This window comes from Nonomuraea helvata, from assembly GCF_039535785.1.
Taxonomy (GTDB): domain Bacteria; phylum Actinomycetota; class Actinomycetes; order Streptosporangiales; family Streptosporangiaceae; genus Nonomuraea; species Nonomuraea helvata.
Window position 1 is genome coordinate 2,436,174 of record NZ_BAAAXV010000001.1, and the last position, 54,308, is coordinate 2,490,481.

The 54,308-nt window shown below is 69.7% G+C and carries 61 protein-coding genes (2 of these 61 cut by a window edge); 23 read left to right on the top strand and 38 right to left on the bottom strand.

The genetic code is table 11. The features are described from left to right. Window positions 1–91, top strand: the 3' end of a protein-coding gene (locus tag ABD830_RS11205; protein ID WP_344986565.1) for an FAD-dependent oxidoreductase. 1,211 nt of this gene lie to the left of the window's left edge; 91 of the gene's 1,302 nt are visible here — the last part of the coding sequence; the start codon falls outside the window, past its left edge; the stop codon is at window positions 89–91. Then, window positions 75–1,217, top strand: coding sequence for a DUF6986 family protein (locus tag ABD830_RS11210; RefSeq protein WP_344986566.1), 1,143 nt, complete (start codon window positions 75–77; stop codon window positions 1,215–1,217). Before ABD830_RS11205 ends, ABD830_RS11210 begins: the two co-directional genes overlap by 17 nt. Before the next feature lie 13 nt (window positions 1,218–1,230). On the opposite strand, the gene ABD830_RS11215 is transcribed toward ABD830_RS11210, so the two are convergent. The 3 genes from ABD830_RS11215 to ABD830_RS11225 form a co-directional block, all read right to left on the bottom strand. After that, window positions 1,231–1,911 carry a copper homeostasis protein CutC gene (locus tag ABD830_RS11215; protein WP_344986568.1) on the bottom strand — a complete coding sequence of 227 codons (681 nt, stop codon included), beginning with the start codon at window positions 1,909–1,911 and terminating at the stop codon, window positions 1,231–1,233. 158 nt (window positions 1,912–2,069) lie between these two features. After that, window positions 2,070–2,672, bottom strand: a complete 603-nt coding sequence (locus tag ABD830_RS11220; RefSeq protein ID WP_344986569.1) for a GNAT family N-acetyltransferase — start codon at window positions 2,670–2,672, stop codon at window positions 2,070–2,072. Between the two features lie 201 nt (window positions 2,673–2,873). Then, window positions 2,874–3,623, bottom strand: a complete 750-nt coding sequence (locus ABD830_RS11225; RefSeq protein ID WP_344986570.1) for a GntR family transcriptional regulator — start codon at window positions 3,621–3,623, stop codon at window positions 2,874–2,876. A 137-nt stretch (window positions 3,624–3,760) separates the two neighbouring features. On the opposite strand from ABD830_RS11225, the gene ABD830_RS11230 reads away from it, so the two are divergent. Further along, the gene (locus tag ABD830_RS11230) at window positions 3,761–4,078 is read left to right on the top strand and encodes a hypothetical protein (protein WP_344986571.1); all 318 of its coding nucleotides are present in this window, start codon (window positions 3,761–3,763) and stop codon (window positions 4,076–4,078) included. A gap of 528 nt (window positions 4,079–4,606) precedes the next feature. Here the strand turns inward: ABD830_RS11230 and ABD830_RS11235 are convergent. Continuing rightward, window positions 4,607–5,050 (bottom strand): Zn-ribbon domain-containing OB-fold protein, encoded by a 444-nt coding sequence (locus ABD830_RS11235; RefSeq protein WP_344986572.1) that lies wholly within the window; start codon window positions 5,048–5,050, stop codon window positions 4,607–4,609. Next, complete coding sequence (locus ABD830_RS11240) at window positions 5,050–6,222, bottom strand: thiolase C-terminal domain-containing protein (protein ID WP_344986573.1); 1,173 nt, start codon at window positions 6,220–6,222, stop codon at window positions 5,050–5,052. Before ABD830_RS11240 ends, ABD830_RS11235 begins: the two co-directional genes overlap by 1 nt. A gap of 238 nt (window positions 6,223–6,460) precedes the next feature. On the opposite strand from ABD830_RS11240, the gene ABD830_RS11245 reads away from it, so the two are divergent. The 5 genes from ABD830_RS11245 (at window position 6,461) to ABD830_RS11265 (ending at window position 11,520) form a co-directional block, all read left to right on the top strand. Then, window positions 6,461–6,982 carry a flavin reductase family protein gene (locus ABD830_RS11245; RefSeq protein WP_344986574.1) on the top strand — a complete coding sequence of 174 codons (522 nt, stop codon included), beginning with the start codon at window positions 6,461–6,463 and terminating at the stop codon, window positions 6,980–6,982. After that, window positions 6,975–8,129 carry an acyl-CoA dehydrogenase family protein gene (locus ABD830_RS11250; protein WP_344987662.1) on the top strand — a complete coding sequence of 385 codons (1,155 nt, stop codon included), beginning with the start codon at window positions 6,975–6,977 and terminating at the stop codon, window positions 8,127–8,129. The genes ABD830_RS11245 and ABD830_RS11250 overlap by 8 nt, the downstream gene beginning before the upstream one ends. A 10-nt stretch (window positions 8,130–8,139) precedes the next feature. Then, complete coding sequence (locus ABD830_RS11255; protein ID WP_344986576.1) at window positions 8,140–8,913, top strand: SDR family oxidoreductase; 774 nt, start codon at window positions 8,140–8,142, stop codon at window positions 8,911–8,913. Window positions 8,914–8,976: 63 nt separating this feature from the next. Then, window positions 8,977–10,272, top strand: coding sequence for a DUF2252 domain-containing protein (locus ABD830_RS11260; RefSeq protein WP_378520693.1), 1,296 nt, complete (start codon window positions 8,977–8,979; stop codon window positions 10,270–10,272). 48 nt (window positions 10,273–10,320) lie between these two features. Next, the gene (locus ABD830_RS11265; RefSeq protein ID WP_344986578.1) at window positions 10,321–11,520 is read left to right on the top strand and encodes an ATP-grasp domain-containing protein; all 1,200 of its coding nucleotides are present in this window, start codon (window positions 10,321–10,323) and stop codon (window positions 11,518–11,520) included. On the opposite strand, the gene ABD830_RS11270 is transcribed toward ABD830_RS11265, so the two are convergent. The 3 genes from ABD830_RS11270 to ABD830_RS11280 form a co-directional block, all read right to left on the bottom strand. Beyond that, window positions 11,517–12,332: an ATP-grasp domain-containing protein gene (locus tag ABD830_RS11270; RefSeq protein WP_344986580.1), complete on the bottom strand. Its 816-nt coding sequence runs from the start codon at window positions 12,330–12,332 to the stop codon at window positions 11,517–11,519. The two genes, ABD830_RS11265 and ABD830_RS11270, sit on opposite strands and share 4 nt — an antisense overlap. Window positions 12,333–12,429: 97 nt before the next feature. Next, window positions 12,430–12,687 (bottom strand): hypothetical protein, encoded by a 258-nt coding sequence (locus ABD830_RS11275; RefSeq protein ID WP_344986582.1) that lies wholly within the window; start codon window positions 12,685–12,687, stop codon window positions 12,430–12,432. Window positions 12,688–12,736: 49 nt separating this feature from the next. Then, a complete protein-coding gene (locus ABD830_RS11280) occupies window positions 12,737–13,012 on the bottom strand; it encodes a hypothetical protein (protein ID WP_344986584.1) in 276 nt (91 codons plus the stop codon). Window positions 13,013–13,158: 146 nt separating this feature from the next. Between ABD830_RS11280 and ABD830_RS11285 the strand changes: the two genes are divergently transcribed. After that, entirely contained in the window at window positions 13,159–13,812 is a 654-nt protein-coding gene (locus tag ABD830_RS11285; RefSeq protein ID WP_344986585.1) for an NIPSNAP family protein, read from the top strand. A gap of 5 nt (window positions 13,813–13,817) precedes the next feature. Here ABD830_RS11285 and ABD830_RS11290 read toward each other — a convergent pair whose 3' ends face one another. Next, window positions 13,818–14,732 (bottom strand): SDR family oxidoreductase, encoded by a 915-nt coding sequence (locus tag ABD830_RS11290; protein WP_344986587.1) that lies wholly within the window; start codon window positions 14,730–14,732, stop codon window positions 13,818–13,820. 31 nt (window positions 14,733–14,763) lie between these two features. After that, window positions 14,764–15,501: an SDR family oxidoreductase gene (locus tag ABD830_RS11295; protein WP_344986588.1), complete on the bottom strand. Its 738-nt coding sequence runs from the start codon at window positions 15,499–15,501 to the stop codon at window positions 14,764–14,766. Between the two features lie 50 nt (window positions 15,502–15,551). Between ABD830_RS11295 and ABD830_RS11300 the strand changes: the two genes are divergently transcribed. Genes ABD830_RS11300 through ABD830_RS11315 form a run of 4 tightly spaced genes read left to right on the top strand, consistent with a single transcriptional unit; the run spans window position 15,552 to window position 18,829 of the window. Then, window positions 15,552–16,280 carry an enoyl-CoA hydratase family protein gene (locus ABD830_RS11300; RefSeq protein ID WP_344986589.1) on the top strand — a complete coding sequence of 243 codons (729 nt, stop codon included), beginning with the start codon at window positions 15,552–15,554 and terminating at the stop codon, window positions 16,278–16,280. An 8-nt stretch (window positions 16,281–16,288) separates the two neighbouring features. Beyond that, window positions 16,289–17,059: a CoA transferase subunit A gene (locus ABD830_RS11305; protein ID WP_344987664.1), complete on the top strand. Its 771-nt coding sequence runs from the start codon at window positions 16,289–16,291 to the stop codon at window positions 17,057–17,059. Beyond that, complete coding sequence (locus ABD830_RS11310) at window positions 17,043–17,765, top strand: CoA-transferase subunit beta (RefSeq protein WP_344986590.1); 723 nt, start codon at window positions 17,043–17,045, stop codon at window positions 17,763–17,765. Before ABD830_RS11305 ends, ABD830_RS11310 begins: the two co-directional genes overlap by 17 nt. Next, window positions 17,762–18,829, top strand: a complete 1,068-nt coding sequence (locus ABD830_RS11315; protein WP_344986591.1) for an NAD(P)H-dependent flavin oxidoreductase — start codon at window positions 17,762–17,764, stop codon at window positions 18,827–18,829. The genes ABD830_RS11310 and ABD830_RS11315 overlap by 4 nt, the downstream gene beginning before the upstream one ends. On the opposite strand, the gene ABD830_RS11320 is transcribed toward ABD830_RS11315, so the two are convergent. Genes ABD830_RS11320 through ABD830_RS11340 form a run of 5 tightly spaced genes read right to left on the bottom strand, consistent with a single transcriptional unit; the run spans window position 18,789 to window position 23,513 of the window. After that, window positions 18,789–19,772 (bottom strand): hypothetical protein, encoded by a 984-nt coding sequence (locus ABD830_RS11320; protein ID WP_344986592.1) that lies wholly within the window; start codon window positions 19,770–19,772, stop codon window positions 18,789–18,791. The genes ABD830_RS11315 and ABD830_RS11320 overlap by 41 nt on opposite strands. Then, a complete protein-coding gene (locus tag ABD830_RS11325; RefSeq protein ID WP_344986593.1) occupies window positions 19,769–20,101 on the bottom strand; it encodes a PadR family transcriptional regulator in 333 nt (110 codons plus the stop codon). The genes ABD830_RS11320 and ABD830_RS11325 overlap by 4 nt, the downstream gene beginning before the upstream one ends. Before the next feature lie 44 nt (window positions 20,102–20,145). Then, a complete protein-coding gene (locus ABD830_RS11330) occupies window positions 20,146–20,817 on the bottom strand; it encodes a pentapeptide repeat-containing protein (protein WP_344986594.1) in 672 nt (223 codons plus the stop codon). A gap of 4 nt (window positions 20,818–20,821) precedes the next feature. Further along, window positions 20,822–22,300, bottom strand: coding sequence for a glycoside hydrolase family 3 protein (locus ABD830_RS11335; RefSeq protein WP_344986595.1), 1,479 nt, complete (start codon window positions 22,298–22,300; stop codon window positions 20,822–20,824). Window positions 22,301–22,352: 52 nt separating this feature from the next. Further along, window positions 22,353–23,513, bottom strand: a complete 1,161-nt coding sequence (locus ABD830_RS11340; protein ID WP_344986596.1) for an acetyl-CoA C-acetyltransferase — start codon at window positions 23,511–23,513, stop codon at window positions 22,353–22,355. 97 nt (window positions 23,514–23,610) lie between these two features. On the opposite strand from ABD830_RS11340, the gene ABD830_RS11345 reads away from it, so the two are divergent. Next, window positions 23,611–24,279, top strand: a complete 669-nt coding sequence (locus ABD830_RS11345; protein ID WP_344986597.1) for a TetR/AcrR family transcriptional regulator — start codon at window positions 23,611–23,613, stop codon at window positions 24,277–24,279. Then, on the top strand, window positions 24,276–24,956 hold the full coding sequence (locus tag ABD830_RS11350; RefSeq protein ID WP_344986598.1) for a DNA alkylation repair protein: 681 nt from the start codon (window positions 24,276–24,278) through the stop codon (window positions 24,954–24,956). Before ABD830_RS11345 ends, ABD830_RS11350 begins: the two co-directional genes overlap by 4 nt. Before the next feature lie 9 nt (window positions 24,957–24,965). Here the strand turns inward: ABD830_RS11350 and ABD830_RS11355 are convergent, their stop codons facing one another. After that, a complete protein-coding gene (locus ABD830_RS11355; protein WP_344987665.1) occupies window positions 24,966–25,805 on the bottom strand; it encodes a LysR family transcriptional regulator in 840 nt (279 codons plus the stop codon). Between the two features lie 88 nt (window positions 25,806–25,893). Here ABD830_RS11355 and metE point away from each other — a divergent pair, with 88 nt between their 5' ends. Next, window positions 25,894–28,098 (top strand): 5-methyltetrahydropteroyltriglutamate--homocysteine S-methyltransferase, encoded by a 2,205-nt coding sequence (gene metE, locus ABD830_RS11360; RefSeq protein WP_344986600.1) that lies wholly within the window; start codon window positions 25,894–25,896, stop codon window positions 28,096–28,098. On the opposite strand, the gene ABD830_RS11365 is transcribed toward metE, so the two are convergent. The 3 genes from ABD830_RS11365 to ABD830_RS11375 all read right to left on the bottom strand — a co-directional run bounded on the left by ABD830_RS11365 (window position 28,093) and on the right by ABD830_RS11375 (window position 30,482). Next, window positions 28,093–28,650 (bottom strand): GNAT family N-acetyltransferase, encoded by a 558-nt coding sequence (locus ABD830_RS11365; RefSeq protein WP_344986602.1) that lies wholly within the window; start codon window positions 28,648–28,650, stop codon window positions 28,093–28,095. The genes metE and ABD830_RS11365 overlap by 6 nt on opposite strands. Before the next feature lie 78 nt (window positions 28,651–28,728). After that, a complete protein-coding gene (locus tag ABD830_RS11370; protein ID WP_344986603.1) occupies window positions 28,729–29,541 on the bottom strand; it encodes an ABC transporter permease in 813 nt (270 codons plus the stop codon). Next, window positions 29,538–30,482 carry an ATP-binding cassette domain-containing protein gene (locus tag ABD830_RS11375; protein ID WP_344986604.1) on the bottom strand — a complete coding sequence of 315 codons (945 nt, stop codon included), beginning with the start codon at window positions 30,480–30,482 and terminating at the stop codon, window positions 29,538–29,540. Before ABD830_RS11375 ends, ABD830_RS11370 begins: the two co-directional genes overlap by 4 nt. A gap of 85 nt (window positions 30,483–30,567) precedes the next feature. Here ABD830_RS11375 and ABD830_RS11380 point away from each other — a divergent pair, with 85 nt between their 5' ends. Continuing rightward, entirely contained in the window at window positions 30,568–31,557 is a 990-nt protein-coding gene (locus ABD830_RS11380) for a TetR/AcrR family transcriptional regulator (RefSeq protein WP_344986606.1), read from the top strand. A 40-nt stretch (window positions 31,558–31,597) separates the two neighbouring features. Here the strand turns inward: ABD830_RS11380 and ABD830_RS11385 are convergent, their stop codons facing one another. Continuing rightward, a complete protein-coding gene (locus ABD830_RS11385) occupies window positions 31,598–32,587 on the bottom strand; it encodes a S66 peptidase family protein (protein WP_344986607.1) in 990 nt (329 codons plus the stop codon). A 395-nt stretch (window positions 32,588–32,982) separates the two neighbouring features. Here ABD830_RS11385 and ABD830_RS11390 point away from each other — a divergent pair, with 395 nt between their 5' ends. Then, window positions 32,983–34,584, top strand: coding sequence for a cellulase family glycosylhydrolase (locus tag ABD830_RS11390; RefSeq protein WP_344986608.1), 1,602 nt, complete (start codon window positions 32,983–32,985; stop codon window positions 34,582–34,584). A 153-nt stretch (window positions 34,585–34,737) separates the two neighbouring features. Here the strand turns inward: ABD830_RS11390 and ABD830_RS11395 are convergent, their stop codons facing one another. The 10 genes from ABD830_RS11395 to ABD830_RS11440 form a co-directional block, all read right to left on the bottom strand. After that, window positions 34,738–36,201: an RICIN domain-containing protein gene (locus ABD830_RS11395; RefSeq protein ID WP_344986609.1), complete on the bottom strand. Its 1,464-nt coding sequence runs from the start codon at window positions 36,199–36,201 to the stop codon at window positions 34,738–34,740. A gap of 179 nt (window positions 36,202–36,380) precedes the next feature. Beyond that, on the bottom strand, window positions 36,381–36,518 hold the full coding sequence (locus ABD830_RS11400) for an RICIN domain-containing protein (RefSeq protein WP_344986610.1): 138 nt from the start codon (window positions 36,516–36,518) through the stop codon (window positions 36,381–36,383). A 33-nt stretch (window positions 36,519–36,551) separates the two neighbouring features. Further along, on the bottom strand, window positions 36,552–36,845 hold the full coding sequence (locus ABD830_RS11405; protein ID WP_344986611.1) for a DNA-binding protein: 294 nt from the start codon (window positions 36,843–36,845) through the stop codon (window positions 36,552–36,554). Between the two features lie 483 nt (window positions 36,846–37,328). Then, a complete protein-coding gene (locus ABD830_RS11410; protein WP_344986612.1) occupies window positions 37,329–38,195 on the bottom strand; it encodes a phosphotransferase family protein in 867 nt (288 codons plus the stop codon). Window positions 38,196–38,232: 37 nt separating this feature from the next. Then, window positions 38,233–39,141: a carbohydrate ABC transporter permease gene (locus tag ABD830_RS11415; protein WP_344986613.1), complete on the bottom strand. Its 909-nt coding sequence runs from the start codon at window positions 39,139–39,141 to the stop codon at window positions 38,233–38,235. A 100-nt stretch (window positions 39,142–39,241) separates the two neighbouring features. Next, window positions 39,242–40,549, bottom strand: a complete 1,308-nt coding sequence (iscB, locus tag ABD830_RS11420; protein WP_344986615.1) for an RNA-guided endonuclease IscB — start codon at window positions 40,547–40,549, stop codon at window positions 39,242–39,244. Window positions 40,550–40,874: 325 nt separating this feature from the next. Beyond that, complete coding sequence (locus ABD830_RS11425; RefSeq protein ID WP_344986617.1) at window positions 40,875–41,786, bottom strand: carbohydrate ABC transporter permease; 912 nt, start codon at window positions 41,784–41,786, stop codon at window positions 40,875–40,877. After that, complete coding sequence (gene ngcE / locus ABD830_RS11430; RefSeq protein WP_344986618.1) at window positions 41,786–43,198, bottom strand: N-acetylglucosamine/diacetylchitobiose ABC transporter substrate-binding protein; 1,413 nt, start codon at window positions 43,196–43,198, stop codon at window positions 41,786–41,788. The genes ABD830_RS11425 and ngcE overlap by 1 nt, the downstream gene beginning before the upstream one ends. 19 nt (window positions 43,199–43,217) lie before the next feature. Next, window positions 43,218–43,952: a sugar isomerase domain-containing protein gene (locus ABD830_RS11435; RefSeq protein WP_344986619.1), complete on the bottom strand. Its 735-nt coding sequence runs from the start codon at window positions 43,950–43,952 to the stop codon at window positions 43,218–43,220. Continuing rightward, window positions 43,953–44,822 carry a MurR/RpiR family transcriptional regulator gene (locus tag ABD830_RS11440; protein WP_344986620.1) on the bottom strand — a complete coding sequence of 290 codons (870 nt, stop codon included), beginning with the start codon at window positions 44,820–44,822 and terminating at the stop codon, window positions 43,953–43,955. It abuts the gene before it with no gap. 79 nt (window positions 44,823–44,901) lie between these two features. Here ABD830_RS11440 and ABD830_RS11445 point away from each other — a divergent pair, with 79 nt between their 5' ends. Together ABD830_RS11445 and ABD830_RS11450 are read left to right on the top strand one after the other, a co-directional pair. Beyond that, window positions 44,902–45,852 (top strand): N-acetylglucosamine kinase, encoded by a 951-nt coding sequence (locus ABD830_RS11445; RefSeq protein WP_344986621.1) that lies wholly within the window; start codon window positions 44,902–44,904, stop codon window positions 45,850–45,852. A gap of 144 nt (window positions 45,853–45,996) precedes the next feature. After that, window positions 45,997–46,632: a DUF6461 domain-containing protein gene (locus ABD830_RS11450; RefSeq protein WP_344986623.1), complete on the top strand. Its 636-nt coding sequence runs from the start codon at window positions 45,997–45,999 to the stop codon at window positions 46,630–46,632. A 57-nt stretch (window positions 46,633–46,689) separates the two neighbouring features. On the opposite strand, the gene ABD830_RS11455 is transcribed toward ABD830_RS11450, so the two are convergent. From ABD830_RS11455 to ABD830_RS11485, 7 genes are all read right to left on the bottom strand, one after another. Then, the gene (locus ABD830_RS11455; RefSeq protein WP_344986624.1) at window positions 46,690–46,941 is read right to left on the bottom strand and encodes a hypothetical protein; all 252 of its coding nucleotides are present in this window, start codon (window positions 46,939–46,941) and stop codon (window positions 46,690–46,692) included. Then, the gene (locus tag ABD830_RS11460) at window positions 46,938–47,312 is read right to left on the bottom strand and encodes a hypothetical protein (protein ID WP_344986626.1); all 375 of its coding nucleotides are present in this window, start codon (window positions 47,310–47,312) and stop codon (window positions 46,938–46,940) included. The genes ABD830_RS11455 and ABD830_RS11460 overlap by 4 nt, the downstream gene beginning before the upstream one ends. A 99-nt stretch (window positions 47,313–47,411) precedes the next feature. Further along, window positions 47,412–48,671 (bottom strand): helix-turn-helix domain-containing protein, encoded by a 1,260-nt coding sequence (locus ABD830_RS11465; RefSeq protein WP_344986628.1) that lies wholly within the window; start codon window positions 48,669–48,671, stop codon window positions 47,412–47,414. Between the two features lie 127 nt (window positions 48,672–48,798). Continuing rightward, window positions 48,799–49,683, bottom strand: coding sequence for a hypothetical protein (locus ABD830_RS11470; protein WP_344986629.1), 885 nt, complete (start codon window positions 49,681–49,683; stop codon window positions 48,799–48,801). Beyond that, a complete protein-coding gene (locus tag ABD830_RS11475; RefSeq protein WP_344986630.1) occupies window positions 49,680–50,213 on the bottom strand; it encodes an RNA polymerase sigma factor in 534 nt (177 codons plus the stop codon). Before ABD830_RS11475 ends, ABD830_RS11470 begins: the two co-directional genes overlap by 4 nt. 88 nt (window positions 50,214–50,301) lie before the next feature. Next, window positions 50,302–51,015 (bottom strand): thiolase C-terminal domain-containing protein, encoded by a 714-nt coding sequence (locus tag ABD830_RS11480; protein WP_344986631.1) that lies wholly within the window; start codon window positions 51,013–51,015, stop codon window positions 50,302–50,304. Window positions 51,016–51,043: 28 nt separating this feature from the next. Continuing rightward, window positions 51,044–51,373 (bottom strand): hypothetical protein, encoded by a 330-nt coding sequence (locus ABD830_RS11485; protein WP_344986632.1) that lies wholly within the window; start codon window positions 51,371–51,373, stop codon window positions 51,044–51,046. A gap of 192 nt (window positions 51,374–51,565) precedes the next feature. Between ABD830_RS11485 and ABD830_RS11490 the strand changes: the two genes are divergently transcribed. Both ABD830_RS11490 and ABD830_RS11495 read left to right on the top strand, forming a co-directional pair. Continuing rightward, the gene (locus ABD830_RS11490; protein ID WP_344986633.1) at window positions 51,566–52,414 is read left to right on the top strand and encodes a LysR family transcriptional regulator; all 849 of its coding nucleotides are present in this window, start codon (window positions 51,566–51,568) and stop codon (window positions 52,412–52,414) included. A 15-nt stretch (window positions 52,415–52,429) separates the two neighbouring features. Beyond that, window positions 52,430–53,050, top strand: a complete 621-nt coding sequence (locus tag ABD830_RS11495) for a MerR family transcriptional regulator (RefSeq protein ID WP_344986634.1) — start codon at window positions 52,430–52,432, stop codon at window positions 53,048–53,050. A gap of 7 nt (window positions 53,051–53,057) precedes the next feature. Here ABD830_RS11495 and ABD830_RS11500 read toward each other — a convergent pair whose 3' ends face one another. Next, window positions 53,058–53,945: a hypothetical protein gene (locus ABD830_RS11500; RefSeq protein WP_344986635.1), complete on the bottom strand. Its 888-nt coding sequence runs from the start codon at window positions 53,943–53,945 to the stop codon at window positions 53,058–53,060. Between the two features lie 76 nt (window positions 53,946–54,021). Between ABD830_RS11500 and ABD830_RS11505 the strand changes: the two genes are divergently transcribed. Then, window positions 54,022–54,308, top strand: the 5' portion of a protein-coding gene (locus tag ABD830_RS11505) for a TIGR03668 family PPOX class F420-dependent oxidoreductase (RefSeq protein ID WP_344986636.1). Its footprint extends 127 nt past the window's final position; the window shows 287 of its 414 coding nt (coding positions 1–287); the start codon lies at window positions 54,022–54,024; the stop codon falls past the right edge of the window.

A 54,308-nucleotide genomic window follows, 5' to 3' on the forward strand; every position in this document is an offset into this window, starting at 1 on the left:
CGCCGAGACCGAACTGGCCAGGTCCCTGGGCCGGGGCGAACGCGTCAAGCTCGTCGGCCTGGAGGCAATGCTCCGTGCGTGCCGTCCCTGAGGGGTTCGAGGAGACCTACCGGGTCCAGCGGGCCCGCTATCCGTCCGCCGACGCGGGCTGGCAGCCGGTCCACACCGTCTACGTCCCGGCCGACCGCGTCTCGGCCCGTACCGTCTCCGAGTGGGGCGATCAGGCGCTCTCCCTGGTCAAGGCACATCTGGCCGATCCGGGCTCGCTGGCGGAGGTCTTCGGGGTGCCCTCCGGGCTGGGCGCCTCCGTGCACGCCAAGCTGGTGCAGAAGCTCTCGTCCGAGCCGGTCGAGGACCTCCGGATCGACTTCGAGGACGGGTACGGCGTACGTCCCGACCTGGTGGAGGACGAGCACGTGGCGCAGGCCGTCGAGGCGGTGGCCACGATGCACGCGGCGGGGGCGCTGCCGCGGCGGTGGGGGCCGCGGGTCAAGTCGTTCGCCGACGCTGATCCCGCGCGGTCGGTGCGCACGCTCGACCTGCTCGTCACGGGAATCGTCGAGCGGGCCGGCGAGCTGCCGCCCGGGTTCACGGTCACCTTTCCCAAGGTCCTGATGGAGCCGTACCTCGGCCACTTCGCGGACGTGCTGGAGCAGCTCGAGGCGGAGCTGGACGTACGGTTGCGGTTCGAGATGCAGGTGGAGGCGCCGCAGACGCTGCACTTCCTGCGCGGGGACCTGGCGGAGTCGCTGGGCGGGCGGCTGGCCGCGGCGCATTTCGGCGTGTTCGACTACACGGCCGCGATCGGGCTGCCGCCGCACGAGCAGCGGCTCGACCATCCCGCGTGCGACCATGCCCGGCACGTGATGCAGACCGCGTTCGCTGGCACGGGGGTGGAGCTGTCGGACGGGTCGCTGGCCGCCTCGCCCGCCTCCGACCTCGCGCCCGACGTGCACGCGCTGTGGCGGCGCCATGCCGAGCTGGTCAGGCACTCCCTGCGGCACGGCTTCTATCAGGGGTGGGACATGCACCCCTCGCACCTGGTGAGCCGGTTCGCCACCGTCTACGCCTTCCACCTCGCCCGGTACGACGCGTACCAGGAGCGCGTGAGAGCTTGGGAGGAGCAGCGGGAGTCGGGGGGCGGCGTCATGGACGAGCCCGCCACCGTCCGGACGCTGGTGGCCGCTCTCAGGCGCGCGGACGCGGCCCTGCCGTGACGGGGGCCGGGTCTCAGTCGCGCTCGACCATGGCCCGCCACTGGCGTACGAGCCGCCACTCGACGGGGTCGGACCAGCTCGCCCGCACGGCGGAGCCCACGTGGAAGGCGCGGATGCCGTAGTCGAGCAGCGCCGGTACGTGCGTCGGCTTCAGCCCGCCGCCGGCCAGGATGATCGAGCCGTCACCCGCCTCGGCGCGCGCCTTCAGCACCGGGAGCCCCTCCCCCACGCCGTCGGGCGAACCCGAGGTGAGCACGGTGGCGAGGTTGGGCAGCAGCCGCACGGCCCGCCAGGAGGCCTGGACATCCGCCGCGTGGTCGACGGCCCGGTGGAACGTCCAGGGCAGCGGCGAGACGGCGTGGATGAGCGCCTCCGTGGCCGCGAGATCGACCTTCCCCGAGCCGTCGAGGAACCCGAACACGAACCCCGCCGCCCCTGCCTGCGCCAACGCCTTGGCGTCCCGGCTCAGCCGCTCGAGCACGTCGGAGTCGGCGGTGAAGTGGGCGTCGCAGCGGAGCATGACCATCTGAGGAAGCGGGCACTCGGCGGCGATCGCGGCGACCGTCTCCGGTGACGGGGTCAACCCGTCGGCCGCCATGTCGGCGACGACCTCCAGCCGGTCGGCTCCACCCTGTTCAGCGGCCACGGCGTCGCGCACGTTCAGCGCGATGACCTCTAGCAGCGATCCGGTCATGGAGGAGAGGCTATATGGTGCTCTGCACCATTCCGCCGCAGATCACGGCAAATTGTCCCGCCGCATGCGGCCCCTGGCTCGATGTCGGTGGGTGGGGTGGGTGGCCGCGTGCGGCGGGAGCCCGGCCGGAGCCGGGCCCCGGCCGGGCGTGGAAGGTGTCAGGCGGTGATCAGTTCGGCCATCGTGAGATCGCGGAAGGCCGTGGTGAGCAGGTCTTCCGAGGCCCGTTCAAAAAGGGCCCCCGAGGCGCGGTGGGGAAGGTCCACCGTGCGGACGTGACGGAAACCGCGGCGGCGGTAGTACTCCTGGAGCCGCCGGTTCCCCTTGGCGCAGTCCAGCCGCAGCCAGGGCAGCCCGGCCGCGTGGGCCGAGGCGCCGGCCCAGTCCAGGAGGGCGTCGCCGAGGCCGCTGCCGGACCAGGGGCGGGCCACGGCGAGCTTGTGGACGTAAAGGGCCGCCCCGGGGTCGTCGTCCAGCGTCCAGAACTCCGGATCCGCGTGGCCGTCGAGGGCTATGGTGGCGACAGGCGGGGCCGATTCGTCGGGGTCGAGGTATCTGAGCTCATCGTCGAGCAGGAACAGCACCCGCTCCTCGATGAGCGGTTCGATCCGCTCGGGGCCGAAGCCCCCGCGCGGCCACTGCCGCACTCCTTGCGTGTAGAGCCACTCGGCGGTGTCCGCGAGCAGGGTGAGTACGCCAGGAAGGTCCTCGGGCTCGGCTCGCCGGAGAGCGAGCGGGTGAAGCAGGGTGTTTGTGTGCATAATACAACTCCCGTTGCGTTGGGTGCGCGCGCAAACACAGAGCGTGATGACGCAATGTCGCGCAGGCCCGAAATGGGGCCTCAACCCGATATATATGGATAAATGGCGATTTAGGGGAGTATGCACGACTCCCCATGGCCAGCGAGGCGGCTATTTCTCGCTGCGCCCGGCCGGCTGAATCACCCCTTCATCCCGAGCCCGTTAGCGGCCGTCGAGCTCGTACCTGATCAAATGCTTGTCGGCGGGCAGCACCGACACCGCGACACGTACGGGCATGTCCGCCGCGTCGAATCCGACGCGGACGTAGACCATGACCGGCGTGCCGAGCTCTAGTTGGAGGCGCTCGGCCTCCTCCTGGTTGGGCATGCGGGCCCAGATGTCGTCCACGACGCGCACCTGTGCGTGGCCCAGTTCCTCCAATACCCGGTTCGCCCCTCGCGCGATGTCCCCGGGCCTGGCGATCTCGGAGTCGGCAACGAGATCACGCGGGAAGTAGGAATCGTTGGTGTTGTACGGCTGTCCGTCCACGAAACGCAGACGGCGTCTCACCACCGCCAATTCCCCGTCCGCCAGCTCCAGCCTGCTGGCGATCTCCTCGACGGGAGACACCGTCAGCACCTCGATGTACTGACTCGGCGCGCGGCCTTCTTGCGCAACGGCGTAGGCGAAGGCTTCCCGCAGTTCGCCTGAAGGTGGCGGCTCCAGCTCCCGCTGCGGATAGATCAGCAGCGGTCTGCGATCCCTGACCACTGTCCCGCGCCGCGGCGTGCGCGTGACGAGCCCCTCATTGACGAGCTCTCCCAGGGCCAGCCTTACGGTGTTCCTGCTCACCCCATGGTCTTCCATGAGCTGCGCCTCGGTCGGTAGCTGTGCCCCCGGGCCGAGGACACCCGAGTAGATGGCTCGACGCAATTCCGCAGCCACCTGCTGATACAGCACCGACCTTGCCACTTTCACCCCTTTTGTTCCAACAATTTAGACGATCTGGTTCTAGCAGGCCACAACCCCTTGACCGAACCCCCTCCAGCGGCCCATCATCCATTCGTTGGTACAAATCCATCTAAAGGCCGGTGAGGGGGTGAAGGCCAGTGTTGCCGGTCCGCACGGGTACGCCGTACCTGCCCTGGCATGACCCTGGTGAAGCAATCCGTTTACTGCGTTACGGATTGCCTCGCGCGGGATTCACCCACACCTACCAGAGCGACGGCGCATCCGAGCAATCGGTGTTGACTGAGCTGACCGCGTGGTGCGACGACGGATCCTTTGTCTGGAAAGAGGAGGGTGGCGCCCCCGTCACGCACCCCATCGATGACCCGGTTGGTGCAGCTCGACGCATCGCCGCACGTTACCGGCAGCAGGAGCTTTCACACTCCCCCATCGACTCCGTGCGCGATTCAACGGCCTAGGACTCCATCCCTCGCCGGAGTCCTGGCGCCGCCGCTCACGGGGCAGGAAGCGCGTCCTGGCGGGTCCCCCACGCCCGCCAGGGCGCGCTTTCCTCTGAATGGGAACCCGATGGCGCGCCGCTCCTCCCGATCCAGGGGACCGCGCCGCCTCCTCTGACGACCAGGCGGCCCGCGCGCCCCCGCCACCCGCCTTCCCGCCATGACGGACGGTGCCCAGCGCCGTCCACGACCCCCTCGTGTACGGCGGGCACGGCCGGCCCCACCTTCCGACCGTGGCCGGGCCCCGTCCAGACGCGCACGGCACGACCGGCCGAGTGACCGGCGGACAGGCATGATCGTGACCCGCGACCTCCGGGCCATGCCTGTCACCAAGTCCGAACCAGTCATCGCTTGCCGCCAAGTCCGAGCCGTCCGCGTTGACGCCTACTGCCTCATCATCAACCCTCGGAGCCCAACCAGGGGGCCGCTTCGTGATGGTGGGACTGGTGGGATTTTCCGGTACCAATCCAATTTCCGGACCAAGGTCAACTAGCGGGAGGATGTACGCCGGGCCGGATGAGTATCCAGATTCCCGTCATCCTCCGCAGGCTCCCAGTCCACCAGCGTCAGCTCCTCGTCGATCCTGCGGTAGGCGACCCGGACCCGCTCGCCGGGCTCCGGGGGCCGATCGCCGCGCCAGTTCCCGTACACGAAGCACCCCGGCACCGCCGCCAGCCTGACCATCACCACCACGTACGGCTCCGCCAACCCCGGCATGAACGGCTGATGATTGACGATCCAGCTCTCCACGACTCCCTCGGGCTCCACCTCCCGCCAGTGCCACGCCTCCGTCCGGCACGCGGGGCAGAACGCCCGCGCCGGGAAGCGCGCCGCCCCGCAGCCGTCGCACTCCTGCACGGCGAACTCCCGCCTGCCGACACGCTCCCACCACGGCCTCGAGTCCCGGTCGAACGCCGGCCGGTACGCCGCCATCACGGCCTCCTCAGGATCAGGGCGGAGGTGGCCGGGAGGATGTAGCCGGGCTGGGCGGTGGAGAGCGCGACCTCGGCGCCCACCACCTGGCGGTCCCCGGCGTCGCCCCTGAGCTGGGAGACCGCCTCGGCGATGTGGTTCATGCCGTGGACGTAACCCTCCGATAGGAAGCCCCCGTGGGTGTTGACCGGGAGCGGACCGTCCGGCGCGGTCGCGCCGGAGGCCACGTACGGGCCGCCCTCGCCCTTGCCGCAGAACCCGTAGTCCTCGAGCTGGACGATCACCGAGTACGTGAAGCAGTCGTACAGCTCGGCCACGTCGATGTCGCCCGGCCCGAGCCCGGCCTGCGCGTAGAGGCGCGGAGCCAGGGCGGCGGCCGCCGTCACCGTGGGGTCGGCGGACGGGTCACCGGAGAGATGAGACGTGCCACCGCCCCAGGCGGCGGCCGAGACCAGCACCGGAGGGCGACGGAGCGAGCGGGCGCGCTCGGCCGTGGTGACGACCACGGCGCAGGCGCCGTCCGTCTCCAGGCAGCAGTCCAGCAGCCGGAACGGCTCCGCGATCCACCTGCTCGCCAGATAGTCGTCCAGCGTGATCGGGGTACGCATCAACGCCCGCGGGTTCTTGGCGGCGTTGGCGCGCTGGGTGACTGCCAGTTGCCCGAAGTGCTCGGCTTTCGTGCCGTATTTCGACATGTGGGCTCGGGCGTACATGGCGTACTGCTGCGGCGGCGCCACATACCCGTACGGAGCCTGATACTGCACCTCAGGGCTCACCGGAACGCCCCGGCCCGTGCCACCCATGCGGAACTCCGAGCGGGCGTTGATGGCCCGGTAGCAGACGACCGTCTCGGCCATCCCCGCCGCCACCGCCAGCGCCGCCTGACCGACGACCGCGTGCGACACGCTCCCGCCGCCGAACTGGTCCAGGTGCCAGGCGAGGTCCGTCAGACCCAGCGCCGGCCCGACCAGCGTGGGCGCCGCCGAGTCCCCCACGCGGTGCGTGGCCAGCCCGTCCACGTCGTCCACCGAGAGCCCCGCGTCCTCGACCGCGGCCAGCACGGCTCGACAGGCGAGGGTGAGCGTGCTGACGCCCGAGTCCTTGGTGAACGGGGTGTAACCCACCCCGGCTATGGCGGTGCGGTCCCGGAAGTCAAGCAAGCGCTTGGACACATTCGTCACACTAAGCCGGACATTTCTCCCATGTCAACGCGCCCCACCCCACGCGACATGCGAACTTGACATGGTTTCGCCGGTTCACCTACCGTCCAAGCAAGCGCTTGGTAAGATAGGGCGCAGCCGGTGGACTAGGAGGCGGACCATGAGCACACACGCTGCCCGGCTCGTGGCGCCGGACGGCTGTCGCGGCCTTCCGACGCCCCATCAGCGCAGAAATCGCAATGGAGCCGCCATGCCGACCGGCCCTTCCTATCAGAGCGCGAACGGCCATCTCGACAGCCGCCTCTTCCGGCAGGTGCTCGGCAGGTTCGCGACCGGCGTGGTGGCGATCACGGCGGTCGACCCGGCGAGCGGGCAGCCGTGCGGGCTGGCGGCCAACTCCTTCACTTCCGTCTCGCTCACGCCGCCTCTCGTGGCGTTCTGCGTGGCGTACACGAGCACGAGCTGGCCCAGGGTGCGCGGCGCGAAGGTCGTCACCGTCAACGTGCTGGCCGAGCACCAGCAGGACGTGTGCGCCCAGATGGCGACCAAGGGCGGCGACAAGTTCGCGGGCCTGGAGTGGACCGGCTCCCCCGGCGGCAACCCGGTGCTCGAAGGCGCGCTGGCCTGGATGGACTGCGTGGTCGAGGCCGAGCACCCGGCCGGTGACCACGTGATCGTGGTGGCCAGGGTACTCCAGCTCGACACGCACGCCGAAGGCGGCCCTCTGGTGTTCTTCCGCGGCGGGTACGGCGGTTTCGTTGAGCCTGCCTGACCCGTCGGGAGCCGCGCCGGGGCTCCGCGAGGAGGCCAGGGCCTGGCTGGAGGAGGCGCTGAGCGGCGAGTTCGCCCACGTCAGGGGGCTCGGCGGGCCGGGGCGCGAGCACGAGGGCCACGACCTGCGCCAGGCGTGGGAGCGCCACCTCGGCAAGGCCGGCTGGACCTGCCTGGGCTGGCCCGAGCGGTACGGCGGCCGCGCCGCCTCCCTGGAGGACCAGGTGGCCTTCTACGAGGAGTACGCCAGGGCCGACGCCCCCGCGAGGGTGGGTCACATCGGCGAGGGGCTGATAGGCCCGACCATCCTCGAGTTCGGCACCGACGAGCAGAAGGACCGCTTCCTGCCGCCCATCCAGCGGGGCGAGGAGCTGTGGTGCCAGGGCTACTCGGAGCCCGAGGCCGGCTCCGACCTCGCCAACGTCCAGACGAAGGCACACCTCGAAGGCGGCGAATGGGTCATCACCGGCCAGAAGGTGTGGACCTCGCTGGCGCACGTGGCCGACTGGTGTTTCGTGCTCTGCCGCACGGAGCCGGGCTCGCAGCGGCATCGAGGCCTGTCGTACCTGCTCGTCCCCATGGAGCAGCCCGGCGTCGTCGTACGGCCGATCGTGCAGCTGACCGGGACGTCCGAGTTCAACGAGGTGTTCTTCGACGGCGCGCGCACGGCCGCGGGGAACATCCTGGGGGCGCCGGGCGACGGCTGGCGGGTCGCGATGGCCACGCTCGGCCACGAGCGGGGCGTCTCGACGCTCGGGCAGCAGATCGGGTTCAGGCGTGAGCTGGCCAAGGTGATCGAGACGGCCCGGAGCACCGGCGCCATCGACGATCCCGTGCTGCGCGACCGGCTCGTCCGGTCGTGGCTGGAGCTGGAGGTCATGCGGCTCAACGCGCTCAGGATGCTGCGCCCCGACCCGGGTCCCGAGGTGTCGATCGCCAAGCTCTACTGGTCGGAGTGGCACCGGAGGCTGGGCGAGCTGGCGCAGGCCGTGCAGGGCAGAGCCGGGCTGGTGGCCCGGAGCGAAGAGGGCGAGCTCAACGAGCTGCAGCGGCTCTACCTCTTCAGCCGGGCGGACACGATCTATGCCGGATCCAGCGAGATCCAGCGGAACATCATCGCCGAGCGCACCCTGGGACTCCCCCGCTGATTGGAGCACGATGCCTCCTCCCTATCCGAAGGCGCACGGACTGCTTGACGGCAAGGTGACGCTGGTGACGGCCGCCGCCGGAGCGGGCATCGGCTACGCGACCGCGCGGCGCTGCGCCGAGGAGGGCGCGACGATCGTCCTGTCGGACCGGCACGAGCGCCGCCTGTCCGAGGCCGCCGACGCGCTGACCGAGCTCACCGGCGTCAAGCCGCTCGCCGTGCCGTGCGACGTGACGTCGGAGCCGCAGGTGCTGGCGCTGTTCGACGCGGTGGTGGAGGCGCACGGCAGGCTCGACGTGGTCGTCAACAACGCCGGTCTGGGCGGTACGGCCCCGCTGGCCGAGATGTCCGACGACCAGTGGCACGCGGTCATCGACGTCACCCTGAACGGCACCATGCGCTGCACCAGGGCGGCACTCAGGCAGATGATCGCCCAGGGCTCCGGCGTCATCGTGAACAACGCCTCCGTGATCGGCTGGCGGGCCCAGCGGGGCCAGTCGCACTACGCGGCGGCCAAGGCCGGGGTGATGGCGCTGACCAGGTGCGTCGCGCTGGAGGCCGCCGAGCACGGCGTACGGGTCAACGCGGTGGCGCCCTCGCTGGCGGTGCACCCGTTCCTGGCGAAGGTGACCAGCGAGGAGCTGCTGGCGGAGCTGGCGGCCAAGGAGGCGTTCGGGCGGTCGGCCGAGCCGTGGGAGGTGGCCAACGTCATCGTCTTCCTGGCCAGCGACTACTCCTCGTACATGACGGGAGAGGTGGTCTCGGTCTCCTCGCAGCACCCCTGACCAGGCCCTGTCAGGGAAAGACCAGGGTAGGCGGCAAGGGGATCGGGATCTAGGGTCCGGGGTATGGGCGAACGCTCTTCCTTCCTGCTCGATGTCCTCATGGCCGAGTTCGGCGAGTCAATCCAGCGAGACCCCGCCGCTTTCAGGCGGAAATTTCGGAAAATGGCGGCTTCTCCTTTCGCCTTCTACCGGGGCAGCGCCTGCCTGTTCTACGCGGACGTGACCGGCACGTACGCGGACGGGTCCTACCTCGACGAGCCGACCAGCCGGGTCTGGATCCACGGCGACCTCCACGCGGAGAACTTCGGCACGTACATGAACGCCTCCGGCGTCCTGGTCTTCAACGTCAACGACTTCGACGAGGCGTACGTGGGACCGTACGTCTGGGACCTCAAGCGCTTCGCCGCCAGCGTGGCGCTCATCGGGTACGCCAAGGCGCTGTCCGACGACGCGATCAGCGTGCTCGTGACCGACTTCGCCGGCGCGTACCTGGTCGAGCTGGCCGCCATCGCGGCCGGCGGGGACGACGCGATCGGCTCGCTCACGCTGGACACCACGACCGGCGTGCTGCACCGGGTCCTGCAGACGGCGCGGCTCAGCACGCGGGTGGCGCTGCTGGACGTCGAGACCGCGATCGACGACTACGACCGGCGGTTCGCGCTCATGGAGGGCCGGGAGAGCGTGGACGCGGCGACCAGGAAGGCGGTGCTGGCCGCGTTCCGCGACTACCTGACCACGCTGCCGGGGCAGACCGACGGCGTCGAGCACGTCATCAAGGACATGGCGCTGCGCAAGGGCGTGGGCATCGGCTCCGCGGGGCTGCCCTCGTACAACCTGCTGCTCGAAGGGCGCTCACAGGCGCTGGAGAACGACGTCATCCTCTACATGAAGCAGGCCGCGGTGCCCGCGGTGGCGCGGTACGTCACCGACGAGAAGGTGGCCTCCTACTTCCTGCACCAGGGGCATCGCACGGCGGAGTCGCAGCGGGCCCTGCAGGCGTACGCCGATCCGTGGCTCGGCTACACGACCCTGAACGGGGTGGGCCAGCTCGTGGCCGAGGTCTCGCCGTACTCCGCCGACCTCGACTGGGACGACGTCAACGAGCCGGAGGAGCTCCGCTCGATCGTGCAGGACCTGGGGCGGGCGGTGGCGCGCATGCACTCGGTGGCCGACGACGAGTCCAGCCACGACCTCGTCGACTTCTCGACGGAGGAGGCGATCGTGGCGGTGATCGGTGACGACAAGCCCGGATTTATCGGCATGCTGGTGGATTTTGCCCACCGCTATGGGGCACAGGCCCGGGAAGACCATCAAAGGTTCGTCGACCTGTTCCGCAACGGCCGCCTGCCTGGCGTCTGACCCCCAGGTGCTGGACGCTGCGACCGCGCGGGCGGGAGGAGGGGCGTCGTGCGACATCTGATCGGGCTGCTGCTGGGGACGGAGGAGGACTGGCCGTCGGCGTTCGAGACCGTGCTGCGGCGGCTCGGCCCGATCAAGGGGGTGGGCGAGTTCGACGTGGAGCGCATCACGATCGAGCCGTTCGACCTGCGGGCCAAGCCGCGTCACGAGCTGGTGATCGACCGGCTGGCGTACTGGTACTACCACCCGCGCGAGTGGCTCAAGAAGATCTCCATGATGGACGACGTCTACCTCCTGAACAGCCCGTTCACGTTCCAGTCGATGGAGAAGCACACGGCGTACTGCGCGATGATGCGGCTCGGGCTCAAGGTCCCGGAGACGGCGCTGGTGCCGTACAAGAACCCGCTCGACAACGCGCGGTACGCCTACACCGCGGCCCGCTACAACCAGCCCTTCGACCTGGACGAGGTGGCGGAGCGGGTCGGCTACCCGCTCTTCATGAAGCCGTACGACGGCGGGGCCTGGCGCGGCGTGTCGCTGGTGCGCGACCGGGCCGAGCTGCACCGGGCCTACGACCAGAGCGGCGAGATGCTCATGCACCTCCAGCAGGCCATCGAGGGGTACGACGCGTTCGCCAGGTCGCTGTCGATCGGGGCGGAGACGATGGTGATGCGGTTCAGGCCCGATGAGCCGATGCACGCCCGCTACGCCGTGGACCACGAGTTCCTGTCGCCGTCCGTGGGCGAGGAGGTGGTGACCATCGGGAAGCTCGTGAACGCGTTCTTCCGGTGGGAGTTCAACTCCTGCGAGACCCTGATCAAGGGCTCCGACGTGCACCCCATCGACTACGCCAACGCCTGCCCCGACGTGGCGCTGACCAGCCTGCATTACTACTTCCCCTGGGCGATCAAGACGCTGGTGAAGTGGAGCGTGTTCTGCGTGGCCACCCGGCGCAGGCCGCGGATCGACCTGGAGACACACGACTACTTCGCCGTGGAGGGGACGTACGAGGAGCGGCTGGCGGAGTACCGGCGGCTGGCGGACAAGTACTTCGAGACCGACCGCTACCACGAGTTCTGCCAGGAGCACCTGGCGCACCTCGACGAGGTGGTGCTGGAGTGGGTGGCCGGGGCCGAGTTCGACCGGTTACTGGTGGACACCGTGACCGCCACGTACCCGGCCCACGAGCGCGACGGCTTCGTCGAGCACTTCCGCGGGCTGCTGCGGCTCTGGGTGAAGGAGTCCTAGAGCAGCTCGCGCAGCGCCGTGGCGAGGTTGGCCGCCGCGCGCGGCTCGTAGCGCAGGAAGAGGTAGGGCTCCGTCAGCTCCACCTCGATGACGGCGGGCTCGCCGCCGGGTAGCCGGACCAGGTCGATCCTGGCGTAGAGCAGGGGCTGGGGTACGGCGGTGAGCACCTTCTCAGCGAGATCGACCTGGTCCGGGGCTGGTGTGCGGAGCTGTGCCCGCGCGTTGTCGTCGTACGTCATCCCCGGTGCCAGCATGGGCAGGCGGCGTACGGCGTGGCTGAAGCGGCCGTTGAAGTAGAGCAGCGAGGTCTCGCCCTCCGACTCCACCATGTCGAGGTACGGCTGCACCATCGGGGTGCGCCCGTCGGCCTCCAGGGCGGCGGCCAGCGCCCTGGCCTTGTCGCGGTCGGCCGTCCTGGTGGTGTCGCGGGCGCCGGCGGAGATCGCCGGCTTGACCACGTATTCCGGCCAGTCCGGCAGCCCCTCCGACGACCAGTGCGTCGGCACGGTCGGCACCCCGAGCTCCCGCAGGTACGTCTTGTCGGTGTTGGTCTCGAGGACCGGGGACGGGTTGAGCAGCCTGGTGACGGACTCCACGCGGCGCGTCCACGCCAGGAACTCCTCCCGCCTGAGAATGTAGTCCCAGACCGATCGGACGACCACGGCGTCGTACGCGCTCCAGTCGACGGCGGGATCGTCCCAGCGCTCGACGCGCCCGTCGATGCCCGCTTCCCGCCAGGCCGACAGGGCGAGGTCGCGCTCGTCGTCGCCACCCTCGGGGTCCTCAAACGTTACATATGCACAAATAGCCATCCAGGGATGCTATTACGGCGCGAGCCAGGCCTTTTCCGGACCCGGCTCGCGCCGCGGACGGGCTCGCGGCTGGCGCGGCCCGGCGCGTCCCACCGGCCTAGTCGATGTCGTGGACGGTCACGGTGCCGCGGTTGTTGGCGGTCACGGCGTTGCCGTTGACGTTGTTGAGGCTGGTGGCGGTGCTGGCGCTCCGGTTGCTGCTGACCACGTTGCCGAAGTTGTTGCCCGACTGCGACGAACTCCGGTTGGAGCTGGTGTTACCGGCGTTGACGTCCGCGTACGCCGGTGCCGGCAGCAGCGTCACACCCGTGGCCGCCGCGGCGATGAGACCGGTCACGCAGAGCTTCTTCATCATGTTGGTGGTTGTCCTCTCGGATCGTCTTCGGCTTTCGGACGTCAGCCGGTCAGTAGAAGATGTAGGTCACCGTCATCCCGCCGTCGGTGGCGGTGGGGGCGATGCCGTTGATGTTGTTGACGTTGGTGGAGCCGGCCCCCGCGCGGTTGACGGCGGTGACGTCACCGAAGTTGTTCCCGGACTGGGACGAGCCGCTGTTGTCGCTCCAGTTGCCGTACCAGCTGTCACTGCTCCAGGCGTCGTCGGCATGAGCGGGGGGCGCCGACAGTGCGCCGCCGACGGCCGCTCCCACCACGGCCACGGCGGCGCACACTCTTCTGATCACTTCTGCTCCTTCCTTGACCGGAGGAGATCAAGGCCAGTGCGAGCATATAACCGTGCGTTGCCGTCACGTAGCTTTATGTTACTAGAAGATTGTTCGATCGATACGCTGACAAGAGGTGTCAGTTACGTGGGCCTACCGTCCCCCGCATGATCTATGAGCTCCGCCAGTACACCCTGCTCCCCGGTCGTCGGGACACGCTGATCGAGCTGTTCGAGCGCGAATTCGTCGAGACGCAGGAGGCGGTGGGCATGCGTGTCTCCGGCACCTTCCGCGTCCAGGACGCACCCGACCGGTTCGCCTGGTTGCGCGCCTATCCCTCGATGAGCGCACGCAAGGCCTCACTGGAGGCCTTCTACGACGGGCCCGTGTGGCTGGCCCATCGCGACGCCGCCAGGGTCACCATGGTCGACACGGACGACGTGCTGCTCCTGCACTCCGTGGGGGCCGAGCCGCCCGAGTGGGAGCGTCCCGCTGTCGGGGCCGGCGAGCCGCCTCCGGCGCTGTACGTCGCCACGATCTACCACGTCGAGGACGGCTTCTCCGCGTTCTTCGCCCGCGAGGTCGCGCCCGTCCTGGTCGAGGCGGGGGTGCCGCCGATCGCCTGCCTGGAGACCGAGCACTCGGAGAACAACTTCCCCCGGCACCCGATCCGGACCGGGGAGAACGTGTTCGTGTGGTTCGCCCGCTTCGAGACGGCCGAGGACGAGCGGGAGGTGGAGCTGCCCATGCTGAAGCCCCGCCTGACGGCCGCTCCCGAGCGCATCCTGCTGCGCCCGACCGCCCGCTCGGCCATGCGCTAGCGGGTTCAGCGGCTCGGCTGTGCGCCGTAGACCGGTTCGAGGGACGGGGCGGAGGCGAGGAGGGTGGTGACCGCGTCACCGACGTGCGCCGGGTCCCAGCGCCCGTCCCCGTCCACTCTGGGACCGTGCCGCCAGCCGGTGGCCAGGGCGATCGTCCCGCCCTCCACCTCGAACACCCGCCCCGTCACGTGACCGGACTGCACGGAGCCGAGCCAGACGACGAGCGGGGAGACGTTCGCGGGGTCCATGGGGTCGAAGCCGGACTCCGGCCTGGCCATGGTGGCGGCGAACACCTCCTCGGTCATCCGGGTACGGGCGGCGGGCGCGATGGCGTTCACCGTCACGCCGTACCTCGCCAGCTCGGCGGCGGCCACCTGCGTCAGCGCGGCGATCCCCGCCTTGGCCGCCGAGTAGTTGGCCTGGCCGACGCTGCCCAGCAGGCCCGCCCCGGACGAGGTGTTGATCACCCGGCCCTCGACGCGTTCGCCCGCCTTGGACCTCTCCCGCCAGTGCGCCGCCGCGTGGCGCAGCGGCAGGAAGTGGCCCTTGAGGTGGACGCGTACGACGTCGTCCCAGTCCTGCTCGGTCATGGAGACGAGCATCCTGTCCCTGAGGAAGCCCGCGTTGTTCACCAGGACGTCGAGGCGGCCGTACGCGCTGACGGCGGTCTTGACCAGCCGGGCCGCGCCGCCCCAGTCGGACACGTCGTCGCTGTTGGCCACCGCCTGACCGCCGAGGGCGCGGATCTCCTCGACCACCTCCAGCGCGGGGCCGCCCGACCTGCCCTCGCCGTCCCTGGCCGTGCCGAGGTCGTTCACCACGACGCGGGCGCCCTGTCTGGCGAACTCCAGCGCGTGTTCCCTCCCGATACCCCGACCGGCACCCGTCACGACCACCACGCGGCCGGCACAGATTCCCACACAGACCTCCCAGAAGGATCATGCAGAGATATCAGGAAACGTCGCCGGCGGCCAGGTGCCGCCAGGCGGGGATCTCGCCGCCGCCGTCCACCCGTACCTCCGCGCCCGTGACGTAGCCGGGCGCGGCCAGCCACAGGCACGCGGCGGCCACGTCGGCGGGCGTCGCCATCCGGCCCGCGGGGATGGCCGCCCCCATCCCGTCGTCGCGCCCGCCGTAGTGGGAGGAGGCGTTCTCGGTGGCGGCGAGGCCGACGACGACCGTGTTGACGCGTACGTGGGGGGCCCACTCGGCGGCCAGGCAGCGGGCCAGGTGGTGCAGCCCCGCCTTGGCGGCGCCGTACGCGGAGGTGCCGGGCGAGGGGCGCGCGCCGCCGGCGCTGCCGATCATCACGATCGTCCCGCCGGCGGCGGCGAGCAGCGGGTACGCCTGCTGCGAGACCAGCAGCGGGGCCGTGAGGTTGAGCTCGATGACGCGGGCGTGCAGGCGCGGCGAGGTGCCCTCCAGCGGCGCGTACGGCGAGCCGCCCGCGTTGTTGACCACCACGTCGAGCCGGTCGAACCCGGAGATCAGCCGCTCGACGTCGTCGGGCACGCGCACGTCCGCCCGCACGAACCGGAACCCCGGGAGAGGGGCGGCGGGCTCGCGCCTGGCGCAGACCGTCACCTCGGCGCCCGCTTCGCGGAAGGCGCAGGCGATCCCGGCGCCGATGCCCTGCGTGCCGCCCGTCACCAGGACGGCCTTGCCCGTGTAGTCGTAAGTCACGGTCACGGGTGCTACCGTACCAAGCAAGCGTTAGGTGCAACCAGACGGGAGCGGGGATGGGAATCACCCTGCGGGCCGGGCCGATCGCCGAGATCGTGGTGAACGTGCCGCCGGTGAACGCGTTGAGCGTGCGGGGCTGGGAGGAGCTGGCGGAGACCGTCCGGCGGGCCGGGCACGATCCGGAGACCAGGGTGGTGGTGCTGCGGGCCGAGGGGCGCGGGTTCAACGCCGGGGTCGACATCAAGGAACTGCGCGACGCCAAAGGTCACGAGGCGCTGGTCGGGGTCAACCGGGCGTGTTACGCGGCCTTCGCGGCGGTCTACGAGTGCGCGGTGCCGGTGATCGCGGCGGTGCACGGCTTCTGCCTGGGCGGCGGCGTCGGCCTGGCAGGCAACGCCGACGTCGTGGTGGCGAGCGAGGACGCCTACTTCGGGCTGCCCGAGGTGGACAGGGGCGCGCTGGGCGCGGCCACGCACCTGTCCAGGCTGGTGCCGCAGCACCTGATGCGGGCCATGGTCTACACGTGCAGGAACGTGACGGCCGCCGAGCTGCACGCGTTCGGGTCGGTGCTGGAGGTGGTGCCGGGCGACAAGCTGCGCGACGCGGCGCTGGAGGTGGCGGGGCAGATCGCCGCGAAGGACCCGTACGTGATCCGCTGCGCCAAGGAGTCGCTCAACGGCATCGACCCCGTGGACGTCAAGCGCAGTTACCGCTTCGAGCAGGGCTTCACCTTCGAGCTGAACCTGACGGGCGCCGGAGACCGGCACAGGGAGCGATTCACGTGACCAAGCTGATGTCGGCCGAGGAGGTCGCGAGCGGGATCGAGAGCGGGATGACGGTCGGGATCGGCGGCTGGGGCTCGCGCCGCAAGCCGATGGCCCTCGTACGCGCCCTCCTCCGCTCCCCCGCCGACGACCTCACGATCGTCTCGTACGGCGGCCCGGACGTCGGCATGCTCTGCGCGGCGAAGAAGGTCCGCAGGGTCGTGGCCCCTTTCGTCACGCTCGACTCCATCCCCCTGGAGCCGCATTTCCGGCGGGCCAGGCAGGCCGGGGAGATCGAGTTCGTGGAGTACGACGAGGGGATGTTCATGTTCGGGCTGCTGGCGGGGGCGCACCGGCTGCCGTTCCTGCCGACGCGGGCCGGGCTCGGATCGGACGTGCTGCGGGTCAATCCCGGGCTGCGGACGGTCCGGTCGCCGTACGCGGACGGGGAGGAGCTGGTCGCGGTGCCCGCGCTGGCCATGGACGTGGCCCTGGTCCACCTGAACCGGGCCGACTCCCGGGGCAACGCCCAATACCTGGGCCCCGACCCGTACTTCGACGACCTCTACGCCAAGGCCGCGCGGCGGTGTTACGTGTCGTGCGAGCGGGTGGTGGAGGACCTCATGAAGGAAGGGCCCGTACAGTCGTTGCTGATCAGCCGCTCGATGGTGGCCGGGGTGGTGGAGGCGCCCGGCGGGGCGGGGTTCACCTCGTGCGAGCCCGACTACGGGCGGGACGAGGCGCTCCAGCGGCGTTACGTGGAGACGCCTTGGGAGGAGTTCGATGAGCAGCAGGGCTGACGTGTGCGTGGTGGCGTGCGCGGAGGCGTTCAGGGGCGACGGCGAGATCCTCGCGGCGGGCATCGGCGGGGCGGTCACGGTGCTGGCGGCGCGGCTGGCGCGGCTGACGTTCGAGCCGGAGCTGCTCACGCACGACGGCGCCTGCCTGCTCACCGGCGATGTGCCCGCCCTGGGCGAGGCCCCCGGGGTGGTGGAGGGGTGGCTGCCGTTCCGCGAGCACCTGTGGCTGGTGCTGAACGGCCGGCGGCACGTCATGCTCGGGGCCAGCCAGATCGACCGGTACGGCAACACGAACATCTCGTGCATCGGCGACTGGTCACGCCCCAAGGCGCAGCTGCTGGGCGTGCGCGGCGCGCCGGGGAACACGCGCTGCGATCCGACCAGCTACTGGATCCCCCGGCACTCCCCCCGGGTGTTCGTGCCCTCGGTGGACATGGTCAGCGGCGTCGGGACGGACCGGGGCGCCTTCGATCTGCGCCGGGTGGTGACGAACCTGGCCGTCCTGGACTTCCGCGGCCCCGATGGGACCATGCGGCTGGTGTCGGTGCATCCCGGGGTGGAGGTGGCCCATGTGGTGGCGGCGACCGGCTTCGAGCTGCACATTCCCGCGAAGGTCAGCCGGACGCGCGGGCCGACCGTCGAGGAGCTCGACGTCCTGGACCGCCTCGACCCCGAGCGGACCCGCGACCGCGAGGTGGCGGCGTGAGGACCGCGCTGACCGAGCTGGTGGGATGCCGCCACCCGATCGTGCAGACCGGCATGGGGTACGTCGCCGGGGCCCGGCTGGCGGCGGCCACCTCGCAGGCGGGCGGCCTGGGCGTAATCGGCGCCGCGACGATGTCCGTGGCCGAGATGACCGCGGCGATCAGGCGGGTCAAGGAGCGCACGGACGCGCCCTTCGGGGTGAACATCCGTTCCGACGCCGACGACGCCGGGGCGCGGATCGAGGTGCTGATCAGGGAGGGTGTGCGGGTGGCGTCGTTCGCGATGGCGCCCGAGCGCGACCTGATCGCCCGGCTCAAGGACGCGGGCGTGGTCACGATCCCGTCGGTGGGGGCCCGCCGGCACGCGGAGAAGGTGGCGGGCTGGGGGGTCGACGCGGTGATCGTCCAGGGCGGCGAGGGCGGCGGCCACACCGGGCCCGTCGCCACCACCCTGCTGCTGCCGCAGGTCGTGGACGCGGTGGACATCCCGGTCATCGCGGCCGGAGGCTTCTTCGACGGGCGGGGGCTGGTGGCGGCCCTGGCGTACGGGGCGTGCGGGATCGCCATGGGGACCAGGTTCCTGCTGACGAGCGACTCCCCCGTGCCCGACGAGGTGAAGAAGCTCTACCTGGCCACGCGGGAGACGGTGGTCACGACCAAGGTGGACGGGGTGCCGCACCGGGTGCTCCTGACGCCTTTCGTGGCGTCGCTGGAGCGGTCGCGGCTGATCAGGGCGGTGATGAACGGGGCCCGCTTCAAACGCCTGTCGGGCCTGTCCTGGGCGGAGATGCTCAGGGAGGGCAGGCGGATGCGGCAGGCCCGGGACCTGACGTGGGCCCAGGTGCTGCAGGCGGCCAACACTCCCGTGCTGCTGCGGGCCGCCATGGTGGAGGGACGGGCGGATCTCGGGGTGATGGCGTCGGGCCAGGTGGTGGGCGTGATCGACGATCTGCCGTCCTGCCGGGAGCTGATCGACCGCATCATGGCCGAGGCCGAGAACTCCCTGTCCCACCTGACCCGGGCACTTACGTCGCCAAGGCTTCCTGATCGCGCCGGCGACGGGTGAGCGCCACGCCGGCGAAGGCCAGGGCCGCGCAGCCGAGCTGGGCGAGGGCCGTGGAGGTGGGGATCCACGGCAGGTCCCCGAGGTCGCCGAGGGCGGCCGCGGGCAGGAACAGCACCAGCGCCGCCCGCCGCCCCACCGCCGACCGGCACGCGTACCCGGCGGCCAGTGCGACCACGACGAGCCAGGGCACCGGCTTCCAGACGACGACGTCCTGATGGGCGATCACGTCCACCCAGCGCACGATGGCCTTGCTGGCGGTCAGCCCCACCAGCGCGAGCGGCGCCCAGAGCAGCAAGGTGCGCCGGGGGACGGCCGCGAGCGCGCGGTGCGCCGCGGGCATGAAGGCGATGACGACCGCCGCCACCTGTGCCACGAGAAGCGGGCCGACGTTCGGTGCCGCCAAGTGCACCAGGAGGACCCGGCCGCTCGACGGCGACACGACAGTGAGATACGGAAGCACCCCACTCCAGGGGTCCGCGATGCCCAGCACGAGCACGACCGTGCCGAGCGCGGCGACCCACCTGCGGCCGGACCGCACCGCCAGCGCGAGCAGGGCCGCGATGGCGACCGGCTGGGCCAGGTGCTGGATCCAGACGGGTCCGGCCAGGACGGCGACACCGAAGTTCAGCGCGTTCTCCACGGTTCTGGCGCTGTCCAGCAGCATCGTCGCCAGCGCCGACGCCAGCATCAGGAACGGCCACAGCGCCGCGGCGAGCGCGACCCCGTCCCGCCAGGAGGGCGCCGAGACCGGCCCGAACGCCCGCCGGGCGTGCACCCGTAACGCGCCCCAGAGCAGGTCGGCCGCGTCGGCCGGGTGCGGGCGGATCTGGCCGGGCCTCGCGCCGGCCAGCAGCACGCCGATCATCTCCTCCTCGTGCCGGGCCCGGTGATCGCGCGGATAGCAGGCCAGCAGGCGGCGGTAGCGGGCTTCGAGCGGGCTCATGCCATGCCTCCCGCCCCTGCGGCGCGCAGGCGCGCGGTGGCCGCCCCGGCGTGCCTGCGCATGCGCTCGGCCTCCGCCGCCAGCCTGGCCGCGCCGTCGCCGGTCAGCTTGTAGTAGCGGCGCACCCTCCCGTCCACGATCTCCTCCCGGTCCGCCTCGATGAGGCCCTCTGCCTGGAGGCGGTCGAAGGCGGCGTACAGGGTGCCGGCGCGCAGGCGGACCTGGCCGTCGGAGATGCGTTCCACGTCGGTGATCACGCCGTAGCCGTGCTGCGGGCCGGCGGCGAGCGCGGTGAGGATGAGGAAAGTGGGTTCCTGCATCGGCTTCATGCGATCAATATATACCGATGATCTGCATATGACGCCGATCGGAGTCAGACCACGGTGATCCCGCGGGCGGCGAGAATGGCGTTGGCCTGGGTCTGGTTGATGATGGCGCCCGCGAACGCCCGCAGCTTGGCGTCGTCCGGCTGGCCCAGGTCGGCCCCGCGCAGATCGGCCTTGGCGAACTTCGTCTGCAGCAGACGCGTCCCGATCAGCCGGCACTCGCTGAACGTGGCCTCCGTGAAGTCGCAGCCCGACAGGTCGGCGTCGTCGAAGCGGACGCCCTCGATGAGCTCCCCGCGCAGCGAGCAGCCGCCCAGGTTGGCCAGGGTCAGGTTGGAGCGGCTGAGCTTGAAGCCGGTGCCGCGCGAGGCCGTGAGCGACGTACCGATCATGCGGCATCCCGTGAACGAGACATCGGTCAGGAGCGCGCCGCCGAACTGGGCGGAGGACAGGTCCACGTCGGTGAACGTCACGTCGATGAGGTCGGCGTCGTTGAAGCGGGTCCGCATCCCGCCCCCGCCCGTGAACGCGGCCCCGTCGAGGTCGGCCTTGCGGAAGTCGGTCTGGTCCAGCACGCACGACTCGAACCTGGCCCCCGCCAGCGGCGCGCCCCACAGGTCGGTCTCCGTGAGGTCGCAGTTGCGGAAGACGTGTGTTTCGTCGGATGGGAGGCGGTCAGCCAGCGCTTTGTGAGAAAGGTCCTCGCCGTCGAAGTTCACGGGATCAAACCCTACCCGTGAGCACCTCCGCGGCGGCCTGCCCGCAGACCTGGGCGGAGCCGTACGTGGCGATGTGCACGGCGCCCAGGTCCGACCGCGCGGGAAGCCCCATCTCCACCACCACCGCGTCGGACCGGGCGCTGAGCAGATGCCGCAGCGCCTGCTCCTGCCAGGCATGACGGTGCACGTCCCGGACCACGACCACCAGCGGCCATCCTGCGGACTCCCCGAGCAGGCGCTCAAGCGTCGGCCCCGTCGAGTCCCCCGCCACGAGCCGCCGCACCAGGGTGTCCGGCAGCAGGCGAGTGAGGGGCTCGCCGACGCCCCACGGCGTCTTCCTGTCGATGGCCAGGTTCATCTCGGGCGCCAGTTCCACCACGTACGCCGGAGAGGTCAACGGCAGCACGGGAGCGGCCGACCGGCGGGTGATCCTGATCGCCCGGCGCGCGGCGACCAGACCGACGGAGCGGTCGCGGGACGGCCGGCTGCCTGAGGAGGCGGCCCATGAGGCCAGCTCGCGGACCCTACGAGCGGCGTCGGCCAGCCGCTCCTCGGGCAGCAGTCCCTGGGTCACCGCCGTGGCGATCGCGTCGCGGATCCCGGCGGCGGTGGCCTCGTCGGCACGCTCGCCCCCGACGCAGATCGCGTCGGCTCCCGCTGCGAGGGCGCGGGCGGAGGCGCCCCCGATCCCGTACGCCCCCGCCACCGCCGCCATCTCGATGCCGTCAGTGATGATCATCCCCTGGAACCCGAGCTCCTCCCGCAGCAGCCCGGTGAGCACCTTGGGGCTGAGCGTGGCGGGCCGCTCGGCGTCGTACGAGGGCACCAGGAGGTGGCCGGTCATGACGCCCTTGACCCCCTCCTTGATCGCCTCACGGAAAGGGAGCAGCGCGTCCTCGATCCCGTCGTCGGACACCACGGGCACGCCGTGATGCGAGTCCACCGAGGTGTCGCCGTGCCCGGGGAAGTGCTTGGCGCACGCGGCCACGCCGGCCGACTGCAGGCCGCGCACGAACGCCCTGGCGTGCCGGGACACCAGCACCGGGTCCGCGCCGAAGGCCCGCAGGCCGATGACGGGGTTGTCCGGGTTGGAGTTCACGTCGGCGGAAGGGGCGAGGTCGAGCGTGATGCCCACCGCGGCCAGGTCGCCGCCGAGATCCCTGGCCAGGGCCTCGGTGAGGTCCACGTCGTCCACGACGCCGAGCGCGTACCCGCCGGGGCGGCTGCTCCCGGTGGCCACCTCCAGCCGGGTGACCTCCCCCGACTCCTCGTCGGTGCCGACGAGCACCGAGGGGTTCTCGGCACGCAGTGCGGCGGTCAGCCGGGCCACCTGGGCGGGGTCGGCGATGTTGCGGGAGAACAGCACGACGCCGGCCAGCCCGTCGCCGAGGCGGCGGCGGAGCCAGTCAGGAGGCGTGTGTCCCGCGAAACCGGGGAAGAGGACGGCGTCGGCAAGGCGAAGCAGGTCACCGCTCAAGGGCATGACCCGAAATCTAATAGGAAAGTTTCCTATTTGCTAGAGGCATTTTCAGACGTCAACCGGCGGCCAGTCGCTCGATGACGGTGACGTTCGCCTGCCCTCCTCCCTCGCACATGGTCTGCAGGCCGTACCGCCCGCCCGCGCGTTCCAGCTCGTGCAGCAGCTTCACCGCCAGCACGGCGCCGGTCGCGCCGAGGGGGTGGCCGAGCGCGATGGCGCCGCCGTTCGGGTTGACCTTGGCGGGATCCGCGCCGGTCTCCTTGATCCAGGCCAGGACGACCGGCGCGAACGCCTCGTTGATCTCGATCGCGTCGAAGTCGTCGATGCCCAGGCCGGTCATGCCGAGCGCGTGCACGGTGGCCGGGATGGGGGCGGAGAGCATCATGATCGGGTCGGCGCCGCGGGCCGACAGGTGGTGCACACGGGCGCGCGGGGTCAGGCCGTGCTCCCGTACGGCTCTGGGCGAGGCGATCAGCAGGGCCGCCGCGCCGTCGGAGATCTGGGACGCCAGGGCCGCGGTGAGCCGGCCGCCCTCGACCAGGGGCTTGAGCCCGGCCATCTTCTCGATCGTGGTGTCCCTGCGCGGGCACTCGTCGGTGGCGACGCCCTCGTAGGGGGCGATCTCGCGCGCGAAACGGCCGACGTCGATGGCGTGGGCGGCCCGGCGGTGCGACTCGTACGCGTACCGCTCCATCTCCTCGCGGGAGATGTCCCAGGTTGTGGCCATCTGCTCGGCCCCGGTGAACTGGGAGACCTCCTGCGTGCCGTACCGCTCGATCCAGCCCTTGGAGCCCCCGAAGGGGGTCTCGTGCCCGAACGCGCGGCCCACGAGCATCGCGGCCGAGATGGGGATCATGCTCATGTTCTGCACGCCGCCCGCCACCACCAGGTCGCTCGTGCCGGACAGCACGGCCTGGGCGGCGAAGTGGAGCGCCTGCTGGGAGGAGCCGCACTGGCGGTCCACCGTGACGCCGGGGACCTCCTCGGGGAGCCCGGCCGCGAGCCAGCAGGTGCGGGCGACGTCGCCGGCCTGCGGGCCGATCGTGTCCACGCAGCCGAAGATGACATCCTCGACGGCCGACGGATCGGCGCCGGTCCGGTCCATCAGCTCCTTGAGCACGTGCGCTCCGAGGTCGGCGGGGTGCGCCGCGGCCAGGCCGCCGTTCCTGCGCCCGACGGGGGTGCGGACCGCGCCGACGATGTACGCCTCATTCACCTTCGCATCGTAGCAAGCGCTTGGTACGGGGCGGAATGCCGCATGAGCTGGGGCGGTTAGGTGAACAAGCGATTGCCTGAGGGCTCATAATGGTGTCGTGACCACGCGTAAGAACTCCGGCACCACGGCCACCCCGGCGAAGCGCCAGCGCGCGACCTCCTCGGGATCGGCTTCCGAGCGCCGCGACCACCTCGTCAAGCTCGCCGCGGAGATCTTCGCGCGCAAGGGCTTCCAGGCCACGACAGTACGCGAGATCGCCACCGAGGCGGGCATCCTCTCCGGGAGTCTCTACCACCACTTCGACTCCAAGGAGACGATCGTCGACGAGGTGCTCTCCACCTTCCTCGACGACCTCATCGCGCGCTACCGCGCGGCGGTCGACTCCAACGCCGACGCCCGCACGGTGCTGTCGGAGATGGTCCGCATCGGGTTCAGCACGCTGGAGCCCCACCGGGCCGCGATCACGGTCATGCAGAACGACTGGAACTACCTGCGGCAGTTCGAGCGCTTCAACTACCTGGTCAAGGCCGAGGACGAGGTCGAGCAGATCTGGGTCGCGCAGATCAAGGCGGGCCAGGCGGCCGGGCTGTTCAGGTCCGACGTCGATCCGAAGCTGACCTACCGCATGATCCGCGACACGATCTGGGTGGCGGTGCGCTGGTTCCGCCCCGGCGGCAGGCTCAACACCAACGCGCTGGCCGAGCACTACATCACCGTGCTCTTCGACGGCCTCGCCACCGGCGAGCGCACCACGCAAAAGGGATGAGCCTCGGCAAAGCGGTGCGGCTGGCACTGCAGGGGATCGCGGAGCCCGGCAAGGCCGAGGCCATGCGCGCCTACATGAAGTCCTCGATGCCGTTCCTGGGCGTGCAGGCGGTGCCCAGACGGGCGACGCTCAGGCGGGTGTTCGCCGAGCACCGGCTGGAGAGCGCGCCGGAGTGGCGGCGGGCCGTGCTGGAGCTGTGGCGGGAGGCCGAATACCGCGAGGAGCGTTACGCCGCCGTCGAGCTGTCCGGCTACCACCTCTACCGGGGCTTCCAGACCCTCTACACCGTGCCGATGTACGAGGAGATGATCGTCACCGGGGCCTGGTGGGACCTGGTGGACGAGCTCGCCACGCACCGGATCGGCGGCCTGCTGGCCGCGTACCCCGACTCGATGCGGCCGCTCATGCTGGAGTGGGCGCACGACGGCGACCTGTGGAAGCGGCGCACCGCCATCCTGTGCCAGAACCGGTTCAAGCAGCGCACGGACACGGCCCTGCTGTACGCGTGCATCGAGCCGAGCCTGTCAGACAACGACTTCTTCGCGCGCAAGGCGATCGGGTGGGCGTTACGCGAGTACGCCAAGACCAGCCCCACCGAGGTGATCCGCTACGTCAACGCCAAGGGCATCACCGGCCTGAGCCGCCGCGAGGCGCTCAAGAACCTCTCGGTCACCTAGTCCCCTCCGTCACCTGGTCCACAGGGCGTCCTGCACGGCCTGCACGAGTGCCATCAGCTCCGGCGTGACGCGCTCCTTCGACCAGGCCAGCGCGTACGTGATGCGCAGGTCGCCGGCGTCGAGCGGCACGAAGCGCACGTCGTCCCTCCTGACGGTCCTGACCAGCAGCTGCGGGATCGGCAGCAGCCCCGCCCCCGCGGCCACCAGGTCGAGCGCGGCGGCGAAGTCGTCGTCGGCCACCATGCGCGACCGCCCCGGCAGCCCCGGCCAGGGGCGCGTGCCCGGCGTGAGCAGCAGCTGACCGCCCAGCTCCTCCGGGGTGACCTTGGGCCTGGCCGCCAGCCGGTGGCCCACGGGAACGGCCAGGTGGTCGACCGTCACGTGAAACCTGGCCGCCGTCACAAACCGCGCGGGTGCAGGAGTGGCCAGGATCGCGGCCGAGACCTCGCCGCCCGCCAGCGCCTGCGCCGCGGTCCCGCGGCCCGCCGCGCGCAGCTCCACGCCGATCGCGGGAGTGCGGCCCGCCAGCCGCCTGACGATCCGCGCCGCCAGCGCGCCGACCATCGGTGGATAAGCGAGATGAATGGTCGGCCTGGCCAGTCGCGCGGACTCAGCCTCGAACGCCCGGACCGACTCGATCACCTGCTCCGCGTACGGCAGCAGCGCCTTGCCCTCCGCCGTGAGCCGCACGTCACGGGCGGTCCGCTCGAAGAGCCTGACCCCGGCCGCGCGCTCGAGCCTGGTGATGGCCTGGCTCATCGCGGGCTGGGACATCCCCAGGTCGGCGGCGGCCCGGGAAAAGCTGAGCCGTTCCGCGATCCTGGCGAAGCAGTGCATCTCCTTGAGCATAAGCAGCACGAATACATGATGCATGAGCTCCCGGGTGCTCGGCAGGATGCCTGCGATCACTCGAACGACGTCAAGGGAGCCGAGAGACATGTCCCCATTCCCCAAGTCCACCGTGCTCGGATATCCGAGGATCGGGCCGCGGAGGGAGTTGAAGCGGGCGCTGGAGTCGTACTGGGACGGGCGTTCGAGCCGGGCCGAGCTCGACCGGGTGGGCGCCGAGATCAGGGAGCGGACCTGGCGCAGGCTGGCCGAGCTGGGGCTCGAGGGGCTGCCGTCCAACACGTTCTCGCTGTACGACCAGGTGCTGGACACGGCGGTGCTGCTGGGGGCGGTGCCCGCGCGGTATCGCGAGGCCGCCGACCCCTACTTCGCGATGGCCAGGGGCACCGAGGGGCTGGCGCCGCTGCGGATGACGAAGTGGTTCGACACGAACTACCACTACATCGTCCCCGAGATCGGGCCCGACACCGTGTTCAAGCTGGACGCGGGCAAGCCGCTGGCCGAGGTGCGGGAGGCGCGGGCGCTGGGGTTCGAGACGCGGCCTGTGGTGGTGGGGCCGGTCACGTTCCTGCTGCTGGGGGCGGCGCTGGACCGCCTGGACGACGTGCTCGGCTGCTACGAGGAGCTGCTGTCCGCGCTGGCCGCCGAGGGCGTCGCGTGGGTGCAGCTCGACGAGCCCGCGCTGGTGGGCGACCGGACCGCCGACGAGCTGGCCGCCGTACTCGCCGCCTACTCCCGCCTCGGGTCCGTGAGCGACCGCCCCGGGCTCTTCGTCGCCTCCTACTTCGGCGACCTCGGCGAGGCCCTGCCCGTGCTTCATGAGACGCCGGTGGAGGCCATCGGCATCGACCTGGTACGGGGCGGCGTGCCCGCGCTCGACCTGTCCGGCAAGACCGTGGTCGCGGGCGTGGTGTCCGGGCGCGACGTGTGGCGGACCTCGCCCGAGCGGGCGCTGGCCGCCCTGGGCGCCGTGCGGGCCTCGGAGGTGGTGGTCAGCACGTCGTGCTCGCTGCTGCACGTGCCTTACGACGTGGCGGCCGAGCCGGAGCTCGACCCCGCGCTGAAGGAGCGGCTGGCGTTCGCGGAGCAGAAGGTGGCGGAGGTGGTGGCGCTCGCGCGCTCCCCGCTGCGGGACGCTCCTCCCGCCGAGCCCTCCGTGGCGCTGCCCGGTCCCGTGGTGCTGGAGGAGCGCGGCCCGTACGCGGTGCGGGCGGCCGCGCAGGCCGGGCACCTGCGGCTGCCCCCGCTCCCGATCACCACGATCGGCTCGTTCCCGCAGACCGGCTCGCTGCGCGCCGCCCGTGCCGCGGTCGCCTCGGGCACGCTGGCGCAGGCCGACTACGAACGGCAGGTCGAGGCCGAGATCGAGCGCGTCATCCGGGTCCAGGAGCGCCTCGGGCTGGACGTCCTCGTCCACGGGGAGCCGGAGCGCAACGACATGGTGCAGTACTTCGCCGAGCACCTCGACGGGTTCGCCGTCACCAGGAACGGCTGGGTCCAGTCGTACGGCTCCCGCTGCACCCGGCCGCCGATCCTGCACGGGGACATCCGCCGCCCCTCGCCGATCACGGTGCGGTGGGCCACGTACGCGCAGTCGCTCACGGACAAGCCGGTCAAGGGCATGCTCACCGGGCCTGTCACCATCGTGGCCTGGTCTTTCGTCCGCGACGACCTGCCACTGCGCGACGTCGTGTTCCAGGTGGCGGACGCCGTCAGGGAGGAGGTCCGCGACCTGGAGGCGGCCGGAGTGTCGATCATCCAGGTGGACGAGCCGGCCCTGCGCGAACTGCTCCCGCTCCGGCGGGCCGCGCAGGCCGACTACCTGGAATGGGCGGTGGCCGCGTACCGGCGGGCCACGTCGGGGGCGAGCGATCGCACGCAGATCCACACCCACCTCTGCTACTCGGACGCCGACCAGATCCTTGCCGCCATCGACGGGCTGGACGCGGACGTCACGACCATCGAATCGGCCCGCTCGGGTGCGCGGATCCTGGGAACGGTGGGCTCGTTCGGGCGCGGGCTCGGGCCCGGCGTGTACGACATCCACTCGCCCCGGGTGCCCGGCGCGGAGGAGGTCGCGGAGCTGTTGCGGCGCACGCTGGAGGTGCTGCCGGCGGAGCGGGTCTGGGTCAATCCGGACTGCGGGCTGAAGACGCGGACGTATGAGGAGGTGGAGGCCGCGCTGGCGAACGTGGTCACGGCCACGCGGCGGCTGCGCGAAGCTCCAGACGTCATAAGTTCGGACGTCATGCACGGCGTGACGGCTGCTTGCGGGGAGCTTCGGACGTCATGAGGCGGCGTGGCGTTCGGTGAACTCCTCGATCGTCATACCGAACAGGACCTCGTCGTCGTAACGGCCGTCGGCGTAGTGGCTCCTGCGCCGGCGGCCCTCCTCCACGAACCCCAGCCGCCGGTGCAGCGCCAGCGATGGCTCGTTGGAGCTGTAGACCCAGGCCTCGGCCTTCTGGAAGCGGCGCTCGAAGAACATGTACCTCAGGAGCAGGACGATGGCGTCGCCCGCGTAGCCCTTGCGGTGGTGCGGCGTCCCGATGCCGATCCCGTACGCGAAGGTGCCGTGCACGCGGTCGAGGCTGTGCGTGTTGATCATGCCGACCGGGACGTTCCCGTCCCGGGTGGCGATGACCAGGCGCACGTCATCCAGGCCCTGCGTCTGCTCGGCCAGCTCGGCGGCCCACTTCCTGGCCCGCGCCGCCGACTGCGGCGGGTGGAGCTGGTGACCGTTCCTGACGGCTTCGGAGTATTCGTCGAAGGAGTGGAACGCCTCCCAGTCCTCCGGCTCGATGGCCCGCAGCCGTACGCGCTCCCCTGTCCATGCCGAGGTCATGCCCCGCAGCAAACCACGCCGCCCCGGCCCCTCGCGAACGCTTTTCCCGCCCGCCCGCCCGCCAGTCGTCGGCGGCCCTCACCGCCCCCTGCGCATGAAGGCGCGGAGCGACAGCGGGACGAAGATCACCAGCAGCGCGGCCGACCAGAGCCGGACAGCGGTCACCGGATGCGCGAGTGGCCAGGCCATGTTTCCGGACGGGGCGCCCGGGTTGCCGAACAGCTCTCGCGAGGCGGCGGTGAGGGCGCTCACCGGGTTCCAGTCGGACAGGAAGCGCAGCCAGCCCGGCATGCCGTCGGTCGGGACGAACGAGTTGGACAGCATCGTGAACGGCAGGAACAGCGGCACCATCGCGTTGGCGATCTGATCGTTCTTCATCACCAGGCCCAGGTGGACGCCCACCCAGCTCAGCGCGTACCGCAGCAGCAGCATCAGGAGGAACGCCTCAGCCGTGGGGATCAGGCCGCGGTGCGGCCGCCAGCCCACCAGCAGGCCCGCCCCCACCATGACGGCCAGCAACGGCAGGCCGGCCAGGGAGTCTGCGCCGGTCTGACCGAACGGCACCGCCGACCGCGCCATCGGCATGGAGCGGAACCGGTCCATCACACCGCGGGCAGCGTCAGCGGCCACCCGCTGCGTGACCCCCATCGCCGCCGAGAAGGTCACCATCGAGAACAGCCCGGGCATGAGATATTCGCGGTAGTCTCCGCCGCCCGGCACCTGGATCGCGCTGCCGAAGACGTACCCGAACAGCACCACCATGACGACCGGGAACATCAGCGCGGCGATGAGTTCCCCGGGGTCCTGCCGCAGCCGTCCCAGCTCGCGACCGACCAGGGTCAGCCCGTCGGTGAACGTCCAGCGCAGGCGGCCACCTATGAGATCGGTCATCGGACACGCTCCTTCTGGTCGGTGAGGCGCAGGAACACCTCGTCGAGGGTGGGGCGGCGCAGCCGCACGTCGGCCGCGGCGACCCCGGCGCGGTCGAGCTCGCGCACGATGTCGGCGAGCCGGAAACCTCCGCCGGGCAGGGCGACGCTGAGCCGGTCGGCGCCTGCCGTCGTGGAATCGGTCCCGGTCAGGGCGTTCAGCACGGTCGCCGCCGGGCGCAGCCCGGCGGGGTCTTCGAGTACGACGTCGAGGCGGTCGCCGATGGTGGCCTTGAGCTCGTCGGGAGTACCCGTGGCGATCACCTGCCCATGGTCGATGACGGCGATGTCGTCGGCCAGCTGGTCGGCCTCGTCCAGATACTGCGTGGTGAGCAGCACCGTGGTGCCGTCGGCCACCAACTCCCGGACGCTGTCCCAGATCTCGCCGCGGCTGCGCGGGTCGAGGCCGGTGGTCGGCTCGTCCAGGAAGAGCACCTCGGGGCGCAGGATGAGGCAGGTGATCAGGTCGAGGCGACGCCGCATACCGCCGGAGTAGCCGGCGACCTGACGATCGGCGGCATCCATCAGACCGAAGCGTTCGAGCAGCTCGTCGGCCCGCCGGTGCGCCTCGCGCCGGGACAGGTGGTAGAGCCGCCCGAACATGCGCAGGTTTCCACGGCCGGTGAGCTTCTCGTCCACGGCGGCGTACTGGCCCGCGAGCCCGATCCTGGTCCGTACCTCGCCGGCCTGGCGGACGACGTCGTATCCGCAGATGCGGGCGTGCCCGACATCGGGATCGGACAAGGTCGCCAGGATGCGCACCGCGGTCGTCTTGCCCGCGCCGTTGGGCCCCAGCACGCCGCAGACCGTTCCTCTCGGAACGCTCAGGTCCAGCCCCCGCAGTGCCTGGGTGTCGCCGAAGGACTTGTACAGCCCCTCGGCGACCACGATCGGATCCGCCATGACCCCTCCACTGGGTACTTTGTACGCGGTTACGCCGGTCACACTAGATTACTGGGTACTATGTACGCAAGGAGGGGGTGGAACGGTGACGGACGCCGAGTACGTGAACATCTGGATGCGGCCCGAGCGCCCCGCCCGCGGGCCGAAGCCGGTCTACAGCCGCCGCCAGATCACCGAGGCGGCCGTCCGGATCGCCGACGCCGAGGGGCTGGAGGCCGCCACCATGCGACGGATCGCCGCCGAGATCGGCGCGGGCGCGATGTCCCTCTACCGGTACGTCCCCAGCCGCGACGACCTCATCGCGCTCGTCGCCGACCGGCTGCAGGGCGAGATCGACGTCACGGGCATGCCCTCCGACGACTGGCGCGCGGACCTGACGCGCTACGCCTACGGGGTGCGGGCAATGTGGCTGCGGCACCCGTGGATCTCCACGGTGCACCGGGCGCTCCACAGCTACGGCCCCAACCAGCTGCTCTTGGTCGAACGGGTGATGGGAGCCCTCGACGCCCACGTCTCCATCGACGAGAACCTCGCCTTCATGGCCCTTCTGAACGGCTACGTCGAGAGCGCCGTCCGCGAGGAGATCAGCTGGGCCGAGGAGGTCCGCCGCAGCGGGCTCAGCGAGCCGGAGTGGCTGGCGCGGAGCATCCCGCGCGTCCAGCAACTGCTGAAGAGCGGGAGGTACCCGATCTTCACCAAGATCGTGGTGCAGGGGCGCCAGCCCCGCCTGGGCCCCGAGGACCGGTTCCGGTACGGGCTGGAGCGCGTCCTCGACTGCATCGCCGCGGCCCTCCCGTCAACGGCCGAGCCTCCGGCGGAGGCCATCGGACCCGACCGGCTCACGGCGACGCAGCCCGGCCCGTTCAGCTCCATGCGTGACGAAACATCGGCCATGGCGGCCGCCGAGACACCCACTTGTGACGAAACATCGGTTGATCTCCCTTCAGCCCCCGGGTGCGCTGCCTGCGGCGGGGCCGTCCCCAAAACCACCACAGGACGGCCTCGCGAATACTGCTCACGCGCATGCCAGCAGCGCGCTTACCGCACCCGCAGAAGCGCTGGATCCTCAGGGTGACCTCTGGGGATCACGGCCAGGCGGCGAACGCCACGCCCCGTCAGTGTCGCCGCAGCGTCAAACTCGCCTCGCCATCCGCGACGGTGAGCTCTGCCTGGCCCCCGACCGGAAAGGTGGCCAGCGGGTCGGTGTGGCCGACGTCGATGTTGGCCAGCACCGGCAGTCCCGCCAGTGCCGGCTGGATGGCGACGATGTGTTCAAGCAGCGAGCGCGTCATACGGCTGGCCCGCTGGAAACGCCCGATCGCCAGCCCCCGCACGCCGGCGGCGTCGGGAAGCTGAAGCAGTGATGTCAGATTCCGGGCGAAGGTCACCGGAGGGGATTCGAGGTCGTCCTCGACGATCAGTATCGCGCCGTCGAGAGAGGGCATGTAAGCGGTGCCCTGCAGGAGGCTCAGGGTGCAGAGGTTCCCGCCCACGATCCTCCCCTCGGCCGTGCCAGGCTGGAGCGGCCACCATCCTTCGTTGGGGAACAGGTCACGCTTGTCCTGGTCGAGGAACCAGAGATCGTCGCTCCAATGGGCCGCCGGGCTCAAGGTGATCGGGTCGGAGCCGAACATGATCTCTGTGAACCATCGCAGGGTCGGCTCGAAGTGATCGCGCATCCCGAACGTCGACCAGTGCGGCCCCGAGTAGGTGACCAGCCCGGTACGGGCGAGGATGGCGTTCTGCAGGGCCGTGATGTCGGAGTACCCGCAGAGGATCTTCGGGTTGGCCCGGATGAGCTCCCAGTCCAGGTACGGCAGGAGCTCGTTGCAGTTGTAGCCGCCGATGACCGTCATGATCGCGGCTACCGACGGGTCCGCGAAAGCCTCGTGCAGATCGGCGACCCGGGAGGCGATGCTCGAGGAGTCGAAGGCGTCCCGCTCATCGACGTGGCGGCCGTAGGAGAGTGTGAGACCGAGCTCGGCGAACCGGGACTCGATGATCGCGGTGTGGTCGTGCTCCGTCACCATCGCGCGGGACCTGGCCGGCGCCACCACGCGTACGACGTCACCTCTGGTCAGCTTGGGCGGGAAGATTGCATCCATTGTCGGGAGCGTACCGGCGAGCGTCGATGGCCCGTGCATCCCGGTCGATACGGCTCTTCCTCCTCGCGTGTGTCTGACCTGTTGCATTTATATTTCCTGACTTCTAGAGTGTGCGTACCACAGCCTTCCTCCGCCGAAACTGTCGAAATACCTGTCGAAGCGCTTCGACTCCAATTCGACGACACTCAAGCCGTGCGAAGAACAGCACGTATTCGGTGTCGGCTTTCGCCGCGATCGTCGGCCCGATCTCGCGCCGCCGCGCCGGCTGACCGCCCTTCCGTGCCGCGCACCGTGCAATTCACAAGCTCGATGAGAAGAGTCCGCCACCGATCGACAGGTTCGGCTGGACGAAGCCTGCTCTCGGACACGCCAGGCCGAGAAGAGAGGAAATACGCATGGTTCCAACAGCAAGGAAGATCAGGGCCATTCTCCTGTCCGGCATGTTATCGGTCGCCCTAGCGGTGTCCGGCTTGACCGCGCATGCATCGGCCGGTGCCACGGCACAGCTCAACGCTGCGCAGATCATTACCGACATGGGCGCTGGCTGGAATCTGGGGAACCAACTGGAGGCCAACGCCGACGGATATCCCGGCGAAACGGCGTGGGGCAATCCGACCGTGACGCAGGCGCTCATCGACAAGGTGAAGGCGGCAGGCTTCAACACGATCCGGATCCCGGTCTCGTATTTGAGGTCCATAGGGCCCGGCCCGGACTACACGATCAGCTCTTCCTGGCTGAACAGAATTCAGGAAGTCGTCAACTATGCGTACAACCGGGGCATGTACGTGGTGCTCAACATTCATGGGGACGGCTACAAGACCATCCCCTACTCCTGGCTGATCTGCGATGCCGCCGATCAAACAACGATCAAGGCCAAGTACCAGAAGACCTGGCAGCAGATCGCGTCCAGGTTCCAGAATTACGACCAACACCTGATCTTCGAATCCATGAACGAAGAGTTCGACGGGCAGTACGGCAACCCCACCCAGCCGTGCTATTCAAACATCAACAGCTACAACCAGATCTTCGTGGACACCGCAAGAAGGTCCGGCGGAAACAACGGTTCACGATGGCTGCTGGTGCCCGGATGGAACACCAACATCGATTACACCACGGGGAACTACGGCTTCGTGATCCCGACGGACTCCTACCGGTCACCCACCATCCCCAGCGGTGAGCAGAGGATCATGATCTCCGTTCACTATTACGATCCCTGGGACTTCGCCGGGGAGGAGAACGGCACGATCACGCAGTGGGGACGGGCCGCGACCAACCCGTCAAGAAAATCCACCTGGGGACAGGAGGATTACATGGATGCGCAGTTGAAGAAGACGTATGACAAGTTCGCCGTGCGGGGATACCCGGTGGTCGTCGGCGAATACGGTTCGATCGACAAGTCATCCTTCGATTCGTCGAACAACAGGTACCGTGCGGACTTCGCGCGCACCATGGTGTCCACTGCCAAGAAGTACGGATCAGCCACTGTTTACTGGGACAACGGCGTCAACGGCCAATACGGTCTCGGGCTGTTCAACCGAAGCACCAACACGGTGACCCAACCGGGCATCATCAGCGCCATCATGAGCGCCCTCGGCGGCCCTGGGTCGGCCACCCGCTATGAGGCGGAAGTCTCGCCGGCGGTGTGCACCGGCACCATCGACTCCAACTGGTCGGGCTACTCAGGCACCGGATTCTGCAATGGCGACAACACGGTGGGTGCCTACGCTCAGTTCGCAGTCAACGCGAGCACGGCGGGCACCGCGACGCTGCGGGTCCAGTTCGCCAACGGTGCCGCGACCGCGCGGCCGGCTTCGCTGATCGTCAACGGCTCGACGGTGCAGACCCCGTCGTTCGAGGGCACCGGCGCGTGGACCACGTGGGTGGCCAAGACCTTGACCGTCACGCTGAACGCGGGCGGCAACACCATCAGGTTCAACCCCACGACGGCCGGCGGCCTGCCCAACATCGACTACCTCGAAGTCACACCGTCTTCGTAGCGGCGCATCACTTCCCACCGCTCCGCCCGGCGATCTCAACCCGGTGCCGTGGGGGAACGGGAAGCCCCCGTTCCCCCACGCTCCCCACCGCGGACATCCGCGCGCGGACCGCGCGGCAGAGGTCAGGCTGATGATGTTCAGGTGGACGGAGATCTATGCCGCGTTCCGCGTGAACTGCTGGTTCTGCCCGCTGCCGCAGGTGTACTGGATCAGGCGGGTGCCGTCGGTGGTGGAGTTGCTGGGGACGTCAAGGCATTTGCCGGAGTGGCGTGCGATGAGCCGGACCCGCCCGCTCCCTGCGTCCTGTGCCTGCCATTGCTGGTTCTGTGCGCCGCCGCACGTCCACTGGATGATCCTGGCGTTGTTGGCGGTCGAGGTCCCATCCACATCAAGGCATTTGCCGGAGTGCCCGGCGACGATCTGGTAGTAGCCGGTGCCGAGGTCCCGGAACTCCCAGCGCTGATTGCTGCCGCCGTTGCAGCTGTACTGGGCGATCTCGGCCCCGTCCGCCACAGACGCGCTGACCACGTCGACGCACTTGCCCGAGTGCGCTGCCGTGAGCGTGACCATTGCGGGAGTAGCGCCACCGTCGCCCCAGCCGTGCCTGAGGCGCTCGGCGCCGGTGGCGTTGCGAATGCTCAAGCTCAAGCTGGTGCCGCTGCCTTGGAGCGCGAACATGGAGTAATGGTCGTAGCCGTTCCCGCTGTCCTTTCCGCCGAGCGCCGGCCAGTAGACAGAACCCATGTGCAGGTCCCGCATGGAGTCGGTGTCCGCGCGGAAGTAGCGAACGAAGTTGTTGGTGCTGCCCGCGTCGTTGTAGTTCAGGCCGGAGTCCATCTCAGCACCGAACTCGGTCGTGACCGCTCGCGAGGCGCAGGTGCCCAGCCGTTCGCGGAAGCTCTGGACCCAGCCGGCGTAGTCCTTCTGGCCGTAGAAGAAGGCGTAGTGGTGATAGGAGAGCAGCGTTCCCGCGAGGCGGCTGTCGGCGCAGACCGGCCTGATGTCCTGGCTGAAACCGGTGCCGCCCACCAGGATCCGGCCCCTCGGAATCGACGAGCGGGCGTTGATCCACGAGGCGGCGAAGTTCGTCCACTCGGTAGTGCTGTAACCGTGGGGTTCGTTCATCGGCTCGAAGTAGACCAGGTCGTTGGAGCCGTACTGGGCGGTCACGGTGTTCCACATGGTATTGAAGGCGGCCGTGTCGGTTATCCGCCCGCCTGAGGCTGCGGCGTCCTCCCAGTAGGCGAGGATCACCTTGAACCCTCTGGCGGTGGCGGAGTCGATCGTGGCGCGGTAGGCGTTCCACCACGACGAACCGACGGTGTGGGTGTTGACGGGTAACCGTACGGTGTTGACGCCGAGCTGGCTCTCGAAGCCGTTGTAGACGGCGTCCGCCTTGGCTCGGACGGTCGCGTAGCTGTCCGATGTGGCGAGTCCGTGGAGGACGAGCAGGCCTTTGACAAAGTTGTCGCCGGGTACGGCCCAGTTCACGCCTCTGAACTGGCTGGTGTCCGCGCTGGCCGGCGGGGCGCCCGCGAGCGCGACTACCGGTACCAGGGCAAGTGTGCTCAGAACGCTGAGCAGGATTCGGCGGAGGAAGCGGGGGGGATTTGTCATTGTATTGCCCTATCTCGTGGGGCTTGTAGATTTCCGGCTTGAGCCGGACCATCGCTACCGCGCCACCCAGCACGGCCGGCGACGGCGATCTGTCTCCAAGAACGTATGTCACACCGGACGAGTCAGGAAGGTGAGGCAGGCCTGCGATAGCGGATTCACAGACCTGCCCTCCCGACGGGTCAGACCTGCCGGCGTGTGAAGCGTTGGTTGGCGTTGCCGCTGTAGGTGTATGGGGTGATGCGCGCGCCGTCGGCGGTGGAGTGCTGCCAGACGTCCATGGCGAGGCCGGATTGCCGGTTGACGAGGCACGCACCCATCCCCGACTTGGCGGGGCGCGAGATTGTCGTGATCTATACCGCTATCAGACGCACTCGATCACCGCAGAGCTTCGTCATGTCGTCGATGTCGGACGTGAGCATGACAACGGGCCGTCGTTGTCGTACGGCCATCTCCGCCACAACGGCGTCGATGGCGTACCTGTGGCCGTGCAACCCGGCTCCGACCAGCATCGCCGAGGCGGCTTTCGCCTCCTCTTCCCCAACGTGGACGATCCGTGTGCCGGACAGCAGCCACGCGAGCCGCGATCGGTCCGTTCGGTGACAGGCGGCCTCAATGATGGTGAGAGCGCTGATCACCACTTCCATCCCGCGGCATCGCGCTTCCGCGACCAAGGCGACAACAGACGGCTGGTCCGCGACCAACTTCGACAGTCCTTCGCAGTCGAGGACGAGAGTCCCCTCGTGCGTCAACCAGGACCCGCCACTCCCCCGCCTCGGAGAACACCTCGTCGAACACTTGGCGGGCACGCTCCTGCTCCTCCGCAGGCACGGGGCCGTTGCGGCGCGCGTAGTCGGCCAGATACTCGTCCAGTATCTGGCCACGCAGCTCGCGTTCCACGGCCGCGGCAATAAACGCGGAGAACTCCCGCTGCCCACGCGGCGGCGAATTGCCTCAGCTGTCCCTTCGGCCAAGGAGAGGCTCACCCGGGTCGAGGGTGCCTCGCCGATGCTGTACGAAGTCTCCGACATGGTTCCGGGATTATCAAAAGAGTAGGAAAACAAGCCAGGCGACGCGGTTCAGCGGGCCCACCCGGTGACAGGGCAACGGGCGGGTGGCCTTCGCGCAACCTACGCGAACGTCCAGGCCAGGTGGGCCAGGGCGGCGTCGGCGTAGTGGCGGGGGCCTGTGCTCAGGCCGTACGCCAGGTCCTCGATGAGCGCGCACCTCGCGTAGAAGAGCACCCTCGCCCGGTCGGCGTCGTCCAGGGGGAAGTCGTAGTGCGACAGCGTCGCCTCGAAGAACTCCGGGCCCAGGTCGCGGTAGATGCGGGCGAAGTCGTGGGACGGGTCCGTGATGGCGGCGTCGGTCCAGTCGATGATGCCGGTGATCGTGGCGGCCTCCGCGTCCACCAGCACGTGCTCGGCGCCCAGGTCGTTGTGGCAGAAGCGTAACGACCGGGGCTCGTCCGGCGGCGGCTCCTCGAAGAAGCGCTCCACCAGCGGGCGCTGCTTCTCCGGGACGTGGCTCTCCACGTCGCGGTAGTCGAGCTCGGCGTCCCGGAGGAGCGTCGGCGCCGGGTAGACGTCCAGTGGTGCCACCTCTCGCATCCTGGCGGTTGAGGCGCCGTGGAGGGCGGTGAGGAACTCGCCCAGGGGTTCTGCCAGACGCCGCAGGTCAGCGGCCCCGTGCCGCAGATCAGCGGCCGGGTGCCGGTTGAGGGGCTCGCCCGGGAGCTTGTGGTACGCGATCACGCCGGACTCGTCGTCGGCGAAGACCACTTCGGGGACCGGCAGCGGGGAGAGCTCCCTGAGGGCCGCCAGGCGGGCGACCTCCTGCCGGTTCTCGTCCGGGGTCGTCGCCTTGTTGCGCCGTACCAGCAGCTCGTCGTTGACCTCGTACACCATGTTGTCGAGGCCTTCGCCGAGCGGGCGGACGGAGCGCACCCGGTAGTCGGGGAGATGGCGCGACAGCAACGTGCGGATGTCGCCGTTCACACTCCGCAGGGTAAGCCTCCCGAGCCGGGCGCGCGAGCTATTTGAGGGCTCCCGAGGTCAGGCCGCTCTGGATCTGGCGCTGGAAGACCGTGTAGACCACCAGCATCGGGAGGATGGCCAGGGTCAGGGCGGCGAAGAGGGCGGACCAGTCCTGGTCGTATCCGGCGGCGGTGGAGATGTCGGCGATGCCCTGCGTGAGCACCCATTTGTCCCGCTCCTGGAGCAGCACCAGAGGCAGCTGGTACTGGTTCCACTGGCCCAGGATGTTGAAGATCGTGATGCTGATGATGCCCGGCCGCGCCATCGGGAGCATGATCTGGAAGAAGACCCTGGTGTGCGACGCGCCGTCCACCATCGCGGCCTCCCCGACGGCGGTGGGGAGCGTGCGGAAGAACGCCGACAGGAAGAAGACCGTGAACGGCATCGAGTACGCGATGTAGACCAGGACCAGGCCCGCGTGCGTGTTCAGGCCGATGAACGGGCCGACCACCGGCACGTTGCCCATGTTCTGGACGACGAAGAAGAGCGGGGTCAGGGCCAGGTAGACGGGGAAGGCCAGGCCCGAGACGAAGAGCAGGTAGATCGCCCGGTTGCCGCGGAAGGGATAGCGGGCCAGCACGTACGCGGCCATCGACCCGATCAGCATCGTCCCGAACGTACTGAACGACACGACGATGACGCTGTTGAGCATGTACTGCCCGATGTGCGCCTGCTCCCAGGCCCTGGCGAAGTTGTCCCAGTGCAGCGAGGCGGGCAGGGACCAGGCGTCGCCGAAGATCTCGTCCTCGCTCTTGACCGAGGCCAGGAACGTCCACAGGATCGGCACGATCACCAGCAGCGTCCAGATCAGCAGCGCGACGTGCGTCAGCACCCCGAGCGGGCCGAGCCGCCGCCTGCGCTCCTGGCGGGCGATCTTGCGCGAGTTCACCATCGTCCACGACGTCATCGAGCCTTCTCCGTGGACACGCCGGCCTTCAGGCCGGGCAGAGAACGGACCCCCGCGTAACGGGGTAGGGAAAGGCGGTTCGCCGCTAGGCGGGCCGCCATCAGGGTGCACAAGGGTGTTCTTCCTTCTTGGTCGTGTAGGTGTAGCCGTCCGCTCGCTGGAGCAGACGCAGATGCTTGTGTGAGGTCTTGACAGGACCGGTGGGGGTTTGCACGGTGTGGCTACCGGAGGTGCGGACGGCGACCCGGCCGGTGTGGGTTCCGGTGTGCTTGCCTTTCGGCACGATCGCGCGCACCAGGTCTCCGGTCTGATATCCGAAGATCAGCTTGGTCCGCGGCAGGCGCAGCCGCGGGAAGCCGAATGCGTCGGTGCGGGTGCGGCAGTAAGAGCCGCGGCCTGTGGCACCGACAATGAGCACCCGGCTGGGCCAAGAGGCCACGTGGTTGAGTTCTCCTACATGGAGGGCGTCCAGAGTGTGGGACTTGGGCGCGCCGGTGCGGCACCGGTTCCATTTGGTGCGGCCGCCGCTGCCACAGCGCACGGGCAGGCCGGTCGCCATCAACGCCTCGTACAGCGCCCAGCGGGTGGCGTTGACGGCGGCGGCATCTCGCAGCGGCGCCTTGGCCTGGGCGATCAGCCGGTCCAGGACCGCCGGGCGGCCTGCCAGGAACTCGGTGACCGGCATGCTGTTCTTGGCCTGGTTGCAGGACACGCATGCGACGGTCAGGTTGCTGATGCGGTTGGAGCCGCCTCGAGAGCGAGGCTGGATGTGGTCGATGTTCAACGGGGTGCAGCTTGCTCCGCAGTAGGCGCACGCCCGCCCCCATTTGGCCAGCAGATATTCGCGGACTTCATAACCGTGCAGCGTGCCGTGCTGATACTCGGCACCCTCCAGCGGCCTGCCCGCGGCCAGAGCGTGGGTGTCGAACCGCACGGTCTCCACATGGATCGCCCGTACGGGGGCCAGGCAGCGCAGCCGCGCCACCCAGCTCATCGCGGTGTTCAGCCGATGCCGCAGGCTTGGCGGCAACCAGCCTCGCGGCCGGGTGCGGTTGGCGAACCGAGGAGCGCGGTAGCGGAGGTTGCGCGAGCGCCTGCCGCGCCGGTGGGAGGCACGGGCTCCAAGCCTGTCGCGGATCTTGCCACCCCGGTGGTCGAGCTGGATGCCGTACAAGCCGTACCGGGTGCCGGTGTCGTTGCGGAACACAGTGATGCCGGTGTGCCTGCTGCCGGGGTCCAGGGCCACCTCTACGCCCTCGACCTCGGATTCCCCGGCAGTGCGGTCTTTCAATCGGATGGCGAAGGGGGTGTGCCGGACCACCACCGCACGCCCCGCCGCCAGAAACTTGCGGGCGCGGGCAGGGTGGCATGGATCCAGCGGCGTGCCGTCCGATGCCAGGACGAACACGCGGGGTGCGGTCTCACGACCGCGGGCTCCGCTTGCGCGGGTGACGCCGGCCGCGCCAGGTGAGGCGTGGCGGGTCTCCCCTCGACCATGTTGGGCACTCCGCTGCCCGAAGGCGTCCGCGTCCCGTTTCGTCCCTGCCCCGGGGTTGTCTGCTGACGCGGATTCCAGGGTCCGCCGCTGAGGAAGCACGGCGGAGTGGATCTGCTGACGTGTGTCCAACGTAGCCACCAAGGTCACCTCCTTGTGCGTGGTGGCTGGGTCTGTTCACTCCGGCCCGCCCTCGGATCAGTTAGAGAGGCCCCGGCCTTAACCAGGGAGCGAGTGATCAGTACTCGATTCGTTCGCGCCGCGAGAAGCGCAGAGACAGGATCGCGAAGCCGACGGTGAAGAAAAACATTACGACGCCCAGGGCGGAGGCGTACCCGAAGCGGAAGTACTGGAACGCGTTGCGGTAGATCTCGGCGGCCATGACCGTGGTCGACCAGTCCGGGCCGCCGTGCTGGTCGGTCATCACCCAGACGATCGCGAAGACGTCCAGCGCCAGGATCCCCAGATAGACCCAGGCCACCTGCACGGTGTCCCAGAGCAGCGGCAGCGTGATGCGGAAGAACAGGCTCACCCGTCCGGCCCCGTCGATCTGCGCGGCCTCGAACATGTCCCTGGGGATGGAGGCCAGGCCGGCGGAGAAGAGCACCACGTAGAAGCCGACCGCCTGCCAGACCATGACGCCCAGCACCGACCAGAACGCCACCCCGGGATCGGACAGGAACCCGATCGGCTTGACCCCGAGCGCCATCAGCGGCCCGTTCAGCATGCCGCTGCCGTCCGGCCGGAACACCTGCTGGAACAGCACCGCCACCACGGCCACGGCCAGGACCTGCGGGAAGAAGAACACCACGCGGTAGAACTTCGACCCGCGGATCCCCGACGTGCCCTGCGCGCCGCCCACGTTCAGGAGAAAGGCGAAGAACAGGGCGATGACGATCGTGATCAGCGGCAGCAGCACGAGCAGCGCGCCGTTGTGCGTGACGGCCTTCCAGAACGTCCCGTCGTCGAAGAGCCGCTTGAAGTTGTCCAGACCGATGAACGTGGGCGTCGCCGTCACGCCGCGCCAGTCGGTCATCGCGATGTAGAACGCCTGGATGTACGGCGAGATCACGTAGACCAGGTAGAGAATCACCGGGGCTGCCAGGAACGAGGTGATGAACAGCCCGCGGCGATACCTGTTGAAGATCATCAGCGCTTGTACTTCTTGATCGAGGAGTCCTTCTTGATCTCGTCGGCCTTCTTCTGCAGCCGCTCGAGATAGGCGTCCGGCTTGATGCCGCCGGTCATCAGCTCGCCGGTGGCGGCGATGGCCTCGTCCTTCAGCTGGGCGTACCAGGTCTGCCAGCGGTAGTAGACGACGTTCGTGCCCGCGGCGGCGAACGCCTTGGTCGCGCTCTCGGCGCCGGGCGACAGCTTCCGGCCCTCACCCGCGCCCTTGACCACCGAGACCGTCTTGACCATCTCGCTGAAGTCGCCGGCCGCCTTCTTCGACAGCATGGCACGCAGGTACTCCATGCCGCCCTGCGGGTTGGCGGACTTGGAGGGGACGATGAAGTTCTCGCTCGGCTGGCTGTGCAGCATGCCGTACGGCATCTTGTCGGAGCCGCCGAAGTCGGGGATCGGGAACATGCCGTACTCGAAGTCGGACGGCGTGGTGGTCTTCTGCTCGTTCTCCAGCCAGGAGCCGGAGGGCAGCATGGCGACCTTGTACTTGTTCTGGGCCGTCTGGGTCTGCACGTGGTCGAGGCCGGCAGTGCCCTCCATGAGGTACTTGGCGCCGATCTCGGCCCAGGCCGTGGCCGAGGCCTTCATGGCGTCGGTCTTCCAGGCGCCGTCCTCGAGGTTGTCGATGTTGACGAGGACCTCGGCGCCGCCGATCTTGGCGGCCATGGTGAGCAGCGGCTCGTAGAGGTACTGCGGGAACTTGCCGGCGTAGGTGAAGGGCGCCATCTTGCCGGACTTCTTGATGGTCTCGCAGAGCTTGAGGAACTCGTCCCAGGTCTTCGGGGCCTCCCAGCCGTTGTCGCGGAACGCCTTCTGCGAGTACCAGATGCCGAAGATGTAGTTCACGTACCCGAGCACGCTGAAGGTGCCGTCGTACGTGCCGAGGTCGATGACGGCCTGGTCGATGGTGTCCCTGACCTTGGTGTTCGGGTCGTCCCAGCTGGGCGCGTCGAGCAGCGGGGTGAGGTCCTGGAGCTGGCCGTCCTGGGCGAGCGCGCCGAAGTCCATGGCGTTGGCGCCGGAGTTGTCGATCACGTCCGGCGGGTTGCCGCCGGCGAAGCGCGGCTGGAGGACCTTGGTGATCTCCTTGGTCGCGTTGTGCTTGATCTCGACGTTCGGGTGCTTGCTCTTGAAGAGCGGCTGGTGGATGTTCTTGGCGTAGTCCTGGCCGAAGCCGCCGTCGAAGATCCACACCTCCAGCGGCTTGTTGTCCGCCATGCCGAACGGGTTGGCCGCGCTGGTCGCGACCGGCGCGGCCGAGGACGACGCGGACGGCTTGGCGGCGGGCGTGGCGCACGCGGCCAGCGCCCCTGCCACGGGTACGAGCGCGGCGCCGCGAAGGAGCTCACGACGGCTGATATGGGGGGTGTTAGGCATATGACTGCTCCTGACTTGTCTATGATCCGCGTCGGATACGTCCTGCGTAGCGGCTCTCCAGGGCCCTGTTGTGCTCGTCGCCGCCGGTCACGTTGACCGACACGTAGACGGGAGGCGTCTCGCCCGAGGCCACGAGCTCGTCGATCGCCTCGGTGACCACCATCTGCGCGAGCAGCGCCGAGGTGACCGTGGACACCGCGCCGTACGTGCCGCCGCCGGGCAGCTCGAGGAGGGCGTCGCCGTACGGCGCGCCGTTGTCCAGCACGACGTCGGCCAGGTCGAGCAGCTTGCGGCACGACGGGTGGCGCGAGGTCATCCGGGTGCTGTGCTTGACCGAGGTCAGCGCGATCAGCGGGTGGCCGCGCTCCTTGACGAGCGTGGCCAGTTCGACGACCGTGCCGTTCACGCCGGAGCTGGAGATCAGCACGAACACGTCCGGCGGCTCGACCGGCGCCAGGTCGTAGATCTCGTGCGCGACGGCCGGGTCGCGCTCCAGTTCGGGGGTCAGCACGCTGGCCGGGCGGCCCCCGTACAGGACGAGGTCCCTGGGCGTGAGGCGGTTGCTGGGGACGAGGCCGCCGGCGCGTCCGGCGATCTCCATGGCGATGGCCTCGGAGTGCCCCGACCCGAACGCGTTGACCACGCCACCGGCCCGGATCGAGGCCACCAGCAGCGCGGCGGCCCTCTTCACCGGTTCGGCCTGGCTCTCCGCGACCTGATGTGCCAGCTCGAGGACCTTGGATGCGTACGTCATTCAGCCTCTCTCCACCCGATGGCTCTCCACCGCGCTGATCGTCCGCTCGAACGCCTCGTTGGTGCGTTCGTAGGTGCGCTGGGCCACCGCCACGTACACGGCGTCCAGCACGAACAGCTGCGAATGGACGGCGGCCAGCCCGCCGAGCCTGAACGTGGTCTCCCTGCTGGCGGTGGTCAGCACCAGATCGGCCAGCTCCGCCAGCGGGGATCGGGCGAAGGAGGTGACCGCGACCGTCAGCGCGCCGTGACTGCCCGCCTCCGCCAGCGCCTCCATGACCTCGCGCGTACGACCCCTGTGGCTGATGCCGATGGCCACGTCGCCGTCCTTGAGCAGCGCCGCCTCCGACAGGGCCACGTGCGCGTCGCCGGCGCTCCAGCCGGGGATGCCGATGCGGCGCAGCCGGCCTTCCAGCATGGTGGCGACGTTACCGCTGGTGGAGACGCCGACGAGGAGAACACGCGGAGCGGCCACGATCGCGTCGGCCACCTTGGCGACCACGTCGAGGTCGAGCTGCGCGGCGGTGTCCTGGATGAGCCTGGCGTCGGCGGCGGCCATGACCTCGATGGCCGAGTCGAGCGGGTCGTCCGGGCCGATCTCGTGGCCGACGCCCGCGCCCCACCCCGCCTGGGCGGCCCGGCCGGTCTCGGTGGCGAGGGCGACGCGCAGCTCGGCGTATCCGGAGAAGCCGAACGCCCGGCAGAACCTGGTCACGGTCGCGGGCGAGCTGCCCGCCCGTTCGGCGAGCGCGATGATGGTCGAGCGCGCGGCCTCGGCCGGATCGCCGAGAATCACCTCGCCGACCCTGCGCAAAGCCTCCGGCAAACCGGGTAGTTCTGTTTCGACGCGCCCGAGCGCTCCTGAAGTCACGAATATTCCTTCCGAATACCCGGTCTTCTGGCGAAAATTATTCTTGCTTCCGGTCCACGTCAACCCCCAGACTCTGACCGTGACTGAATCGCTAGTGGTCGGTGTCGACGCCGGAGCCACGTCCACGCGGGTCGCCGTCCACTCCCTCGACGGCGCCAGGGTCGGTTACGCGCGGGCCGGTGCGGGCAATCCCACTGCTCACGGGCTGGGCAAGGCGGTGGCGGCGGTCGCCGCCGCGCTCGGGGAGGCGCTCGGGACGCACGACGGGGGGCTGGTCGTCGGCTCGCTGGCCGGGATCGCCGGGCATGTGCACGAGATGGTGCCCGAGCTGGCGAAGGTCTGGGCGGGCCACGGCATCGCCGAGGGGCCCCGTTACATGGGCGACGTGCCGATCGCCTACGCCGCGGGCTCGGCGGAGCCCGACGGCTCGCTGCTGCTGTCGGGCACAGGCGCCGTGGCGGCCAGGATCGTGGACTTCAAGGTCGACACGGTCGCCGACGGGCTGGGCTGGCTGCTGGGCGATGAGGGGTCGGGCTTCTGGATCGGGCGCCGGGCCGTCCAGGCCGTGGTCCACGCCCTGGACCGGGGCGCGCCCCCGCGTGGCGAGGGTCTGACCGAGCTGGTGGTGAAGCACTTCCTCGGCGACGATCGGCCGGCCGCGTCACGCGCCGCCGCCGACCGCATCGTACGGCTGGCGCAGGCCGACCACATGCGCCTGGCCGCCCTGTCCTCCCTGGTCAGCCAGGCCGCCGAGGCAGGCGACCCGGCCGCGCTCGAGATCGCGTCAGACGCCGCCGAGCGCCTGGTCGCCACCCTCAGGAGGGTGCATGAGTCCGGTCCGGTGGTGCTGGCGGGGAGCGTGCTGACCAGCGAGGGTCCGGTACGCCGGGCGGTGACGGAACTGCTGGCGGGCGAGAGCGTCACGACGGCGGGTGACGCGGCGGGGGCGGCGGCGTGGCTGGCGGCCCGCGACATCCTCCAGGAGACCGATGCGAAGGCCCGGCACGCCGCGTTCACCGCCGCGCCCTGAGCGAGCGGCCCGTACATCGGCTCAACGAGCCACAACCCAACCCTTCCGGCATTAACTACCTACCACTGCGAACAGCAGCCAACCCAAACGCCGTCATGGTGTAGCGCTGGCCACACCACCGCAGCCTCCCAATATCGGAGAAACGTGTCGGTTGACCTGGAAACCCACTATCGGGCTGTCACGGCCCACCTGACCGAATCGCTGTCGGATGGCAGCATCACCTGGTGTAGAGCATCAAGCGCCGACGAACTGGCCGTTTCACTGGGAGGAGAGCTATCGAGCGCGGCTCCCCGCTCTCTCTTCAGTGCCGACGAAGAATCTCAATACCACCTCTTGAGGTCCGGCCGTGGCAGAACCTTGGTCATCGGAGAACTCAGTTCTTGGTTCGTCGTGCTGGAGCCTGGTGACTGGATCGCCGTCGATGCGCTGCCCCGGCTCTCGGGCGCCGGCGAAGCCGTGTCTTTGGTGATCGGGGACACGCTCGGGCACCACCATGTGCACTACGCGCGTGATGGGCGGCAGGTGTGCCGCTTCCGCTGGGGAGCCGAACCGGATGGCGATGCATCGCGTCTTGAGCATCTGCTCTCAGGACTATCCCTGACGTCAGGGCTTCCGTCGTTGGATGAGGCATCTCGGCTGCCATCGTTAGCCGCATGGAAGACGCACGCCCTCATCCTCGCGGAACGGCTCACGGACGTTCGCCTGACTGTCGATTGGTTGAACCGCGAGCACACACGCTACTTCTGCCGCCCATTCGACAGTGAACCGCCCCGGCTTTGATCGCAAGCTGTAGGGGTCAGGCTGATCCACCGCACCGCCTCGCGCAGTGGTGGAAACTCAGGACACCCGCTGCTGGGAGGACCGTAGTGGCGCATCTGCCAAGCACGTCGCTTCGAGCCCGCGTTCTTCGGCCAGATTGCGAGCCAGTTCCTCCAGGGTCCGACCGCATCGGACGTTGGACAGGCGGCGTTCGTTGTTCGGGTCCGGCAGGAGGACGCGGCGCACGGCGTACCAGCCGCCACTGACCGCGTCGGAGATGGTCCACTCCCTGCCGTACTCGTTCTTCAGGCTGCTCAGGCTCACACTCATAGCGGCAACGCCGCCCGGCGCTCCAGTTCCTCCTCCAGCGCCGCGCGAACCAGCGTCGACAGCGGGTGCCCCTCCCGCAGTTCCGCATAACGGAACGCGATCCGGCGAACGGCCCGGGCGAGGTCCGCCACTGGATGCCAGACGTAGACGGCACGCTTGCGCCCCTCGTCCCACCCGGTACGCCACCAGAACCGTTCACCGTCGCACCACACCACCAGGCCCACCCAGACCCACACCAACGCCAGCCGATAACCCTTGTGAACCTCGGCCGAAATGCCGCGGGTTTCGAGTTCGGCGCGGAGCCGTTCAGCTACCGAATAAGAATTCCGGTCACTGTCGAATTTCGCGACGCGCGGGGGAAGAGTGTCCATGGGGAAGAGCATCGCGGAGAGGGAGAACCCAAACCAGATACACCATGTGGCACTTGCGCACAGGAGCTGATCCAACTGTCACGCCATGTGGCAGTTGGATCAGGACTCGACCCCGAGGAAGGCCGCGACCTCGGCGTACTCGGCTCTGAGCGCCCGCGCTCGGTCCTCGATGAGGTGGCCGGCCACTCGCCGGGCGAATGGCTGGTACTTGAGCCAGTGCGGCACACGGGTTTTGAGATCGAGAAGAATTTCCCACGATTCCGCCGCATTCCGCTCGTAAGCATGCGCGCCGGCCACATCGAGGAGATATCTGTACCGCGTGCTGCTCGACAGATTCGCCGTCGACAGGATTCCGTCATGGATTTCCAGGGCCCGCGTGCCGTCCCCCCGCACCACCGCATACTCGACGGCCTTGATCTGGATCAGCTCCGGGGAGAACCCGGCGAAAGTCGAGGCCCCGCGCGCCGCCCACAGCGGAGGAGACTCAAGCGGCTGCCCCTCGATGCGATGCGCCCCCGCACGGGCGAGCGTCAGCATGTCTTCGGCCTCATCGCCCTGGTTGTTGCGAACGGCTGCCGCCGAGGCCCACAGCAGCAGCCACCCCCAGGTAGCGAACTTCGCGGGGTCGCTCGTCGAGAAGCGCGGTTCGATGGCCTGGGCGGTCACCAGTGCTGCGCGCTGTGCGTCGTCGAGCCGCCCTTCCCGGAGAAAGAGCCAGCACTCGTTGAAGACGTGCCATGCGCCCAACAGCGGATCGTCGGCCTGTTCGGCCGCCGCGAGCCCCTCCGTGATCGCCTGATAGGCGAGGTCGTACTGCTGGAGCTGGATCAACGCCTGCGCCGAGAACTGGAAGGTCTGCGAGAGCAGCGTCAGCGCGGCGCGCTGATCGTCCGCGCCCCGGGCATCCGCCACCAGCGTGCGCGCCTCCACGAGCAGCGGGGGGATCGTCTGCACCACGGCCCGGTAATCGTCCGCCCGGTACAGGGTGTTCGCCGCGAGGAACGAGTCGCGCACCGACCGGTACGAGACTGGCCCGTCGAGGTCGGGCATTTGGACACCCGCCAGCCCGCGCACCGGTTTGAGCGTACGGCGCAGCGCGAGGAGGTCCGCGTGCACGGTCTCCTCCTGAGGGGAGACCGGTTCCGGGGAGGGCCGGAACAGATCTGAGGTCCGCACGTCGAGCGCTTCGGCCAGCTTGCGAAGCGTCGAGACACGCGCGCTGCTGCGGTCGCCCTGTTCGAGCTTGCGGATCGTGGACACGCTCACGCCTGAGCGTTCTTCCAGCTCCTCCTGAGTGAGTCCCTTGCTCACTCGGATGCGTGCCAGGTTCTCACCGAGGGCCGGTTCTCTCGCCATCATCCAACACCTCAAGGGGGACGACCTGATTCCAGGGTAACCCGCTGCTCGCAGCCGTCTCCGAGGATCGGCCGATCCCTCCTGAGGAGCTGACTTCTTCAAGATCGCTGTCGTTTGGCCATGGGCCCGTTCACCCGACGGGGGGCTCGCCGCCGTAGACGGGGTTCTTCGGCAGGTGCTCCTTCGTGACCAGCAGCCGCACCACGCCGGGCCGCGCCGACTCGGCGTCCCATACGAACCAGTCGTTCCCGACCTGCGGCGAGGTCTCTCCCGGCTTGACGGAGAAGCCGTCGTAGTTCTCGTTCGGTGTGATGACCTGGAAGATCGCCTTGACCCCGCGCGCTCGAGCCTCGGCGACCACCTCGCCCACGGTGCGCCCGCTGACCTTGACGCCCTCCAGCATCTCGCCCTTCGCGTTGGCGCGGCCGGAGTTCTGATAGGCCTCCCCCGGCCGGGCCTCGCGGCCGAACTTCACCCAGGCCTGGGCCTTGAACCCGACGGGCAGCTTGATCACCAGCACGCACCCCGGCCGGCCCGTCTCGCATCCTTCCGGTTCCGTGCCCGTGTACATGCGCTGCCCGATCGCCGAGCCGCCCATGCCCATCTGGATCATCTCGCCGACCCCGCTCGGGGAGACCGGGACGATCTGGAGTTGCACGTTCAGCCCGACGGCCTTGAAGCCTTCGGTGTACTTCTCGTGGTCGGCGTACGGGTCCTTGATCCGGGCCACCCAGTCGCTACCCTCCCGGGTGATGTCCAGCTCGGTGCTGGCGTACGAGGTGGCGACGCCCGTGGGGGTGACCAGGCTGGGACCGATCAGGGCGGCGGCGGCCAGCGTGGCGGTGGCCGCGGCGCTCAGCAGCAGGCGCCGGGTACGGCGGCGCGGCACGGGTGCCCTCTCGGGCGTGGGCTCCTCGGCGGTGATGGCGGCCAGCAGCGCCCGCGCCCCCGCGCCGGACGCCCGGCCCGCCAGGTCCTCGTCACGAACCCGGGCGAGGTGCTTCAGCTCGTTCATGTGGACTCCATGACCAGGTGGTTGACAGTGACGCCGGCCGTGGCCAGCGCCTTGGAGAAGCGCTTGCGCGCCCGGTGCAGCCGGATGCGCACGGCGTTGCGCGAGCAGCCGAGCACGGTGGCGATCTGGGCCCGGTCCAGGCCCTCCCAGGCCACCAGCGAGATCAGCTCCCTGTCGTCCTCGGGCAACTGCTCGAACGCCCGCGCGATCGCCCCCAGCTCGACGCTGGTCTCGGGCGAGTGGGCGTACAGGTCGGCGAGGTCGGTGTCGAGCTCCACGCTCCGGTGCCGGTGCCTGGCCTGGCCGCGGCGGTGGTTGGCCAGCACGTTCCTCGCGACGCCGTACAGCCAGAGCCGGGCCTCGCCGTCCGGCGGGACCGCGTCCACGCGGCGCCAGGCGATGGCGAACGTCTCGGCCACCACGTCCGCCGCGTCCTCCGGGGAGTCGCAGCGGCGCAGGGCGTAGCCGAGTATGTGCTCGTACGTCTGCTGGTACATGGCCTCGAACCGGGTCTTCCGGTCGTCATCCACGGGCGGTCCCCATGGTCGGCCTCCTCGGGCGTCGGGATCGGATCACCCCGTACATGTCGGAGGCATCGTCATCATTTCCGCTGATTTTTCACCGTACGAGCAGGGCGGCGCTCCCGTAGCTGCCCCCGAACCCCGTCACGAGAGCCACCTCACGTCCCTCCCTGAGCTCCCTGACGGCCTGGGCCACGTTGTTCAGGCCGTGCACGTAGCCCTCCGAGAGCAGGCCGCCGTGCGGGTTCACCCAGGCGTGGCGGCGCTCCAGCAGGTACGCCCCCAGGCCCCCGCGCTCGACCAGCCCGAAGTCCTCCAGTTGCCGGGGCACGAGCCACGAGTACGCGTCGTACGGCAGCGCCACGTCCACATCCGACGGGCGCATCCCGGACGCCTCCCAGAGCATGGGCGCCACGTACGCGGAGAAGATCGCGGTGACGTCCGGCGCGCGGTCCATCGAGGAGCAGCCCGGGCCTCCCCCGCGCACGACCGCCTGGACGCGCGGCCCGTCGAGGACGTCGCTGACCAGCAGGGCGCAGGCGCCGTCGGTCTCCTGGCAGCAGTCCGCCGTGCGGAGCGGGGTGCAGACGTACGGCTTGGCGAGGTAGGCGGCGAGCTCTAGCGGCTCGCGGCGCAGGGCGCGCGGGTTGGTTCCGGCGTTCTCCCTGGACTGGGCGACGACGGCGTGCAGATGCTCGGCGGTGAGGCCCGTGTCGTGCAGGTAGCGGGTCGCGGCCAGGGCGAAGAGCGGGATCGGGCCCGCCAGCCCGTACGTGAAGCGCTCCTGGGGGCCGGTGGAGACGGTGTTCATGCGCTTGCCGGACCGGCCGTTGAGCGCCCTATAAATGACGATATTTCGCGCTAAACCGGCGTGTATCAGCATCGCCGCGTCGCCCAGGATCGACGCCGCCTGCGTCCCCCCCTCCCGCGATGTCGTTGTGCCAGCCGAGCCGCTCGATCCCCAGCGCCCGCGCCACCTGCACGGCGGGCGCGGAGTCGTTCAGGTGATAGCTGAGCACCGCGTCCACGTCGCGCGGCCCGATCCCCGCGTCCGCGCAGGCCGCCCGGCACGCCTCGACCGCCAGCTCCAGCTCCGTGCGCCCGGACTCCCTGGTCAGGGCCGTCATCCCGATCCCCGCCACGGCCGCCCGCCCCGCGAACGGCTGCATGCCCGCTCCTCTCCCGGGCATGGACGATCACACCCGGTGCCGCCACGCTAGCCCGCGCCGACTGTCGCAGACAAGCGCTTGCTCAGTAACGGCGACTCTCGATGGATAACTGCGTATCTTCACGGGAAGCAGAGTCTCTTGTAATACGGAGGTGTGATCGACCGATAGCCCATCATCACGCCGAGGTGAGGGATGGATCTACGCTACGTCCGCTACGCGATGGCGATCGCACGGGCAGGCAGCCTGCGCCGGGCCGCCGCCGCGCTGCACATCGCCCAGCCGACGCTGTCGGAGCAGCTCAGGGCACTGGAGAAAGAGATCGGGGTCGAGCTGTTCAGCCGCTCGTCGAGCGGCGTCGAGCTGACCGAGGCGGGCGAGGCGTTCCTGGCCCACGCCACCGTCGCGGTGGACGCCTTCGACCGCGCCGTGGCCGCCGCCAGGTGCACGGCGCAGACCGCCCGCCTGGGCGTGGCCGACGGACTGGCGGACGTGGTCGCCCGCCTGCTCGCCCAGCTTCCGACCCCGAACCTGCGGGTGGCGCCCATGGGAACGGCCGAGCAGATCGTCTCCATCGTGGACGGCACCCTGCAGGCCGGGCTCGGCTACGCGCCGGGCTCGCTGCCCAGGGGCGTGGCCCGCATGCTGGTCCACCGCTTCCCGGTGCGCGCGCTGCTCCACCGCGACCACCCCCTGGCGGCGCACGAGGCGCTGTCGCTGTCGGACCTGGCGGCCGAGCCGCTGGTCATGCCGGAGTCCGACGCGGTGGCCGGTGCCCGCCGCTTCCTGCAGGGATTCGTACGGCACCGCCTCCACCCCCGCCTCGGCCCGTCCGCGGCCACGCACGACCTGGTCATCAACATGGTGCAGGAAGGCGCGGGTTACGCGTTGTGCGTCCACGAGGGCACGACCGTCCCCGACACGCTCGCGTTCCTCCCGATCAAAGAGGACGTGCCGCCACTGGAGGTGGTCTTCCTCTGGAACCGCCAGACCGACGTGCACGAGCTCCTCAGCGCCGCCCGCCACCTGGCCCGATCTGGATAGCGTTATTATCCACCGATGCGCATCTCCGAACTCAGCGCCAAGTCCGGTGTCGCCATCCCGACGATCAAGTACTACCTGCGCGAGGGGCTGCTGCACCAGGGGCAGCAGACCGCCGCGACCAGAGCCGAATACGACGAGGCCCACCTGCGCAGGCTCCGCCTGATCCGGGCCATGCTCGAGGTCGGCAGACTCCCCGTCGCCTCCATCAAGAAGGTCATCGAGGCGGTCGAGGACGAGTCCCTTCCCGTGCACGAGATGCTGGGCACGGCCCACTACGCCCTGAGCCCCGCCGTCGAGCCCGAGCCCGGCGAGGACTGGCAGATCGCCCGCGACCAGGTCGACCGCCTGGTCGCCGACCTGGGCTGGGACATCGCCCCGCACGCCCCCACCCGCGACGAACTGGCCCAGACGCTCGTCCGGATGCGCCAGCTCGGCCTGCCCATCGACCTCACGCCGTACGCCGAGACCGCGCGGACGCTGGTGTCCGAGGTCGAGATGGACAAGATCCCGTTCCACGGTCCGCGCGACGCCGCCGTGGAGGCCCTGGTGCTCGGCACCGTCCTGTACGGCAAGGCGTTCGACGCGCTGCGCCGCATGGCCCAGGAGTCGGAGTCGGCCCGCCGCCTGTCCCCCTAGGGGGCGCCTAGATCAGGCCGTTCGCGCGCAGCACCTCGACGGCGTGCACGGTGGCGGCTCCGCGCCACTCGAGCGCTCCGGCCGGCGAGTGGCGCGCGTACTCCACGCTCCAGCCGCCGTCGTCGTGCTGCTCCCCCTCCAGCCGGACGAGATCCGCGGCGATCACCTCCGGCTCGAACAGGTTCCGGACCGGCCGGCCCGGGTACGGGGCGAAGTCCAGCGGGCGCAGCGCCTCGTTCTCGGTGCCGCCCACGACGGGCACCCGCCCGTCCGCGGGGATGTGGGCGCCGAGCCGTTTGAGCAGGCCGGCCGCCCTCGGCTGGCTGTCGTAGACGGCGTCGAGGAAGCGCACGGCGAACATCAGCACGTACGCGTGCGGCTCATCATCCAGCGCCTGGATCGCGTCGAGGCTGTAGCGCGTGGCGCGCTCCAGCCACGGGTGCGCGGCCACGGCCGGGTCATGAACGGCGACGCGGTGGGCGGCGGCCGCGGAGATCGAGGTGATCTGCAGGGACGACGTGGCCGGGTCGCCGCCCGCCCACAAGGGAGCGGTGGCCTCGTCGACGGTGAGCGGCAGCGAGAACGGCAGCCCGCCGTCGGGCAGCGTGATAGAGCCGAGCCAGTCGCACAGCGCCGCGGCGTGCGGCGAGGTCGCCGGGGCGACGTTCTCGAACGCCTCGAAGGCGTGCAGCGCCGCCCCCGGCTGGCTCTCGGGCGAGCGCAGGTCCGCCTCCAGCCCCCAGCCGTAGCCGCCGTCCGGGTTGCGGTAGGCGTCCAGGGCGGCCAGCACGGCGGCCGCGTCGCCGTCGCCCATGAGCAGGTCGTAGCGGCGGCGGTCCAGCACGCGCGCGTGTCCTGCGAGGAATCCGGGGATCGCCGAAGGGTTCGCTTTCATGCGGTCATCCTGCCCACGCGGGCGACATGTCGTCTTGTAACTTCCGGCCGTCTTTCCCGGTCAGCACAATGGGGGGATGGACGGCGAGCAGGCCCGCGCGAGGTTCCGGGAGGAGCGGGTGGCACGGCTGGCCACGGCGAGCCGCGACGGCGCCCCTCACCTGGTGCCCGTCACCTTCGCCGTCGTCGCGGACCGGGTGGTGACCGCGATCGACCACAAGCCCAAGACCACCACCGCCCTGAGGCGGCTGCGCAACATCCGGGAGAACCCGCGCGTCAGCCTGCTGGCCGACCACTACGAGGACGACTGGGCACGGCTGTGGTGGGCGCGCGCCGACGGCCTGGCCAGGATCGTGGAGGAGGG

Excerpts from the sequence above, each read along its gene's own strand:
- ABD830_RS11215 (WP_344986568.1), bottom strand. The coding sequence starts at position 1,911 with ATGACCGGATCGCTGCTAGAGGTCATCGCGCTGAACGTGCGCGACGCC.
- ABD830_RS11220 (WP_344986569.1), bottom strand. The coding sequence starts at position 2,672 with ATGCACACAAACACCCTGCTTCACCCGCTCGCTCTCCGGCGAGCCGAG.
- ABD830_RS11235 (WP_344986572.1), bottom strand. The coding sequence starts at position 5,050 with ATGGCGGCGTACCGGCCGGCGTTCGACCGGGACTCGAGGCCGTGGTGG.
- ABD830_RS11245 (WP_344986574.1), top strand. The coding sequence starts at position 6,461 with ATGCCGACCGGCCCTTCCTATCAGAGCGCGAACGGCCATCTCGACAGC.
- ABD830_RS11255 (WP_344986576.1), top strand. The coding sequence starts at position 8,140 with ATGCCTCCTCCCTATCCGAAGGCGCACGGACTGCTTGACGGCAAGGTG.
- ABD830_RS11260 (WP_378520693.1), top strand. The coding sequence starts at position 8,977 with ATGGGCGAACGCTCTTCCTTCCTGCTCGATGTCCTCATGGCCGAGTTC.
- ABD830_RS11270 (WP_344986580.1), bottom strand. The coding sequence starts at position 12,332 with ATGGCTATTTGTGCATATGTAACGTTTGAGGACCCCGAGGGTGGCGAC.
- ABD830_RS11275 (WP_344986582.1), bottom strand. The coding sequence starts at position 12,687 with ATGATGAAGAAGCTCTGCGTGACCGGTCTCATCGCCGCGGCGGCCACG.
- ABD830_RS11285 (WP_344986585.1), top strand. The coding sequence starts at position 13,159 with ATGATCTATGAGCTCCGCCAGTACACCCTGCTCCCCGGTCGTCGGGAC.
- ABD830_RS11300 (WP_344986589.1), top strand. The coding sequence starts at position 15,552 with ATGGGAATCACCCTGCGGGCCGGGCCGATCGCCGAGATCGTGGTGAAC.
- ABD830_RS11305 (WP_344987664.1), top strand. The coding sequence starts at position 16,289 with ATGTCGGCCGAGGAGGTCGCGAGCGGGATCGAGAGCGGGATGACGGTC.
- ABD830_RS11310 (WP_344986590.1), top strand. The coding sequence starts at position 17,043 with ATGAGCAGCAGGGCTGACGTGTGCGTGGTGGCGTGCGCGGAGGCGTTC.
- ABD830_RS11320 (WP_344986592.1), bottom strand. The coding sequence starts at position 19,772 with ATGAGCCCGCTCGAAGCCCGCTACCGCCGCCTGCTGGCCTGCTATCCG.
- ABD830_RS11325 (WP_344986593.1), bottom strand. The coding sequence starts at position 20,101 with ATGAAGCCGATGCAGGAACCCACTTTCCTCATCCTCACCGCGCTCGCC.
- ABD830_RS11335 (WP_344986595.1), bottom strand. The coding sequence starts at position 22,300 with ATGCCCTTGAGCGGTGACCTGCTTCGCCTTGCCGACGCCGTCCTCTTC.
- ABD830_RS11350 (WP_344986598.1), top strand. The coding sequence starts at position 24,276 with ATGAGCCTCGGCAAAGCGGTGCGGCTGGCACTGCAGGGGATCGCGGAG.
- ABD830_RS11355 (WP_344987665.1), bottom strand. The coding sequence starts at position 25,805 with ATGCTCAAGGAGATGCACTGCTTCGCCAGGATCGCGGAACGGCTCAGC.
- metE (WP_344986600.1), top strand. The coding sequence starts at position 25,894 with ATGTCCCCATTCCCCAAGTCCACCGTGCTCGGATATCCGAGGATCGGG.
- ABD830_RS11365 (WP_344986602.1), bottom strand. The coding sequence starts at position 28,650 with ATGACCTCGGCATGGACAGGGGAGCGCGTACGGCTGCGGGCCATCGAG.
- ABD830_RS11370 (WP_344986603.1), bottom strand. The coding sequence starts at position 29,541 with ATGACCGATCTCATAGGTGGCCGCCTGCGCTGGACGTTCACCGACGGG.
- ABD830_RS11375 (WP_344986604.1), bottom strand. The coding sequence starts at position 30,482 with ATGGCGGATCCGATCGTGGTCGCCGAGGGGCTGTACAAGTCCTTCGGC.
- ABD830_RS11385 (WP_344986607.1), bottom strand. The coding sequence starts at position 32,587 with ATGGATGCAATCTTCCCGCCCAAGCTGACCAGAGGTGACGTCGTACGC.
- ABD830_RS11390 (WP_344986608.1), top strand. The coding sequence starts at position 32,983 with ATGGTTCCAACAGCAAGGAAGATCAGGGCCATTCTCCTGTCCGGCATG.
- ABD830_RS11395 (WP_344986609.1), bottom strand. The coding sequence starts at position 36,201 with ATGACAAATCCCCCCCGCTTCCTCCGCCGAATCCTGCTCAGCGTTCTG.
- ABD830_RS11400 (WP_344986610.1), bottom strand. The coding sequence starts at position 36,518 with ATGGGTGCGTGCCTCGTCAACCGGCAATCCGGCCTCGCCATGGACGTC.
- ABD830_RS11405 (WP_344986611.1), bottom strand. The coding sequence starts at position 36,845 with ATGGAAGTGGTGATCAGCGCTCTCACCATCATTGAGGCCGCCTGTCAC.
- ABD830_RS11415 (WP_344986613.1), bottom strand. The coding sequence starts at position 39,141 with ATGACGTCGTGGACGATGGTGAACTCGCGCAAGATCGCCCGCCAGGAG.
- ABD830_RS11425 (WP_344986617.1), bottom strand. The coding sequence starts at position 41,786 with ATGATCTTCAACAGGTATCGCCGCGGGCTGTTCATCACCTCGTTCCTG.
- ngcE (WP_344986618.1), bottom strand. The coding sequence starts at position 43,198 with ATGCCTAACACCCCCCATATCAGCCGTCGTGAGCTCCTTCGCGGCGCC.
- ABD830_RS11435 (WP_344986619.1), bottom strand. The coding sequence starts at position 43,952 with ATGACGTACGCATCCAAGGTCCTCGAGCTGGCACATCAGGTCGCGGAG.
- ABD830_RS11455 (WP_344986624.1), bottom strand. The coding sequence starts at position 46,941 with ATGAGTGTGAGCCTGAGCAGCCTGAAGAACGAGTACGGCAGGGAGTGG.
- ABD830_RS11460 (WP_344986626.1), bottom strand. The coding sequence starts at position 47,312 with ATGGACACTCTTCCCCCGCGCGTCGCGAAATTCGACAGTGACCGGAAT.
- ABD830_RS11465 (WP_344986628.1), bottom strand. The coding sequence starts at position 48,671 with ATGATGGCGAGAGAACCGGCCCTCGGTGAGAACCTGGCACGCATCCGA.
- ABD830_RS11470 (WP_344986629.1), bottom strand. The coding sequence starts at position 49,683 with ATGAACGAGCTGAAGCACCTCGCCCGGGTTCGTGACGAGGACCTGGCG.
- ABD830_RS11480 (WP_344986631.1), bottom strand. The coding sequence starts at position 51,015 with ATGAACACCGTCTCCACCGGCCCCCAGGAGCGCTTCACGTACGGGCTG.
- ABD830_RS11485 (WP_344986632.1), bottom strand. The coding sequence starts at position 51,373 with ATGCAGCCGTTCGCGGGGCGGGCGGCCGTGGCGGGGATCGGGATGACG.
- ABD830_RS11490 (WP_344986633.1), top strand. The coding sequence starts at position 51,566 with ATGGATCTACGCTACGTCCGCTACGCGATGGCGATCGCACGGGCAGGC.
- ABD830_RS11495 (WP_344986634.1), top strand. The coding sequence starts at position 52,430 with ATGCGCATCTCCGAACTCAGCGCCAAGTCCGGTGTCGCCATCCCGACG.
- ABD830_RS11500 (WP_344986635.1), bottom strand. The coding sequence starts at position 53,945 with ATGAAAGCGAACCCTTCGGCGATCCCCGGATTCCTCGCAGGACACGCG.